The sequence below is a fragment of the Pseudomonas sp. P4_B4 genome (assembly GCF_056402255.1).
On record NZ_JBFUHS010000003.1, the window covers coordinates 169,281 to 223,932 of the forward strand.

At 60.6% G+C, this 54,652-nt stretch carries 57 protein-coding genes and 4 pseudogenes (2 of these 61 only partly in view); 30 read left to right on the forward strand and 31 right to left on the reverse strand.

Annotated elements, in window-relative coordinates; all coding sequences use genetic code 11:
* The 3 genes from AC1DVE_RS05180 to AC1DVE_RS05190 all read left to right on the forward strand — a co-directional run.
* Positions 1-398: the end of an SCO family protein gene (locus AC1DVE_RS05180; protein WP_477783814.1), read on the forward strand. Its footprint begins 703 nt before the window's first position; only the last 398 of its 1,101 coding nucleotides appear in the window; the start codon falls outside the window, past its left edge; its stop codon occupies positions 396-398.
* Between the two features lie 102 nt (positions 399-500).
* A complete protein-coding gene (locus AC1DVE_RS05185) occupies positions 501-1,994 on the forward strand; it encodes a sensor histidine kinase (RefSeq protein WP_223457761.1) in 1,494 nt (497 codons plus the stop codon).
* The gene (locus tag AC1DVE_RS05190; RefSeq protein ID WP_223457763.1) at positions 1,963-3,396 is read left to right on the forward strand and encodes a sigma-54-dependent transcriptional regulator; all 1,434 of its coding nucleotides are present in this window, start codon (positions 1,963-1,965) and stop codon (positions 3,394-3,396) included. The genes AC1DVE_RS05185 and AC1DVE_RS05190 overlap by 32 nt, the downstream gene beginning before the upstream one ends.
* Before the next feature lie 272 nt (positions 3,397-3,668).
* Here the strand turns inward: AC1DVE_RS05190 and AC1DVE_RS05195 are convergent, their stop codons facing one another.
* Positions 3,669-4,049 carry a hypothetical protein gene (locus AC1DVE_RS05195; protein WP_223457765.1) on the reverse strand — a complete coding sequence of 127 codons (381 nt, stop codon included), beginning with the start codon at positions 4,047-4,049 and terminating at the stop codon, positions 3,669-3,671.
* A gap of 172 nt (positions 4,050-4,221) precedes the next feature.
* Here AC1DVE_RS05195 and AC1DVE_RS05200 point away from each other — a divergent pair, with 172 nt between their 5' ends.
* The gene (locus AC1DVE_RS05200) at positions 4,222-5,028 is read left to right on the forward strand and encodes a class I SAM-dependent methyltransferase (protein ID WP_223457767.1); all 807 of its coding nucleotides are present in this window, start codon (positions 4,222-4,224) and stop codon (positions 5,026-5,028) included.
* Positions 5,029-6,261: 1,233 nt separating this feature from the next.
* Here the strand turns inward: AC1DVE_RS05200 and AC1DVE_RS05205 are convergent.
* Both AC1DVE_RS05205 and AC1DVE_RS05210 read right to left on the reverse strand, forming a co-directional pair.
* Positions 6,262-7,572 (reverse strand): ATP-binding protein, encoded by a 1,311-nt coding sequence (locus tag AC1DVE_RS05205; protein ID WP_223457769.1) that lies wholly within the window; start codon positions 7,570-7,572, stop codon positions 6,262-6,264.
* Entirely contained in the window at positions 7,569-8,309 is a 741-nt protein-coding gene (locus AC1DVE_RS05210) for a response regulator (RefSeq protein WP_095946382.1), read from the reverse strand. Before AC1DVE_RS05210 ends, AC1DVE_RS05205 begins: the two co-directional genes overlap by 4 nt.
* 305 nt (positions 8,310-8,614) lie before the next feature.
* Here AC1DVE_RS05210 and AC1DVE_RS05215 point away from each other — a divergent pair, with 305 nt between their 5' ends.
* The 3 genes and pseudogenes from AC1DVE_RS05215 (at position 8,615) to AC1DVE_RS05225 (ending at position 10,518) form a co-directional block, all read left to right on the forward strand.
* Complete coding sequence (locus AC1DVE_RS05215; protein ID WP_223457771.1) at positions 8,615-8,878, forward strand: DUF2790 domain-containing protein; 264 nt, start codon at positions 8,615-8,617, stop codon at positions 8,876-8,878.
* A gap of 48 nt (positions 8,879-8,926) precedes the next feature.
* Positions 8,927-9,136, forward strand: a pseudogene (locus AC1DVE_RS05220) (hypothetical protein); the annotation flags it as partial.
* A gap of 164 nt (positions 9,137-9,300) precedes the next feature.
* Positions 9,301-10,518, forward strand: a complete 1,218-nt coding sequence (locus tag AC1DVE_RS05225; RefSeq protein ID WP_477783815.1) for a cytochrome c biogenesis protein DipZ — start codon at positions 9,301-9,303, stop codon at positions 10,516-10,518.
* A 9-nt stretch (positions 10,519-10,527) separates the two neighbouring features.
* Here AC1DVE_RS05225 and AC1DVE_RS05230 read toward each other — a convergent pair whose 3' ends face one another.
* The gene (locus AC1DVE_RS05230) at positions 10,528-11,520 is read right to left on the reverse strand and encodes an AraC family transcriptional regulator (RefSeq protein ID WP_223543262.1); all 993 of its coding nucleotides are present in this window, start codon (positions 11,518-11,520) and stop codon (positions 10,528-10,530) included.
* Between the two features lie 178 nt (positions 11,521-11,698).
* Between AC1DVE_RS05230 and AC1DVE_RS05235 the strand changes: the two genes are divergently transcribed.
* Positions 11,699-11,968, forward strand: coding sequence for a DUF4242 domain-containing protein (locus tag AC1DVE_RS05235; protein ID WP_223457785.1), 270 nt, complete (start codon positions 11,699-11,701; stop codon positions 11,966-11,968).
* Positions 11,969-12,012: 44 nt separating this feature from the next.
* A complete protein-coding gene (locus AC1DVE_RS05240) occupies positions 12,013-12,825 on the forward strand; it encodes a class I SAM-dependent methyltransferase (RefSeq protein ID WP_223457787.1) in 813 nt (270 codons plus the stop codon).
* Positions 12,826-13,044: 219 nt separating this feature from the next.
* Here the strand turns inward: AC1DVE_RS05240 and AC1DVE_RS05245 are convergent, their stop codons facing one another.
* A complete protein-coding gene (locus tag AC1DVE_RS05245) occupies positions 13,045-13,407 on the reverse strand; it encodes a DUF6124 family protein (RefSeq protein WP_477783816.1) in 363 nt (120 codons plus the stop codon).
* Between the two features lie 587 nt (positions 13,408-13,994).
* Here AC1DVE_RS05245 and AC1DVE_RS05250 point away from each other — a divergent pair.
* The 5 genes from AC1DVE_RS05250 to AC1DVE_RS05270 all read left to right on the forward strand — a co-directional run bounded on the left by AC1DVE_RS05250 (position 13,995) and on the right by AC1DVE_RS05270 (position 17,386).
* On the forward strand, positions 13,995-14,489 hold the full coding sequence (locus AC1DVE_RS05250) for a hypothetical protein (protein ID WP_046040309.1): 495 nt from the start codon (positions 13,995-13,997) through the stop codon (positions 14,487-14,489).
* On the forward strand, positions 14,489-15,571 hold the full coding sequence (locus AC1DVE_RS05255; RefSeq protein WP_223457791.1) for a polymorphic toxin type 44 domain-containing protein: 1,083 nt from the start codon (positions 14,489-14,491) through the stop codon (positions 15,569-15,571). The genes AC1DVE_RS05250 and AC1DVE_RS05255 overlap by 1 nt, the downstream gene beginning before the upstream one ends.
* Positions 15,552-15,965 (forward strand): hypothetical protein, encoded by a 414-nt coding sequence (locus AC1DVE_RS05260; RefSeq protein WP_223457792.1) that lies wholly within the window; start codon positions 15,552-15,554, stop codon positions 15,963-15,965. The genes AC1DVE_RS05255 and AC1DVE_RS05260 overlap by 20 nt, the downstream gene beginning before the upstream one ends.
* Before the next feature lie 397 nt (positions 15,966-16,362).
* The gene (locus AC1DVE_RS05265) at positions 16,363-16,962 is read left to right on the forward strand and encodes a polymorphic toxin type 44 domain-containing protein (protein ID WP_223457794.1); all 600 of its coding nucleotides are present in this window, start codon (positions 16,363-16,365) and stop codon (positions 16,960-16,962) included.
* A 37-nt stretch (positions 16,963-16,999) separates the two neighbouring features.
* Complete coding sequence (locus AC1DVE_RS05270; RefSeq protein WP_223457796.1) at positions 17,000-17,386, forward strand: hypothetical protein; 387 nt, start codon at positions 17,000-17,002, stop codon at positions 17,384-17,386.
* A gap of 148 nt (positions 17,387-17,534) precedes the next feature.
* Here the strand turns inward: AC1DVE_RS05270 and AC1DVE_RS05275 are convergent, their stop codons facing one another.
* A complete protein-coding gene (locus AC1DVE_RS05275; RefSeq protein ID WP_223457798.1) occupies positions 17,535-17,921 on the reverse strand; it encodes a DUF488 domain-containing protein in 387 nt (128 codons plus the stop codon).
* A gap of 2 nt (positions 17,922-17,923) precedes the next feature.
* A complete protein-coding gene (gene pcsA, locus AC1DVE_RS05280; RefSeq protein ID WP_223457800.1) occupies positions 17,924-18,646 on the reverse strand; it encodes a phosphatidylcholine synthase in 723 nt (240 codons plus the stop codon).
* 187 nt (positions 18,647-18,833) lie between these two features.
* Here pcsA and AC1DVE_RS05285 point away from each other — a divergent pair.
* A pseudogene (locus AC1DVE_RS05285) lies at positions 18,834-18,920 on the forward strand (DUF533 domain-containing protein); the annotation flags it as partial.
* Between the two features lie 38 nt (positions 18,921-18,958).
* On the opposite strand, the pseudogene AC1DVE_RS05290 reads toward AC1DVE_RS05285, so the two are convergent.
* Positions 18,959-19,096: pseudogene (locus AC1DVE_RS05290) on the reverse strand (cupin domain-containing protein); the annotation flags it as partial.
* Here AC1DVE_RS05290 and AC1DVE_RS05295 point away from each other — a divergent pair.
* Positions 19,056-19,259, forward strand: coding sequence for a hypothetical protein (locus tag AC1DVE_RS05295; RefSeq protein ID WP_223457876.1), 204 nt, complete (start codon positions 19,056-19,058; stop codon positions 19,257-19,259). The pseudogene AC1DVE_RS05290 and the gene AC1DVE_RS05295 overlap by 41 nt on opposite strands.
* A 63-nt stretch (positions 19,260-19,322) precedes the next feature.
* On the opposite strand, the gene AC1DVE_RS05300 is transcribed toward AC1DVE_RS05295, so the two are convergent.
* From AC1DVE_RS05300 to potE, 8 genes are all read right to left on the reverse strand, one after another.
* On the reverse strand, positions 19,323-19,997 hold the full coding sequence (locus tag AC1DVE_RS05300) for a DUF3313 domain-containing protein (RefSeq protein WP_223457802.1): 675 nt from the start codon (positions 19,995-19,997) through the stop codon (positions 19,323-19,325).
* Between the two features lie 50 nt (positions 19,998-20,047).
* A complete protein-coding gene (locus AC1DVE_RS05305; protein WP_223457812.1) occupies positions 20,048-21,316 on the reverse strand; it encodes an OmpP1/FadL family transporter in 1,269 nt (422 codons plus the stop codon).
* Positions 21,317-21,384: 68 nt separating this feature from the next.
* On the reverse strand, positions 21,385-22,998 hold the full coding sequence (locus AC1DVE_RS05310; RefSeq protein WP_223457814.1) for an arylsulfatase: 1,614 nt from the start codon (positions 22,996-22,998) through the stop codon (positions 21,385-21,387).
* A 219-nt stretch (positions 22,999-23,217) separates the two neighbouring features.
* The gene (locus AC1DVE_RS05315) at positions 23,218-23,496 is read right to left on the reverse strand and encodes a DUF3303 domain-containing protein (protein ID WP_223457816.1); all 279 of its coding nucleotides are present in this window, start codon (positions 23,494-23,496) and stop codon (positions 23,218-23,220) included.
* A gap of 203 nt (positions 23,497-23,699) precedes the next feature.
* Complete coding sequence (locus AC1DVE_RS05320) at positions 23,700-24,239, reverse strand: HD domain-containing protein (protein ID WP_223457818.1); 540 nt, start codon at positions 24,237-24,239, stop codon at positions 23,700-23,702.
* Positions 24,239-24,640, reverse strand: a complete 402-nt coding sequence (locus tag AC1DVE_RS05325) for a hypothetical protein (protein ID WP_223457820.1) — start codon at positions 24,638-24,640, stop codon at positions 24,239-24,241. The genes AC1DVE_RS05320 and AC1DVE_RS05325 overlap by 1 nt, the downstream gene beginning before the upstream one ends.
* Positions 24,641-24,826: 186 nt before the next feature.
* Positions 24,827-27,112: an Orn/Lys/Arg family decarboxylase gene (locus AC1DVE_RS05330; protein ID WP_223457822.1), complete on the reverse strand. Its 2,286-nt coding sequence runs from the start codon at positions 27,110-27,112 to the stop codon at positions 24,827-24,829.
* Entirely contained in the window at positions 27,109-28,518 is a 1,410-nt protein-coding gene (gene potE / locus AC1DVE_RS05335; protein ID WP_046040324.1) for a putrescine-ornithine antiporter, read from the reverse strand. Before potE ends, AC1DVE_RS05330 begins: the two co-directional genes overlap by 4 nt.
* A 184-nt stretch (positions 28,519-28,702) precedes the next feature.
* Between potE and AC1DVE_RS05340 the strand changes: the two genes are divergently transcribed.
* Both AC1DVE_RS05340 and AC1DVE_RS05345 read left to right on the forward strand, forming a co-directional pair.
* Positions 28,703-29,032, forward strand: a complete 330-nt coding sequence (locus AC1DVE_RS05340; RefSeq protein WP_223457824.1) for a hypothetical protein — start codon at positions 28,703-28,705, stop codon at positions 29,030-29,032.
* A gap of 124 nt (positions 29,033-29,156) precedes the next feature.
* A complete protein-coding gene (locus tag AC1DVE_RS05345) occupies positions 29,157-29,573 on the forward strand; it encodes an organic hydroperoxide resistance protein (RefSeq protein ID WP_150725279.1) in 417 nt (138 codons plus the stop codon).
* 122 nt (positions 29,574-29,695) lie between these two features.
* On the opposite strand, the gene AC1DVE_RS05350 is transcribed toward AC1DVE_RS05345, so the two are convergent.
* From AC1DVE_RS05350 to AC1DVE_RS05375, 6 genes and pseudogenes are all read right to left on the reverse strand, one after another.
* Complete coding sequence (locus tag AC1DVE_RS05350; protein ID WP_477783817.1) at positions 29,696-30,205, reverse strand: copper chaperone PCu(A)C; 510 nt, start codon at positions 30,203-30,205, stop codon at positions 29,696-29,698.
* Between the two features lies 1 nt (position 30,206).
* Positions 30,207-30,812 carry an SCO family protein gene (locus AC1DVE_RS05355; RefSeq protein ID WP_095945888.1) on the reverse strand — a complete coding sequence of 202 codons (606 nt, stop codon included), beginning with the start codon at positions 30,810-30,812 and terminating at the stop codon, positions 30,207-30,209.
* Positions 30,813-31,129: 317 nt separating this feature from the next.
* On the reverse strand, positions 31,130-32,014 hold the full coding sequence (locus AC1DVE_RS05360; RefSeq protein ID WP_223457828.1) for a ChaN family lipoprotein: 885 nt from the start codon (positions 32,012-32,014) through the stop codon (positions 31,130-31,132).
* Between the two features lie 52 nt (positions 32,015-32,066).
* Complete coding sequence (locus AC1DVE_RS05365) at positions 32,067-32,834, reverse strand: heme ABC transporter ATP-binding protein (RefSeq protein WP_223457830.1); 768 nt, start codon at positions 32,832-32,834, stop codon at positions 32,067-32,069.
* Positions 32,834-33,817: a FecCD family ABC transporter permease gene (locus tag AC1DVE_RS05370; protein ID WP_477783845.1), complete on the reverse strand. Its 984-nt coding sequence runs from the start codon at positions 33,815-33,817 to the stop codon at positions 32,834-32,836. Before AC1DVE_RS05370 ends, AC1DVE_RS05365 begins: the two co-directional genes overlap by 1 nt.
* Positions 33,818-33,994: 177 nt before the next feature.
* Positions 33,995-34,135: pseudogene (locus AC1DVE_RS05375) on the reverse strand (hemin-degrading factor); the annotation flags it as partial.
* A 105-nt stretch (positions 34,136-34,240) separates the two neighbouring features.
* Between AC1DVE_RS05375 and metE the strand changes: the two are divergent.
* Positions 34,241-36,529 (forward strand): 5-methyltetrahydropteroyltriglutamate--homocysteine S-methyltransferase, encoded by a 2,289-nt coding sequence (gene metE / locus AC1DVE_RS05380; protein ID WP_223457831.1) that lies wholly within the window; start codon positions 34,241-34,243, stop codon positions 36,527-36,529.
* A gap of 101 nt (positions 36,530-36,630) precedes the next feature.
* Here the strand turns inward: metE and AC1DVE_RS05385 are convergent, their stop codons facing one another.
* The 7 genes from AC1DVE_RS05385 to AC1DVE_RS05415 all read right to left on the reverse strand — a co-directional run bounded on the left by AC1DVE_RS05385 (position 36,631) and on the right by AC1DVE_RS05415 (position 42,851).
* Entirely contained in the window at positions 36,631-37,302 is a 672-nt protein-coding gene (locus AC1DVE_RS05385) for a class I SAM-dependent methyltransferase (protein WP_223457833.1), read from the reverse strand.
* 128 nt (positions 37,303-37,430) lie between these two features.
* A complete protein-coding gene (locus AC1DVE_RS05390) occupies positions 37,431-37,952 on the reverse strand; it encodes a cytochrome C (RefSeq protein ID WP_477783818.1) in 522 nt (173 codons plus the stop codon).
* Between the two features lie 169 nt (positions 37,953-38,121).
* Positions 38,122-38,643, reverse strand: coding sequence for a methylamine dehydrogenase light chain (locus AC1DVE_RS05395; protein WP_008050506.1), 522 nt, complete (start codon positions 38,641-38,643; stop codon positions 38,122-38,124).
* Positions 38,644-38,661: 18 nt separating this feature from the next.
* Positions 38,662-39,288, reverse strand: a complete 627-nt coding sequence (gene mauD, locus AC1DVE_RS05400; protein ID WP_090454794.1) for a methylamine dehydrogenase accessory protein MauD — start codon at positions 39,286-39,288, stop codon at positions 38,662-38,664.
* 5 nt (positions 39,289-39,293) lie between these two features.
* Positions 39,294-39,833, reverse strand: a complete 540-nt coding sequence (locus AC1DVE_RS05405) for a MauE/DoxX family redox-associated membrane protein (RefSeq protein ID WP_223457837.1) — start codon at positions 39,831-39,833, stop codon at positions 39,294-39,296.
* Positions 39,834-39,844: 11 nt separating this feature from the next.
* Entirely contained in the window at positions 39,845-40,993 is a 1,149-nt protein-coding gene (locus tag AC1DVE_RS05410) for an amine dehydrogenase large subunit (protein ID WP_477783819.1), read from the reverse strand.
* A gap of 361 nt (positions 40,994-41,354) precedes the next feature.
* Complete coding sequence (locus AC1DVE_RS05415) at positions 41,355-42,851, reverse strand: PAS domain-containing sensor histidine kinase (protein ID WP_223457840.1); 1,497 nt, start codon at positions 42,849-42,851, stop codon at positions 41,355-41,357.
* 231 nt (positions 42,852-43,082) lie between these two features.
* Between AC1DVE_RS05415 and AC1DVE_RS05420 the strand changes: the two genes are divergently transcribed.
* The 9 genes from AC1DVE_RS05420 (at position 43,083) to feaR (ending at position 51,072) form a co-directional block, all read left to right on the forward strand.
* A complete protein-coding gene (locus AC1DVE_RS05420) occupies positions 43,083-44,246 on the forward strand; it encodes an acyl-CoA dehydrogenase family protein (RefSeq protein ID WP_477783820.1) in 1,164 nt (387 codons plus the stop codon).
* A gap of 37 nt (positions 44,247-44,283) precedes the next feature.
* Entirely contained in the window at positions 44,284-44,655 is a 372-nt protein-coding gene (locus tag AC1DVE_RS05425; protein WP_046040355.1) for a hypothetical protein, read from the forward strand.
* A 3-nt stretch (positions 44,656-44,658) separates the two neighbouring features.
* Positions 44,659-45,144 (forward strand): nuclear transport factor 2 family protein, encoded by a 486-nt coding sequence (locus tag AC1DVE_RS05430; RefSeq protein WP_223457850.1) that lies wholly within the window; start codon positions 44,659-44,661, stop codon positions 45,142-45,144.
* Entirely contained in the window at positions 45,141-46,289 is a 1,149-nt protein-coding gene (locus AC1DVE_RS05435; protein WP_223457852.1) for an amidase, read from the forward strand. Before AC1DVE_RS05430 ends, AC1DVE_RS05435 begins: the two co-directional genes overlap by 4 nt.
* A gap of 23 nt (positions 46,290-46,312) precedes the next feature.
* Entirely contained in the window at positions 46,313-47,596 is a 1,284-nt protein-coding gene (locus AC1DVE_RS05440) for an aromatic ring-hydroxylating oxygenase subunit alpha (RefSeq protein ID WP_223457853.1), read from the forward strand.
* The gene (locus AC1DVE_RS05445; protein ID WP_223457855.1) at positions 47,593-48,093 is read left to right on the forward strand and encodes an aromatic-ring-hydroxylating dioxygenase subunit beta; all 501 of its coding nucleotides are present in this window, start codon (positions 47,593-47,595) and stop codon (positions 48,091-48,093) included. The genes AC1DVE_RS05440 and AC1DVE_RS05445 overlap by 4 nt, the downstream gene beginning before the upstream one ends.
* Before the next feature lie 10 nt (positions 48,094-48,103).
* Complete coding sequence (locus tag AC1DVE_RS05450) at positions 48,104-48,844, forward strand: SDR family NAD(P)-dependent oxidoreductase (protein ID WP_223457857.1); 741 nt, start codon at positions 48,104-48,106, stop codon at positions 48,842-48,844.
* A 205-nt stretch (positions 48,845-49,049) separates the two neighbouring features.
* Positions 49,050-50,000 (forward strand): PDR/VanB family oxidoreductase, encoded by a 951-nt coding sequence (locus tag AC1DVE_RS05455; RefSeq protein ID WP_223457859.1) that lies wholly within the window; start codon positions 49,050-49,052, stop codon positions 49,998-50,000.
* 151 nt (positions 50,001-50,151) lie between these two features.
* Complete coding sequence (gene feaR, locus AC1DVE_RS05460; RefSeq protein ID WP_223457870.1) at positions 50,152-51,072, forward strand: transcriptional regulator FeaR; 921 nt, start codon at positions 50,152-50,154, stop codon at positions 51,070-51,072.
* Between the two features lie 289 nt (positions 51,073-51,361).
* Here feaR and AC1DVE_RS05465 read toward each other — a convergent pair whose 3' ends face one another.
* Positions 51,362-51,991, reverse strand: coding sequence for a response regulator transcription factor (locus AC1DVE_RS05465; protein ID WP_223457872.1), 630 nt, complete (start codon positions 51,989-51,991; stop codon positions 51,362-51,364).
* A 259-nt stretch (positions 51,992-52,250) separates the two neighbouring features.
* Here AC1DVE_RS05465 and hpaC point away from each other — a divergent pair, with 259 nt between their 5' ends.
* Entirely contained in the window at positions 52,251-52,760 is a 510-nt protein-coding gene (gene hpaC / locus AC1DVE_RS05470) for a 4-hydroxyphenylacetate 3-monooxygenase, reductase component (RefSeq protein WP_056723075.1), read from the forward strand.
* A gap of 474 nt (positions 52,761-53,234) precedes the next feature.
* Positions 53,235-53,531 carry a DUF6124 family protein gene (locus tag AC1DVE_RS05475; RefSeq protein WP_223543257.1) on the forward strand — a complete coding sequence of 99 codons (297 nt, stop codon included), beginning with the start codon at positions 53,235-53,237 and terminating at the stop codon, positions 53,529-53,531.
* Between the two features lie 178 nt (positions 53,532-53,709).
* Here the strand turns inward: AC1DVE_RS05475 and AC1DVE_RS05480 are convergent, their stop codons facing one another.
* Positions 53,710-54,652, reverse strand: the 3' portion of a protein-coding gene (locus AC1DVE_RS05480) for a phosphotransferase enzyme family protein (RefSeq protein ID WP_223543256.1). The gene runs 89 nt beyond the window's last position; only the last 943 of its 1,032 coding nucleotides appear in the window; its start codon lies beyond the right edge, outside the window — the gene reads right to left on this strand; it ends in the stop codon at positions 53,710-53,712.

The following is a 54,652-nucleotide window of genomic DNA, read 5'->3' on the forward strand; positions in this document are numbered from 1 at the left end:
GTCCGCCGAGCAATGGTGAAGAGCTGTTCCGCACCCGTTGCGCGTCTTGCCACAGCCTCGGTCCGCTGGACGGGCAGGGCATCGGCCTGCACAGCATCGGCCCGGACCTGATCGGCGTGACCCATCAGCGCGATCCGGCCTGGCTCAACCGCTGGATCCGCGAGCCGGATCGCATGCTCGCGGAAAAGGACCCGATTGCGATGGAGCTGTTCGATCGCTACAACAGGATCCCGATGCCCAACTTGCGGCTGGATGAGCGTTCCGTGCAGTCCATCATTGATTTCCTGCAGGAAGAAACCAACCGTCAGCATCCGCCGGTGGTGCCATTGGCCAGTGGTAACGAGGAGCCTGAACATCATCATTCGGTCGCGCAACCCGACATGCCCAAGGTGCAATAGTGTCAAAAAAATTACGCGGGCCAGTCAATGGCTATCAATGCCACCTACACTGATCCAGAACGCGGCTGAACAGGCTCGATTTCAAGCATCCAGGACACCGCCATGCAGATACTCGAACAACAAAAAGTAGCTGCGCCGCAGGCTCCGGCAGCACAACGCAAGGGTTGGCGGCCGCAGTTCAATTTACTGCGCTGGTTTTCCCTGGCGAGCTTTCTGATCATCGCGGTGGTGGCGCTGGGGCTGGGTTACATCTCCACGCGCTTTGTGGTCGACGAAAGCATCGAGCGCGATTCGATGCTGACTGCGCAGTTCATCCAGTCCATTGGCGAGGCTGAAATCCGGCATGCCGGGATTTCGCCGGGCAAAACCATTGGCGAAATGCTCGACCCGCGCATGGACCATGCCTACCCCGACGTCAACCCGGGATTCCGGGCCGCCGCGCGCGTGGAGTTTCTCGACCATGTGGAGCATCTGCCGGACATCTTGCTGGCGACGGTGTACGCCCTGGACCGCACCGTGGTCTGGTCGACCAACCCCGAGCTGATTGGCGTGCGCATCGAAGGCGACGATGAGCTGGACGAATCCTTCGAAATGAAATCGCCAGTGTCCACCAGCTACCACGAAGTCGATGAGGCGCGTCCCGAGCAGCGCTTGCTGCGCGAACCGGAGTATTTGTTCGTCGAGAACTACATTCCGATGTTCAACGCCGACAGAAGCAAAGTGATTGCCATGGTGGAAATCTATAAAGAGCCGCTGGACCTGGTGGAACGCATCCAGCGTGGCTTCAAGGCGATCTGGCTGGCCACGCTGATCGGCGGGGCGGCCATTTACCTGGGGCTGTTCTGGATCGTGCGACGCGCGGCGACGCTGTTGCAGAGCCAGCAGAAACAATTGATCGCCAACGAGACCTTTGTCGCCCTTGGCGAGATGTCTTCGGCGGTCGCCCACAGCTTGCGCAACCCGCTGGCCAATATCCGCTCCAGCGCCGAACTGGCCCAGGACATCGCCAGCCAGACCGCGCAGAAAAACATTGGCGACATCATCAATCAGGTCGACCGCATGTCGCGCTGGGTCCGTGAATTGCTGGTGTCGTTGCGGCCGATGAATGACGACTGTGAAACGGTCGACCTGGTGCTGGCCCTCGAAGACACCTTGAGTGCCTTCGAGTCCCTGATCAAACGTTCGGACGTCGAAGTGCGTTTCTCGCCTGTCAGCGTGCCACCGATCGTCAGCCAACAGGTGCTGCTCACGCAAATACTCAATAGCCTGTTTGCTAATGCGCTGGAAGCCATGCCCAAGGGTGGCGTGCTGACGATCGAGATCGATTCCTCGGTACCCGGCGACGTGAGCATGACCCTGACCGACACCGGCAAGGGCATGTCCAAACAACAGCAACAAATGGTCTTCAAGCCGTTTTTCACCACTAAGCAAGGTGGGTTAGGCGTGGGCCTGGCCCTGGTCAAAAGAATAATGGAACGGTTTGACGGCTCGGTCGAACTGACCAGCCGGGAGCAGGAAGGAACCCGCGTTTGTCTCAATTTCAAAGTGGCAACGGGAGGGGCATATGGAGCACAGCATTCTGCTGGTCGAGGATGACGAAATTCTCGCCGAGAATATTCAGACTTACCTGGAGCGCAAGGGCTTCGAGGTGACCGTTTGCCACTCGGCCGAAGATGCACTGGAGCAATTGGGTTCTTTCGCGCCTGACGTGGTACTGACCGACAACTCGTTGCCGGGCATGAGTGGTCACGACCTGATCCAGAAGCTGCGCATCAGCGCGCCGGATCTGAAAGTGATCATGATGACCGGCTACGGCAACGTCGAAGACGCCGTGGTGGCGATGAAAGAGGGCGCCTTTCACTACGTCACCAAACCCGTGGCCCTGCCAGAGCTCAAGCTGCTGCTGGACAAGGCCTTGGCCACCGACCGCATGGAGCGCACGCTGTCGTTTTACCAGGAACGCGAGGCTCAGAAGTCGGGGGTGCAGGCACTGATTGGCGAGTCGGCACCGATGGCGTACCTCAAGGGCACCATCAGCCAGTTGCTCGACGCCGAACGGCGCATGGCCAACAGTGATCTGCCGCCGGTCCTGGTGGAAGGCGAGACGGGCACCGGCAAGGAACTGGTAGCCCGGGCCTTGCATTTCGACGGCCCGCGCGCCAAAGGCCCGTTCATTGAATTCAACTGTGCTTCGATCCCCTCCAATCTGGTGGAGTCGGAACTGTTCGGCCACGAGAAGGGCGCCTTCACCGACGCCAAAGAACGCCGCCTGGGGCTGGTGGAAGCGGCCGATGGCGGCACGCTGTTCCTCGATGAAATCGGTGAAATGGACCTGCTGTTGCAAGCCAAGCTGCTGAAACTGCTGGAAGACCGGACCATTCGCCGGGTCGGTTCGGTAAAGGAGCGCAAGGTCGATCTGCGGGTGATCAGTGCCACCAACTGCAATCTCGAACAAATGGTCCAGCAAGGCAAATTCCGTCGCGACCTGTTTTTCCGCCTGCGCATCATTTCGATCAAGGTGCCGCGCCTGTATGCCCGGGGTGCCGATATCCTGCTGCTGGCCCGGCACTTCCTGGAGATGCATGGCAAACGCTACGGCAAGCCGAACCTGCATTTCAGCGACCAGGCCGAAGATTTGCTGCTCAGCTACAGCTGGCCGGGCAACGTGCGCGAACTGCGCAACATGCTGGAGCAAACCGTGTTACTGGCGCAAAGCGACACCATCGCCGCCCATCAGTTGAACGTCTGCCTGAGCCTGGTGGATGAGCCACCGATGTTTCATCACGAGCCGCCACATTCCAGCGAACCGCGTCCGTCCTACAACGGCAGCGAGTCCATGAACCTGCCGGAAGTGGAGCGCGACATGGTGCGCAAGATGCTCGACAAGACGGACTGGAACGTCACCAAATCGGCACGCCTGCTGGGTCTGAGCCGTGACATGTTGCGCTACCGGATCGAAAAACTCGGCCTCGCCCGTCCGGACAAGCGCCAGTGGTAGGGGGCGTTCTCAATTAGTTTCCCTACCGCGCCGGGTCTGCTGTTGTGCAGGGCAAGGCGCGAGAAGCGCAGTTTGGTCATTCCAAATCAGCTTCGAGCAACACAGCCCTGCACAACAGCAGGCCCGGCCCCTTCGGGTTGTGCCTTAAAGCTGGCCATGCTGCGTTGCAGGCTTTGGAAAGGGAACAACCATTCCCAGCGGCCTACGCCTTGCCTGGCCAGCTTTAAGGCGACAACGCGGTGGGGAAACCAATTGAGAACGCCCCCTAGTGCTCACTGCAACACCGGGCCCTGCCTCAGACAGGACATCATGCAACTGGGGTTCTCGACTTCCTGGTTCACATACACGCCACGCTCCGGATCGTAGGAGCGGATAAACACCCGAACCGTGGCGTCGGCCACCGTCGGCAGGCGCGAGTCGGAGAACACGTGCTCACTTGAAACCGGAATGAATTCCCCGGGTGCGGTCGGGATGTACGAACCTGGTGGCACGATGCTCATGGACAGTGGTGCGGGGTGCGCGAAGGGTTGGTCGGCGCCGTAATAGTTGAATTCACTGCTGTAGTCAGTGGTGTTTGGCATGTCGTCGGCGTGGGCGACAGCGGTCGTGCTCAGGTAGAAGGCGAGCAACAGCGTCAGATTGGTTTTTTTCATGGCAACACCTGCTAAATCGGTTTAACCACATTTCTCCCAAGGTTATTAACTATAGCTGCCGCCGTGGGCAGCCGTCGGTGCTGTGTGGATTACAAGTTCGCAACACCTGCCAGGATGAGGTTGATCTAGACTCCGGCCGGTCAAATCGACGACCCAAGCCCTGGAGCGTGCAATGGAACTGCCGACAAAAGATCAAGCCATCGCCAGTAACCGCGAGGCCTGGAATGATTCCGCCCGTCATCACAAAGACTCCTGCGAATGGCAAGCCTTGTTGAAGGGCGTGGCGCACACGGATTTTTCCTGCCTGGACGACACCCTGACCGCTTTGCTGACCCAGACAGGTGTCGACGGCAAGGAGGTGGTGCAACTGGGCTGCAACAATGGCCGCGAAAGTCTGTCGCTGTTTGCCCTGGGGGCGCGCAGCGTGGTGGGCGTCGACCAGTCTGAAGCATTTCTCGGGCAGGCACGGGAACTGGCGTCCCGCTCGCCCCATGCGCCGCAATTCATCGAAGCGGATATTCACCACTTGCCGGCCGGGCTGCAGGAGCGCTTTGACCTGGCGCTGATCACCATCGGCGTCTTGAACTGGATGCCGGACATCGGCGAATTCTTCCGCCATGTGGCGCGTACGCTGAAGCCGGGTGGGGCGCTGGTGGTGTATGAAACCCACCCGTTCCTGGAAATGTTCGACCCCGAGGCAGCCGATCCTTTTCGTCTGGCCAGTTCATACTTCCGTCGCGAACCGTTCGTGCAGCACGAACCGATCGTCTACGAAGGCAAGATCGAAACGCCGTCGGCGGCGTCCTACTGGTTCGTCCACACCCTGGGCGACCTCTTCAGTGCCGCCATTGCGGCAGGGTTGCAGATCCGTCACTTCAAGGAGTACCCGCATTCCAACCGCGAAGAGCTCTATGACCGCTATCAACAGCAGGTGGCGCAGTTGCCGTTGTGTTTTACGTGGGTGGTGGTGAAGAGCTGAGTGATGTGTAGCTCGGAGTGACGCCATCGCGAGCAGGCTCGCGAAGGCGGCCTGACAGCCAACCTGTCTTTTGTTGACGGTGTACATATCCGGTTTTTTGGTAACGGCGGCCTATGGTTTCGCCCTTACGGCGAGTCACTTTTTTTACAAGCGCCTAAAAAAGTAACCAAAAAAACGCTCGCCCCGAACGTACGGCCCCTCGCTAAGGCTCGGGGTTCCTTCGCTCCGGCATTCATCCGGGGGCATCGCCTCCGGTCGGCTTCGCTCGACCTCCTCTCGATGTGTTCGGCTGCGCCGAACGGCGCTGCGCGCCCACCCCCGGATGAACACCTCCACTCAGCCTGCCGAGGGGGCGGGTGGATCAAGATCAAGAGCTGCAGGCGAGCTAACGCTCGGCCTGATGAGTGGTGAGAAGCGACGCGGTGGTGTGGGTTGCTCTGCTTTTGCTCTTCTGTGGGAGCGGCGGTGCGGCGATTCGACTTGCTCGCGATGACGGCCTGTCAGCAGACTCAATTCTCACAGGCGAACGAACCCCGCGATCAGGCCGGCCGGTAGGCCGCCTCGCTTTTGCTTTTGCTTTGGCTTTAGCTTTTGATCTTCTTGCCCCCTCGTGAGGCCGAGAGGAGGTTCTGCGCAGTGGGCAACCCGGCATGGATGCCGGGTTAGCCGCCGCCGGCCGAGGCTGTGTAAAAACGGTTTTGAGCGCGGCAGGTACTCAAAATCGGACTGGAAATCGCGTTTCTACGCGAAATCCACATCTGCTGACGTGCCGATAAATTTCAGATTTAACGTAGATGCGCGTACTTCAATTTTGGTGAAGCGTTTTTACACACTCTGGGCCATGGATGGCCGATGGCGGCGGGCCCACGGAGCAGGACCGGAGCGAGGGCATGCCGAGCCTAGGCGAGGCACCGAATGTCAGGGGCAAGAGCCCTTGGTTACTTGGGGTTGGGCGGCATTCCGTTTTTCCAAGTGACCCGCCGTAAGGGCGGAACCCTAAGTGGCCGTTACCGCAGCAACGGATATGTACACCCACAAAATATTCATCGCCTGACACAAAGCCATCGCGAGCAAGTCGGATCGCCGCACCGTCGCTCCCACAGGGATCTTCAGTGGCCACAAGTCCCGAGTAAAACCGGAGACCCAATGTGCGAGCTTGCTCGCGATAGCGGTCTGACAGCCGACCATTCTTTACAGCTGGCCTGGCATTCCTCGCCCCCGAACCGAAAATTTCTACACCGGCAGTCGCAACTCCGCACACAACCCGCCACCCTCACGATTACTCAGGCTCAACGACCCTCCAATCGCGACCGCCAGTTGCTGGGCGATCGCCAGCCCCAGCCCGGTGCCGCCGGTGCTGCGGTTGCGGGAGTTTTCGACGCGGTAGAACGGTTCCATCACTTGCTTGAGTTCTTCCTCGGCGATCCCCGGGCCACGGTCGAGGATCTTGATCGACAGGTTGCCATCGGCCTGTTTTTCCACCCGCAACTCGGCAGCACCGGCAAATTTCAATGCGTTGTCCGTCAGGTTGACCAGCACCCGGCGCAAGGCGTGGGGTCGGGTGTCGATGACGGCTGCACTCTTGCCTGTGAGCTGAACGTCCTTGCCCACGTCCTGATAGTCGAACACCAGGCTGTCGAGGAACGAGTCGAGGTCGGTGCGGCGGCTTTCTTCGGTGGCGCCGTGGATGCTGCGAGCGTAGGCCACGCCTTCACGTACCAGGTGTTCCATCTCGCCCAGGTCGTTCCACAGTTTGTCTTTCTCGCTGGAGTCGTCCATGAACTCGGCGCGCAGTTTCATGCGGGTGATGGGAGTTTGCAGGTCGTGGGAGATTGCCGCGAGCAGTTGCATGCGTTCCTTCAGGTACGCCGCGATGCGTGCCTGCATCGAGTTGAAGGCCCTGGCGGCGTGGGCGACTTCGGTCGGGCCTTTTTCGTCCAGGAGTACTGGGTGCGCGTTGGGGTCCAGGGTTTCGACGGCACTGGCGAGGCGGGTGAGGGGGCGGATGGCGATTCTCACCGCCAGCCAGGAGCAGGCCAGCATCAGCGCCAATTGCCCGAGCAACACGATGGGCAGCCAGGGCGACAACGGCACCATCGTCGGGCGGACGTCGATGGTCAGCGGGCTGCCATCCGCCAGGTTCAAGTGCACTTGAAAATGTTTTTTCGGCCCGGGGATGTCGGTGAAGGTCATCGGGTAATCGTGGCCGATGGCGTCCTTGATCGAGGCAATGGCAATGGGCGCATCGGGCATGTCGGTGCGTATGGGCGTGCCCGGCGAACCCTCATTGAGCATGTAACTGTAATTGCGCCGTTCCAGTTGTTTGAGCCAACCGGCTCGCTCGTCGGCGGGCAAGCGGTCGAGGATGGCAACGGACGTGGAAACGTCGGTTTCCAGGTTGCCGAGCATGGTGGTTTTCGAGGATTCGTAGCGTTCGTAGTACTGCGCGCCGAAGGACAGCGCCTGAGCGAGGATCAGGCCGATCAGGAAAATCAGTGATAGCCGCGAAGCCAGGGTCCGCGGCCAGTGCAGCGCCAGGGTCATGATTGATCGCCCAGGATTTCCACCGGCAGGGAAAACACATAGCCTTCGCTGCGCACGGTCTTGATGTAGGCCGGTTCGCGGGCGTCGTCGAGCAAGCGCTGGCGCAGGCGACTGACCAGCAGATCGATGGAGCGGTCGAACAGGTCGGCGTCGCGGCCTTGGGTCAGGTTGAGCAATTGATCGCGGTTGAGCACCCGCTGCGGATGGTCGAGAAACACCCGCAGCAATCGATATTCGGCACCGCTCAGGGCCACCATGGTGCCGTCTTCATCGAGCAGGTGACGGGCCGAAGTGTCCAGGCGCCAGCGACCGAAAGCCAACAGCCGGCTGGCTTCGGTCACCACCAGGTTCGGCGGCAGCATGCGCGTGCGTCGCAGCACCGCGTTGATCCGTGCCAGCAGTTCACGGGCAGCGAATGGCTTGACCAGATAGTCGTCGGCGCCCATTTCCAGGCCGAGGATGCGATCGGTTTCATCGTTGCGTGCGGTGAGCATCAGCACTGGCGTGGCCTTGTGCTTGCCGGCGCGCAATTCGCGGCAGAGCACCAGGCCATCGTCCCCCGGCATCATGATGTCCAGCACGATCAGGTCCACCGGAGTGGTTTCCAGAAAAGCGCGCATCTGCCGCCCATCCGCCACGACCGTGGTGCGCAGGCCGTTCTTCTTCAGGTAGTTGCCAACCAGTTCGCGGATTTCGCGGTCATCGTCAACGATGAGGATGTGATCAACGTGATCCATTGGGCCAAACCTCTGGTAAATGGGGAATGCCACACAGTCTATCGAGCCTCGGCGGGCTCGCCTGCCGCCCTTTGTATTGCAGTGTATCTGGCTTGCCTGCGGATACACACGAAGGCAAAAAAGCCGATTTCCAGCGGTTTTGTATTGCTGTGTATCCAGGTGCCGTTCTGATACGCAGCGATTGATTCACGCCGATTTCCGACACAGACGAGATACCTCGCAGGCTTTTAATAGGTTCCATCGAGGCAAACCAGACCGCCTCGGATCAACGAACCAACGACCTGTCGAACCTTGAGGAATCCGCCATGAACACCAAGGCCATCTACGCCGCCTGCCTGTTTGCCGCCCTGAACATCTGCACCTTGTCGGCCCGTGCCGAAGCCGATGTCGCTCCCAAAACCTACACCTACGGCACCCAACTGGATATCAGGAAAGTGGTGTCGCTATCCGAGGACGCTACGCCTTCCTGCGGCGTGGTGAATGCGCGGCTGACGTACCTCGACTCCCAGTCCAGGACCCAGGTGCTGGGTTACAGCAAGTTGGCTGACAACTGCAACTCGGAAAACTGAGTGTCGCAATCAAACACCGCTTAATCCATTTGAAACAGGAAGGACATCATGAACAACATTTCCCGCTACTTGACCGCCATCGCCTTTTCCGTCGCCGGTGCGGCGGCCCATGCCAACGCCGCTGTCGAACAAAGCGCCTGTGGCAGCAACACCTGCTTCCAGCTCACACCGGTGGCAGAGAAGGGCACCAATGGCTTCCTGGCGCAAGACGGTGCCAGCCGCACGCCTCAGGGGCAGTTGCTGGAAGAGCAGACGGCTTGAGAACACCCCAAATCCACTGTGGGAGCGGGCTTGCTCCGGGCGGCGTTCCGACGAAAGCGATTGTTCAGTCAATGATGTGTCATCTGACCCGACGCATTCGCGAGCAAGCCCGCTCCCACATTGGCCAATGTGTCGCCCTCTAATTTGCATTAGGTGATCCCATGTTACTCATCGCTTTCCTGGGCGGCATATTGACCGTCCTCAGCCCGTGCATCCTGCCGGTCGTGCCATTCCTGTTTGCCGGGGCCGACCGCACACGCTCCTCGATCCTGCTGACCCTTGGCGGCATGGTCCTGACCTTTGCCCTGGTCTCCAGCCTGGCGGTGGTCAGCAGTGAGTGGGTGATCCAGGCCAGCAACACCGGCCGCCACGTAGCACTGGTGGTGATGGCGCTGTTCGCCCTGTCGCTGATTTCCGCCCGGGTCGGTGACTGGCTGGCGCGTCCTTTCGTGCTGCTGGGCAATCGCATCGACCCGAACTCGCGCAAGATGTCCGGGCCGCTGGCGTCGATCATGATCGGTGTCGCCACCGGGCTGCTCTGGGCACCCTGCGCCGGGCCGATCCTCGGGGTGATTCTCACCAGCGCCATGCTGCAAGGGGCGAACGCCGGCACCAGTCTGTTGCTGGTGGCTTATGGCGCGGGCAGTGCGCTGTCCCTGGGCACCTTGATCTTTGCCGGGCGCCGCCTGGTCAATCGCTTGAAACCGTCGATTCCGGTCACCGGCTGGTTGCGCCGTGGCGCCGGGGTTGCGGTGCTCGCCGGTGCGGCAGTGATTGCAACGGGGGCCAATGACCTGTTGCTGGCCAACACTTCCTCGGAAGGTGTCAGCAGCGTGGAGAAAGGCGTGCTGGAAACCGTGCCGAAAGTCGTCGATTACCTGGTCAGCAAGGTCAAGGCCGACAGCGCCATGGACAACGCCCAGGGTGCGATGCCGTCGCTGTCCGGCGCGGTGGATTGGCTCAACTCACCGGCACTGAGCAACGAGGCCCTGAAAGGCAAAGTGGTGCTGGTGGACTTCTGGACCTTCGACTGCATCAACTGCAAGCACACCCTGCCGTACGTGAAGGACTGGGCAAAGAAATACGAAAAGGACGGACTGGTGGTGATCGGCGTGCATACACCCGAATACGGGTTTGAACGCATCATCGACAACGTCAGGGCCAAGGTGAAGGAATACGGCATCACCTACCCGGTGGCGATCGACAACAACTACGCGATCTGGCGCAACTTCGACAACCAGTACTGGCCCGCGCACTACCTGATCGATGCCAAGGGGCAGGTGCGTTACACCCACTTCGGTGAAGGCAGCTACGACACGCAGGAGAAGATGATCCAGCAGTTGCTGGAGGAGGCCAAGGCCAGCGCGCCAGCGGCGTAATCCGCTCGATCAATGGCTCACAGGTCTTGCCTCGTGGGCCATGTTTTTTTTCTCCTGACCGCGCCGCCACGCCGCCGGTGGTGCACCGTACTCGCGACGGAAGGCACGGCTGAAGGCGGTATCGGTCTGGTATCCCACTTCTTCGGCGATCCGCGTCAATGAGCTGTTGCTGCTGCGTAACAGGTTGGCGGCGAGCAACATCCGCCATTGCGTCAGGTACTGCATCGGCGACACCCCTACCAGTTGCTGGAAGCGTTCGGCCAATACCGATCTTGAGGTGCTGGCGGTGCGCGCCAGTTCGTCCAGTGTCCAGGCGTGGCAGGGTTTTTTGTGCAAGGCGTTGAGGGCGGCGCCGACGATGCGGTCGCGCACACCGGCCAGCCAGCCGGTGCGGCCTTCGCCCTGTTCGTTCATGTACAGGCGCAACACTTCGATGAACAGCACTTCGGCGAGTTTGGCCAATACCCCTTCGCCGCCAGGGCGGGGCGAGCGGGCTTCGGCGAGGGCATAGCGCACAGATGATTCCAGCCAGATACCGGCATTCGAACCGCGCACATTGACCCGTACTACGGCCGGCAAGCCCTTGAGCAACATGCCCGCCAGGCGCGTGTCGCACGCCAGGTAACCGCACACCAACCGGGTGACCGCGCCACCTCCGCCATAGCTCAATTGCCGGGGGCGGCGCGCCAGTACCGCATCCAGTCGCGCACCCGTGGCCGGGGGCAATCCGGGACGTGAGCACATTCGATGGGCATCACCCTGGGGGAAGATCACCACGTCGCCCGCACTCAGCTGCAGCGGCGGGTCATCGCCCAGTTCGACGTAGCATTCGCCCTCGGTGATCAGGTGAAAGATCACCACCCGTTCTGCATCGGGCTCCAGAAACGGCGCCGCCGTATCGGCGCTGGGCGACTGGTAGCACCAGGGCGCGGTGAACCGGGCGTTGATAAAGATCGCGCCGACCAGGTGCACGACGCGCAGGGTCTGTGACAGAGCGTCCATTGGGGTTTCCCCGTGGGAGGGTTCCTGATTGTGAACGCGCCTACGCGCTACGTGGAATCTCCGGACGATCGGGCAGGGTTGGGCGACGATCGGACAGGACGCCGGCGCCCGTCAGGACGATAGTTTGATCACAGGGTGAGTGCCGCCCTGCCATCCAGAACAATAAAGAGAGGTTGCCATGCCTAAGTTCGTCATTGAACGCGAGATCCAGGGCGCCGGAGCTCTGTCGGAAAGGGATTTGAAAGCCGCTTCGCTAAAGTCCTGCCAGGCGTTGCGTGAGTTGCCAGAGGTGCAGTGGGTGCAGAGCTATGTCACCGGTGACAAGCTCTACTGCGTGTACATCTCGCCGAACGAGGAGCAGATCCAGGAGCACGCCAGGATCAGTGGTTTTCCCGCCAACCGCATTTCCCAGGTCATGAACATCATCGATCCGACGACGGCGGAGTAACCGCGACCGGACCCGACTAGTGTTTCAAACCAGAGACCGTCTCCATGAGTACACCCATTGATCTGACTGCCCTGAAAAACCGCCAGATGGCCTCCTGGGCCAGCGGCGACTACGCCGTGATCGGTACCACCCTGCAGATTGTCGGCGAGCAACTGGCCGAAGCCTGCGACCTGTTGTGCGATGAACGCGTGCTCGACGTTGCCGCCGGCAACGGCAACGCAACCCTCGCCGCTGCCCGCCGTGGCTGCCAGGTGACGTCCACCGACTATGTCGCCGCCTTGCTCGAACGCGGTGAAGAACGGGCCCGGGCAGAACGCCTGAACGTCTCCTTCCAGGTCGCCGATGCCGAAGCCTTGCCCTTTGCCGACGGCAGCTTTGATGCCGTGCTGTCGACCTTCGGCGTGATGTTCACGCCGGACCAGCCCAAGGCCGCCGCGGAACTGGCGCGGGTTTGTCGCCCGGGCGGGCGGATCGGCCTGGCCAACTGGACGCCGGAAGGTTTCGTCGGCCAGATGTTCAAGACCCTGGGCCAGCACCTGCCACCCCCTCCAGGTGCGAGTCCACCCTCACGCTGGGGCACCGAAGCCTGGTTGCACGAGCATTTCGACGAACGTGAATTCCTGCTCCAGGTGACGCGCCGCACGTTCAATTTCCGCTATCGCTCGGCGGCGCATTTCATCGACACCTTCCGCGAATGGTACGGGCCGGTGCACAAGGCCTTCGCCGCGCTGCCTGCGGACGGCGCCAAGGCACTGGAGACCGACCTGAGCGAGCTGATCAACCGGATGAACCGGGCGGGCGACAAGTCGCTGGTGGTGCCGAGTGAATACCTGGAAGTGGTGATCACGCGGCGGTGATCGACCACGCATAACCCCCTGTAGGAGCGAGCTTGCTCCGGGCGGCGATCCGACGATGGTCTTCCAGTCGCAGCTACTGTGACTGATACACCGCTTTCGCGAGCAAGCTCGCTCCTACACGAAAAAACGGCGCCCGAAGGTGCCGTTTTTGTTCGTGCCTGTTCCTGTAAACGGAGATCAGAAAATCAGGTCAAGCGACTCGGTCAAAGGCAGCGGCGGTTACTCAGGTGGGTCAAGTTGGTCCAGCGCGCGATTCACCGCCAGCTCGCCCAGCATGATGACTTGTGCAATGCCGAGCAGGGAGTTGCGCCTGGGGCCTTCCATATGATCCGCCAAATCCATGGCCATGACATTGGCCGAAGCCAGTGATTCGCATGCATGGGCCAGCAGGGTTTCTGCATCGAGCTCTGGGTTGACGAAGAACATCGTGCCGACTGAGCGCGGAATGTCCATGATGGGGACGTCTGGCTTCAGGTGATAGTCGAGGGTCTGCTCGGCGTCTACGTGAGATTTTTTTGAATCGGCGTTTTCGTACGGGGATGGCGGATCGGTCTCCGGCGGATTGGGTGTGACCTTGAACATAGATGGAACTCCGACGCTATTTAAAAGGAGCCATCACCGCCTCGCTACCAAACGAAGGGTGGCGACCATACGAAGGTTGGTAGACCGGGCATCGGAACCGGCGCCCCCGAAGGAGCCCTGCGCATGGTCACCATAAAAACACCGCCCAGACACTGGGCAGTAAAGGTGACGATATGCGTCGATGCTACGGGCCTACCAAGCCCGATCACTGATTTTTCAATGACCGGCAAACGATAGAACCCAAGCCCACGACGCACAAGCCGGCGGATTCTGTCGCACCGGTAGGCAACGGCGCAAGGTGGTGTAGCTTTCAGGAAGTAATTTCCCAAGCGATTAAACAGGCGCGTTTAAATTTCTTTGAGTGGGCCTCCACTGCGCGAAAAATTAACTTATGGAACTATCGCTGTAGGAAATGGGTTGTTGGTTATTGCGAAAATTCCTATTCGTTCATTTGGCTATGCCATTGGATTGCTTTCAGCACGCGTCCCACCGTCTTATTCGTCGTCGCCCAATATTTTCTTTGCTAAGCGCTTCTGCCGAGACGAGAGAGAAGGCAACTCAAATCGATGACGATAAGGAAGTTGTAAATGAATGCACCTCTGCACCCCTTGTATACCAACGAAGTTTCTCCTGAATTTCTCCGCAGTCTGGACAACTCGCCTTTCACCGAGGAGCAACTTGCGCAATTTGCCGAGGAGGCCCGGGCGATCATTGATCAGCAGCGTGCTTACGTTGAAACACATCCACCTCGCGCTATTTACCGAGTCGCATCCGAGGGCAGTCAGACCCGTGACGGCGGGGTGATCCAGCAAGCGACGTCGCCGCTGGAGTTCATATTGGACAGCGGTCAAAAAGTACGTGGAGCGCAGAAAGGCGATTTCGTCGTGTATGCCGATGGCAGAACGGCGCAGATCGTAACGACAGCAGGCGAAGAGAATAGCCATCTGGCGCTGGTCGGTAGTCGTCTGTGCAATGGCGACGAGATCATCAATACATCCCAAGGCATTTGCATGTACGTGGCGCGTGAAGGCGTGCCCATGGGAGAGGATTTTCTGCCCTCCATAGAGGGAGTAGAGAACTAATGGAGAAAGGATATTTCATCGGCCTGCATGACAAGACCACCTGCGGCGGCAAAGTGCTGGATGGTGACACCCGAATCATGATGTACGGTATCGCTCATGCGCGCGAAGGTGATCGGGTCACTTGCGGCAAAGATGGCAAGACTTATCAGATTGTCGGTGGTATTTCACACAAGATCAGCCATGGCAAAGCTATGGCTGGCACGCTGGATAGTCACAGTAATTGTCCCTGCAAAGCCCAACTGATTCCCTCGGTGTTTACGGCCAGCTATCAAAATGAGACAAGCCCTAAGCGGAGTGCTATCAGGGCCGCCGCTCCTCCGGCGACCCAAACGGATAGCAGGTTTACAACGAATCCCCAGATGACAGGTCTGAAACCTGCAGCGAAGGTCACGGCCTCTCTTGGCAATCCTGCTTCTTGCAATCACCCGGACCGAATGGAAGAACTGGCCAGCTACATAGCCAATGAGATGAACCGGAACATCACCCACCCTTCGGTTCCGAAAATGAAGGAGCTGAACAGCTATGACCCGGTGGCTGAAAATAATAAATACATGGAGATCCCGTTTTACCTGCGACTCGGCCACCAACCCAATTTCCACAGCATCGCCCTTGTCAAGCAAGCCGAGGCGTTTGCGCTGTGGACAGAGCGGGTCGGGCAGAATCGGTCCTGGGATCATAAACCGAAGATAAAGGTTGAGTTCGGGGGCGATGTTCGCCATAAACAGGGGAAATATGATTATTTTTACGATATTTGGTCGAATATTCATTATGGATATGTAGGAATGGCTGCAGGTTTTTCGGAGCAGGTGTTATTGGATGGTGCAGGTGCTGAGCAGATCATTTCCGACACGGTACGTAAGTTTCAAGATTGGGAAAATAAGCCAGGGCCTCATCGCTCAGAGGACATAAAGGGATTAAGGGCGTGGGATGACATTCCAGACAGAAAGTCTATAACTATTGGCGTGAGCCTCTTCAAAGCTTATTCAACCGGTGGGGTCAGCGCCAAGATAATTATGGATGAAGTGCTTGCAGGTGATCCTTCTGATTGGGGGAAAGGTATAAGTGTCCACAACTGCAAATAAAAAGGATCGCTTTTATCTCAAGCGCAGACTGTTAACGCTATTGCTGCTTATTTATCTTGTCTGGTACGTCACCGTCCCGAGGGTAAAAATCTATTTCTCGGAAGAAGGAAATGGGAAGATGGAATTTATCCTAAATACTCAACACGATATCTTTAGAGGTGACATTTCTCCCGGCGAATCTACAGGGGGGGCTGGCCATCTTTTTCCCGATGATGATTTCTTTATGCGGCTTGACTGGACGGCCTCAAATAAAAGTCATTGTGTAATGATAAGCCCTAGCTGGCCAACGACCAGTATCTACATCGCAGCGGATGGGGTTCTCGACAAAAGCCCAAGCAGCGGTACGGATTCGGATCGCTTGAAACAATGCATCACGGATACCGCGAGCCCATAGAAAGGTGCCGTTTTTTTTCTGCCTTTTCCATCGCCTTCGCGAGCAGGCTCGCTCCCACAATTAATCGCAGGCACTCACAAAGGCAGAGTACTCAGGAGATCCACTGTGGGCTTGCCCGCGAAGAGGTTATCCCAGGCAACCAAGTTCTCCAGCCTGAACGCACTTATCAGGACAACAAATCATCTGTGGCGAGGGAGCTTGCTCCCGTTTACTTGCGAAGCAGGTGCCTTGATTCAGGCTGCCTGTGATATCGGGTTCATTGCTATCGGTACCGCTACGCCATCCAGCGGGAGAACCGAGCCATCAGGCACAGGGTGACTATCAGGCGCAGATATTATTAGACGCCGATATCGCTGGAAAAATGAATCGAAAAATCCAGCGTCCGGCCGTGCTGTAAATGAAGGAATTGATCAACTATGAAAGTAGCGCAGCCGCCAGGAAATTTCTTGAGCTACCGTGGTATGCCAGACTGGCCGGACCACCGAATTTCAACGCTATCGCGTTGACGAAGAAGCTTGAGGCGATGGCGATCTGGACAAAGAAAGTAGGTCAAAACATGGAGTGGGACCACAAACCGAAGCTTCGGGAACTATTCCCCGGAGTCCGGCACAAGCAAGGGAAGTACCTCTACTACTACGATATTTGGTCGAACATCCACTACGGTTATGTTGGAATCATAGGGGGGCTTTCCGAAAGCTTGCTGCTAGATGGCGCAGGGGCCGAACAAATTGCATCAGATACCCTGCGCAAGGCCGAAGAGTTAAGAACAACCCCCAAAGAGGATAGAGAGCTCCCTGGCCCTCGTCCCACAGCCAGCCCTTGGACTCAATTACGATCATGGGATGATGTAGCTGATAGAGTGTCGATAAGTATCGGTATAAAGCTCGCCAATCAGCACCCTAATGGCGGGATAACAGCGCAGATGATCATGAATAAAGTGTTGGCAGTAGCTCCAGAGAACTGGGGAGATGGAGTCAGTGTCCACATCTGTAAATAAACCACGATCTCGGTACACAGGATGGTTATGGATTCCATTGTTCCCACTGCTGCTGCCGCTGCTGGTACTGCAGTTGATGGCCCTATGGAATACTTATGTTTTACCCACCGCAACCGTCAATTATTCCAAGGATGCTGAGCGGGGACTGCGGTATACATGGAACGTCCAAGACCGGATATACAGGGGACGGATGTCTCCCGGAGGTGCCACCAGTGACCACGGATATCTATTTCCGGATACCGAATTTTTCATGGAGTTTTCTTGGGCTGTTGAGAACGAGCGTTGGCACTGCATCAGCATCACACCGAAGTGGCCCAACATGCATATTTTCCTCGACGCCGACGGCAACATTGATATGCAGAAAGGAAGTGGTATTGATGTAGATAGGTTGAAAGAGTGCCAATGGGATTTGGTGAAACCATAATCGCAAACGGCACCGAAAGGTGCCGTTTCCGTTTGGGCTTGCTCACGATAGGGGGCGTCCAGTCGCAAGTGTTGTGACTGATACACCGCAATCGTCGGAATGCCGCCCGGAGCAAGCTCGCTCCTACGAGGGCCAGTGTTCAGACCAGCTAAACGACCTCCGCCCCCCGCGCCTCCAGCAATTCGCGCAACACCGACCGATGACAATGCGCTTCATCCTCGCAATAACACCCCACGGCCAGGGACGTCTGATGGGACAGCGCGGCCAGCAGGTCCAGCATCTGACTGGCAGCGGGCTGGCTCATCTCGGCCTTGAACTTGCGCCGGAACACCTCCCAGGCCTTGGTATCTTGCGCAGCCTTGGCCTCGGCCACCAACTGCGCACTGGGCGACAGCAGCGGCTGCCACACATCATAAAAGTCCCGACGGGCGAATTCGGCTTTCGGTACGCCACGGGGAGGGCGGCGTACCGTGCCCAGGCGCAAGCCTTCGTCAGGTCGACGGGGTGATCCGAGTTGAACGATATGGACCGCCATGGCTACTTGAGCCTCGATTCGTCGAGCCACTCCAACGCCGTGCGCCACAAGCAGATGCCCAGGAAGTACGCCGACATCAGCAGCCACAGCCCCATCACCAACGGATTGATCAGCGGATGGTTGAGCACCAGCGACAGGCTGCACAGCAACCAGATGGCTGTCACCGCAATGTTGATCGGCATGAACCGGCGCACGCGAAACGGGTGCAGGAATTTCATCCGGCTCACAGTCAGCAGCGCCAGGCCAATCACCGTGACGAAGGTGATCCACGGCGACGGGGCGATGATGTACAGGCACAGGGCAACCACGTTCCAGGCGGCGGGGAACCCCTGGAAGTAGTTGTCTGTGCTCTTCATGTTGACGTTGCAGAAGCAGAACAGCGACGACACCAGAATCAGCGACACGCTCAGCAGCAAGGTGTAGTCCGGCAACGGGATGTAGCGATAGATGAACAGTGCCGGGATAAACACATATGTCAGGTAATCGATCACCAGGTCGAGGATCGAGCCATCGAAGCTCGGCAACACCGACTGCACGTTGGCCTTGCGTGCCAGCGCACCGTCCAGTCCGTCGACGATCAGGGCGACGCCCAGCCACAGCAGGCAATGGGTCGGCTGGTTATCCAGCAGGGCCAGGGTGGCGAGGAAAGCGGTGACCACGCCAGTGGCGGTAAAGCCATGGGCGCCCCATGCTTTGAGCCTGGCGATGTACAGGGTTGAAATCACGGGGGCGTTCTCCAGTGAATGAAGCAAGCCAGTTATCACCCCACGTACGGGGGCGGTGGCAAACCGGGTCGGGTTGCAGGTATCGACCGGGTATCCGGGAATAAGGTTCACCACCTATGAATCTTAGCTGCGCTGGCAAAAAGTACCCCGAACCCATCCGCGGTAGCGCGGGCGGGTCAGCCCAACGGTGCTGGCGTCCCTCGGCATGATGGCGTTCCAGTCGTACCAGGCCTGGCAGCGCAGTCAGGCGTCGGCACTGCAAGGAGCTCCGCAATTGCAAATACATCTGGAGCAGCAGGCCAAGGGTATTGCCTAAATTGACTTCGGCAACAGAAACGTGACCCCGAAGTTTTCGGCTATCTGCAAGATCCGCGGCAGGTCCTGGGGCACCTTCAGTTGATCCAGCGCCGTGAAGAACTGCCCGCCGCGCGGGTCGGAGACCACGCCGATCTATCGCGAAGAGGTCGCCGAACTCAAGGGCGGCAATCAATGGAACCGGCACAACGTGCATGAACGTCTGGCCGAAGTCGGGGATGAATCGTGGGCAGACATGCCCGGAACCCGGCAGGCGATCACCGCCCACATGCGCCGGCGGGTGGGGATGAAGAAGTGACCGGAAAGGTCAGGAAGGAACTCCATGTGGCGAGGGAGCAAGCTCCCTCGCCAAAAGAGCGTGTTACTTGAGGAACGCCTGGAAGTCGGTGCCCATTTTGTCGATCGCTGCCTTGAAGTCCTTGGCAGTAATCTTCTGGCTTTCATTTTCCAGGGCGGTGCCAAACACCTTGCGCACCACTTTGGCCACGGTCTGGTTGCTCTTTGCGTCAACGAACTCGGCTTCGATGAACAGGGTGGTGTCCTGGTCACGGTGACCGGTAGCAGCCTGAGTTGCCCCGACTACGGCCGCGATGGGAACCACTTCATACCACTTCATGCCTTCGTTCTCGGCGTTCACCCCGGTAATCGCCGCACGCATGATCAGAGGGCGGGAACCCGCCGGAGCGGACGAGGTGTTGGACACTACGCGGTACTTCTGACCCAGGGAGGCCTTGGCCTTGCTGGTCATGTAGTTCTGAATGTCGGTCAGCGTCTGCTGGTTGACACGCTCATCGGGTTTGGGGGCCGGGTAGAGCTCCAGTTTGTTGAACACCACGGTGTCATAGGCATTCGGGTTCCACGAAGGGCTGACCCAACGCATCGCAGTACCGCCGCTCGGCGTTTCGACTTCCTGCAGGTTGTTGTAGTTGGACAGGAAACCTGAGTATTGCTCCTTCTCAGTCACTTTCGAAGTGCAACCGCCTAGCAACAGACTGGCCAGCGCGGCGCCGACGAGCAGTTTTCGGGATAGATTCATAGTGGTGTTTACTCCTTGGATGAAATCGTCGTTCTTTCGTTTACAAGACATCAAAATCGCCAGGTCATGTTCCCGGTCAAGGCTTGAATCCAGGCATTGTCGAATTGACCGGAAACTCGATTGCTCGATACGGATTTGGCCTGGTCAACCGGCATGTCGCCGAGCCAGACCATGGCCCAACTGACGTTGACATCGGTGTCCTTGTTCAGAGCATAGGTGGCTCCTGTGGCAATGCGCCAGGATTCGTTCATCGGCAAGACCACGCTGCGGTTGCTGTCCGAGACGGCGCTGCTGTCGTAGGCCACGCCGAAGTTCCACAACCACTGCTCGGTGGCCTGGTATTGCGCGCCAAGGGAGAGGTGCCAGGTGTCCTTGAAGCCGGCGTCGACCGTTTGCGATTGCGCACCAAAGGCCGTGGTGTCGACCTCTACGGCGATGTCGCCGAACTCGGACCAGTCCTGCCAGTTGGCCGAGGCCAACAGCGCCCATTGCCGGTCCAGTTGCTGGAACAGGCTCAGGGTGACGGTTTGCGGCACCTTTATGTCGAGATCGGTGTTGGTGTTGTTGACTCTTTCGAGCAGGCGTCCGTCGCCCTTCACATCGAGCCGGTCCTCGAAGTCCAGGTCGACCTGGCTGGTGTAGGTCAGGCCGATGCGCGTGCCGGGTTGCGGGGCGTAGATCACGCCCACGTTGGCGCCATAGCCCCAGGTGTTGTCCCGGTACTTGTATTGGCCGTCAGCGCGGTCAGTGAAGCCGAAAGGGGAGCGGTCGATGGCGGTGTCCGACTTCAGCATGCCGTACATGGCCTTGATGCCCAAACCGACCGACCACTGCTCGTTGAAGCGATAAGCCACGCTCGGTACCAGCGACAGGCCAAGCAGGCTGGCATTCTGCGCGAAGTAGCGGCCGGACCAGTCGTTGTCGTAATTGACCGCCAGGCCGAAGTCACCGTACTGGCCGAAACCGACGCTCCAGTGCTCGTCCAGTTCATGGCTGATGAAGAAGCTGCCACCGGGAATCGGATCGAGGGCATTGCCACTGCCGCTGCCCGGGGTATTGGTGCCAGAGTCGCGGTCGAAGCTCAGGTCGCCGTACAGGACCTGCAGGCCGGCGGTGATTTGCGTGCCGGGCAGGTAGCTCATGCCCGCGGGGTTACTGGCGATGGTCGAGGGGCCTTGGGCACGGGCAGCGGCACCGGCGTTGGCCAGGCCGGCGTTATCGGTGCCGATTTCATAGAGCATGATGCCGCCGGCCCAGACTTGCTGGCAGCACAGGGCAAGTAGCGCAGAGGCGGGCAGGGTAGCGGTTTTTGTCGGCATTGAAATCCCTCGGCAATTGTCCTTTTCGAATACGGGTGGACTGCACCAGCCACCCGTGGATTCGGCTGTTACTTGGCCATCTCTGCTCGAGCCTTGGCGATCTTGGCTTTAACCGAGTCGAGGTTGAAACTCGCGCCTTTTTGCATCGGCGGGAACTCGATCGCTGTTTCAGCCAGTTTGGCCACCTGCTGCTGGACGAACACGAAACGCCAGAATTGGAACTTGAACCAGTCAAAGTATTGTTGCGAACCCTGTGCGGCCTGATTTTCCGGCCAGCCCATGCGCTCGAATGGGTCGAGTCGAAGATTGGTCAGGTTCGGCACGTCCACATCAACTTTAGCCCCCAACCAGCCACCCGGTTGGTCAATGAAGCGATATTTGTAGTCGTCTATGCGCACTGCACCCAAGGAGCTTTCTCCGAAGTAGAAGACTTCATGACGGTTCGACGGACCTTTTCCGGTGATCATTGGAGTTTGATCATAGCCGTCCAGGTGAACTTTGTAGGTGGTATCGCCCAATTGTTTGCCTTTGAGCAGTTCGGCGGTGATGTTCGGGTTGCCTGCCGCCGCGACCAGGGTCGGGAACCAGTCCATGCCGGACATGATGCCGTTGGCGATCTGATTGGCCGGCACCTTGCCTGGCCAGCGAATGATTGCCGGCACCCGGAAGCCACCTTCCATGACCGTGCCTTTGCCCATGGCGAACGGGGTGGTGCCGCCATCGGGCCAGGTGAAGTTTTCCGCACCGTTGTCGGTGGTGAAGATCACGATGGTGTTGTCGTCCATGCCGTCTTTCTTCAGCTTCGCCAGGACGTCGCCAACGATGTCATCGAGCTGCGCCATGCCGGCTTCCTGTTCCGACCAGCCATTCTGCGAGTTGCGCATGGCTTCGTACTTGTCGGACAGGTGCGTGACGATGTGCATGCGGGTCGGGTTGAGCCAGACGAAGAACGGTTTGTTGTCCTGCTTGGCCTTGTCGATGAAAGAGAAGGCCTTGTCGCGAATCTCCTCGTCGACAGTTTTCATCCGCTCCGGATAGAGCGTGCCGGCGTCTTCGATTTTTTGCTTGCCCACCTTGCCCCAGCGCGGCATCACGGTCGTGTCATCGGTGGTGGAGGCCCAGCTGTGGACCATGTTGCGTGGGCCGACGCTGTCCAGCAGCTCCTTCGGATAATTGGGGTGCGCCGGGTCTTCCATGGCGTCGAGGTGATAGAGGTAGCCGAAGAATTCATCGAAACCGTGGACGGTGGGCAGGAACTGGTTCAGGTCGCCCAAGTGGTTCTTGCCGAACTGGCCGGTGGCATAACCCATGGCCTTGAGCGCGGTCGCGATGGTGACGGCTTCGGCGGGAATACCCACGGGCGAGCCGGCCTGGCCGACGGTGGTCATGCCCGTACGAATCGGCAGTTCGCCGGTGATGAAATTGGCGCGTCCGGCGGTGCAACTGGCCTCGGCGTAATAGTCGGTGAAACGCATGCCTTCATTCGCCAGTTGGTCGAGGTTAGGCGTTCTGCCAGCCATCATGCCCTGGTTGTAGACGCCGATATTCGACCAGCCGATATCGTCGCCCATGATCACCAGGATGTTGGGGGACTTGTCGGCCGCCAGGGTCTGGCCGGGAAACGCCATTGCAGACAGCAACAGGGGTATCGCAAACATCGAGGAGAAGGTTGTCCGGTTCATGTCGAACTCCTGCGTACTAGCGTGAGTACATCGAGACGAGCCCCCAACCGCCGTTGAAATGCGTTATCCCCCGCGATGAGCGTAGGTTTGAATTGCGAAATATCCAGTAATGAGTAGTCAGAAAGTCAGTGTTTCAGGGGCGTTGCATGGAAATGGCCTTCCGGCAAAGCAGCCGCTCAAGTCGGGCGGCGAGCGATACTCGCCGCCCTCCCTTCGTCATTACCGGGCGGTAGTTGCAGCCAGTAATGGGGCGATTTGCTCATCGGTCAATGCGGCGTGCACGTCCATGCTCATCAGGTCGTTCCACTCCAGCACCCACTTTTGAATCGGCACAAAATCACTCGCTTCGGCAATGCCGAAGCCGGCCGAGCTCCCTACGGCGTGCCAGCGTCCGTGCATGGTGACGCCTGCGGGCGGTGCGCCACCGGTCTTGAGAAAGCGTGCGATTGCGGCATCACGGTTGTCCGGGCTGATTGTCCAACTGACGATGAATAACATCGGCCATCTCCTGTTGTGCACTGGCACCTGTTGTTTGCGCGCACCTGGCTGGCGCCGGGGCCGTGGCCACGCTTGGGTTTCCAGTTTCGTCCTGGCTGGCTTGCGGAAAATCTCCCAAGGAAGGCATAGCAGTGCCCCGCGATTCCTGTATGACCGCTGATCCTGTTCCAGTGCATTTTCGAGGGGGGCAACAGACGCCTGTTTCACCAACGCAACATGGGCAGCGGGCGCAGCGGCGAGCGGAGCAATTGCCGGGCTGAAAGCTTCATCAGCATCGAGTGAAAACCGTGATCGGGAAAGGTCGCCTGCACGGTTTTGATGAAGCTTCGGGGCAAGCCGAAACGCACCAGGCCCAGGGACACATCCACCAGATCGGCCTGGCGGAAGGGTTCGACGCTGTCGGCGCAGGCGCCGCGATACCGGCGCAGCTTGTGATGCTCAAGTATCAACGCGCAGACTTCATCCTTCAGTTCCGGACGTTGTTGGCTGTCGAGATGTTCGGTGGCCAGGGCAATGGACGGGGGCAGGTAATCAAGGGTGTCATCGGTCCAGATACCCAGGTCATGAAACGCCGCCGCGATTTGAACGGCCTCCGAGGGCAGGCCTTCGGCACCGCTGAGGGCACCATGGAAATTCAGCACCCGGTAAATGTGGTTGCGGTAGCCCTGCAGATCGGCACCGATGGCCAGGGCGAACGAGGTGAGAATCTCGTCGGTGATGGGGAACTCGAGAATGGGTTTCATCAGGCGTCACGCAACAGGTCGTTGGCATTGAGCAGTTCGTAGGCAATCTCCGGGCGCTTTTCCATGGCACGGCGAATGGCGGCGGGGATGTTGGCGCGGGTCTTGCGGCACAGCCCAGGCAGTTCGCCAATCTGGATGCCGATGCCGCGCATGGTGCGCACTTCGTTGAAACCGGGAGCGATGTTCACGCGGATGCCCAACTGCTCGAACATGCGCCGTTGCACGTGTTCCAGATCGCTCAGGCTCTGCAGGTTTTCCAGGCGTTCGATCAGGCGTTTTTCTTCGTTGCGGGTCAGAAACAGAATGCGCAGGTCCGCCCCCGGTGTTTCCAGCAACGGGTCACGCCCGCAGTCGCAGGCACCGGGCGGGCAGGGTGAGCGGATCGCAGCGGTGGTGGTCATGGGGATCAATCATAGAGCGCTGTGATCGTATTTGCCCATAGGGATTTGGTGTGAAGGCGATCTGAAAATGTGGGAGCGGCGGTGCGACGATTCGACTTGCTCGCGAAAGCGATCTTGCAGCCAACATTGATGTTGTCTGACACGACGCCTTCGCGAGCAAGCTCGCTCCTACAGGTCTCGCTTACCTCACTTCAAGACCAGCATCCGATAAACGCCATCTTCGACTTCGATCCCGTGGGTGTCATGGGTGAAGCCGGGGAAGGATTTGTCGAAGGCTTCCAGTGCCTTGAGATACGCCAGCAACGGACCGTCCGCAGGCCCTGCGTTCTCACCCGGCATGAGCAGCGGGATGCCTGGTGGATACGGCACGATACCGGTCGCGGCAAGGCGTCCGGCGGCTTCGTTGAGCGTTACCAGCTCGATGTCGTTGCGCACCAGTTTTTCATAGGCCTCCACCGGGCTGAATTCAGCTTTTGGCAGGGTGCCGAAGGCCTGGGACATATTGGCGGTGGTCTTGTGTTTCTTCATGGCGGCGAAGATTTCGTCGGCCAGATCCTTCAGGCCCATGCCGGCATAGCGATGCTGGTTGGCGTTGTACAGGTCGGGCAGGCACAGCTCGAGCTCGGCGTTGTCGTCGTAGTCACGCTTGAAGTCGAGCAGGGCGTTGAGCAGCGTGCCCCACTTGCCTTTGGTGATGCCGATGGAGAACAGGAACAGGATGGTGAAGTCGGTGGTTTTCTCGACCACGATACCCTGGCGGCCCAGGTACGCCGTGACCACGCAAGCGGGGATGCCGGAAGCGAGCAGGTTGCCATCGTCGCCCATGCCCGGGCTGAGCACCGAGACCTTGATCGGGTCGAGCATGCAGTAACCGTCTTCGATGTCGCCGAAGCCGTGCCATACCGCGTTCGGGTGCAGGACCCAGCAGTTCGGATCGGTTTTCAGCGTGGCCGGGTCGACCTCATGGAACGGCACGGTCGCTGCGCCAACCTGTACGGTCGGCGGCTGCCAGCAGGTGAAAAACCAGTCATCCTTGCTCAGCATCTCGTTGTGCATGCGCGAGAGGACCTGGCGGAAGCTGATGGCTTCTTCAATCGACTCGTTGGTGAGGATCTGCCCGCTCGGTGCTTCCATCATCGCCGAGCTGACGTCGCAGGACGCCATGATCGCGTAGTTCGGCGAGGTCGAGGCGTGCATCATGTACGACTCGTTGAAGCGCGCATGTTCGATCGGGTTACGGCCGTTGCGCACGTGGATCATCGAGGCCTGGGACAGGGCAGCCAGCAACTTGTGGGTCGACTGGGTGGCGAACACGGTCGGCTTGGACTTGTCGTGATCGGCCGGGTCGCCGTGCATGGCATGGCGTCCGCTGTACAGCGGGTTGAAGCGCGCATAACCGTACCAGGCTTCGTCGAAGTGCAGGCGGTCAACGCTTTCGCCCAGCAGCTCTTCGACGCGGGTGACGTTGTAGGTCAGGCCGTCGTAGGTGGAGTTGGTGACAATCGCGTGCACCGGCGTCGGGTCGATGCCTGGCTTGACCAGCGGGTTGCTGGCGATGGCGGCTTTCACGCCTTCGGCGCTCAGGGTCTGCGGCAGGATCGGACCAATGATGCCGTAGCGGTTGCGGGTCGGCACCAGGTAGGTCGGAATCGCCCCGGACAGGGTCATCGCATGCTCGGCGGACTTGTGGCAATTGCGGTCGCACAGGGCGATCTGGTTGCGCGTGACGCTGGCCATGAGGATGACACGGTTGGACATCGACGAGCCGTTGGTCACGTAATACGTGCGGTGCGCGCCGAAGACCTTGGCGGCATAGCGTTCGCCCTGACCGATAGGGCCGCTGTGATCGAGCAGCGAACCGAGTTCTCCAACCGAGATCGACAGGTCGGAGCGCAGCAGGTTCTCGCCGAAGAACTCGTAGAAGGCCCGGCCTGCGGTGCTCTTCAGAAACGCCGTACCGCCGGCATGGCCGGGGGTGTGCCACGAGTATTCATAGCTGCGGGCAAACTTCACCAGCGCGCCGAACATCGGCGGCAGGGCGGCCTGGCGATAGCGTTCGATGGCCGCCAGGATGCGCCCACTGAGGAAACGGGAGGTGTCCTCGGGCAGCCAGATGAAGTCGTCGGCGTGTTGCATGACCAATAACGGAATGGTCGACGCGGTGGTACGGTCACTGATCAGGAACACCGGCACCCGGGTGTTGCGCTCGCGCAGCTTGACCAGCAATTTGGTGCAGTCGGCGTGGCCTTCGCTGGTGTCCATTTCCCATCGGATGAGCACGCATTGAATGGCCGGGTCCGAGCGCAGGATCGAGGCGGCATCGGTGAGGCTTTCCGAGGCCAGCACACTGACGCCACGGCCCTCTACGTCCTGGACCAGTTGATCCAGGGCGCGGCCAAACACCGTTCGTTTGTCCGGCGGACTGCTGACCAGTAGCGCCAGCATGCCCAGCGAGTGTTTATATTCCGTCATGCTTGAACCTCCATAGTGGCTGTATTCAGATTGTTCACCGGCACTGGCTCGGCAGTGAGGTGCTGCGCGCTGACGGTTTGCGTCGGTACGCTGTTGTTGAGTGCTTCGAGGCGGATCAGGCGGTTGTTGACGAAGCCGAACAGGGTGTAACCAACGATCGTGGCCACGCCGCCCAGCATCAGGGCCTGCTCACCGGAACTGTACAGCGCCAGGTAGCTGTAGGCCGCCGCGATCAGGGCAATGACGTTGGTCACCAGTGCCTTGCCTTCCGGCACGTTGGAGACTTTCTGCATGGTCATCAGCGCGGCCATGGACAGGATGTAAGGCACCAGGTTGGTCACCACCGCGAGGTTGACCAGTGTGTCGAACTGCTTGCTCAGGTCGGGGCTGATGGTGAGCAGGGCCAGCGCGGTCTGTGCGGCGAGCAGTACCAGCATGCCGACAATCGGCGTACCCGCCTTGTTGGCCTTGGCGAAGATCGACAGGAAGTAACCGGTGTCCGCCGAGCTTTTGTACACCTGGGCGATGGTGAACTGCCAACCCAGCAACGAACCGATGCAGGCGAGCACCATCGCCGCCATCACGATGTCCCCGACCATTGGGGTGAACATCTTGGCGAACACCAGGCCGAACGGCGCGGTGGACGCGACCAGTTCTTCGTTGCCGACGATACCGAAGATGACGTTGGTGGAGACGATGTAGATCACCGCCGCACCCAGGGTGCCGCCCAGCACGGCAATCGGTACGTTGCGCTCAGGGTTTTCCACCGCGTCGGTGTTGGCGCAAGCCGATTCCAGGCCGAGGAAGGCCCACAGGGTGATCGCCACCGAGGCGCCTGCCGCTTCGAACCAGCCCTTGTCGTGGGGGTTCCAGCCAGCGGCGTAAACGCTGCTGTCGAACCAGAACCAGCCCACCGTGGATACCAGCACCACCGGAGCAATCACACCCCAGACCGTGATCGCGCCGATCCGGCCGGTAATGCTCGCGCCGCCAAAGTTGGCGAAGGTGGTGATCCACAACAAAGCAATAGTGGCCAGGCCTACTTGCAGCGAATCGAGTTTTATCCCGAACAACACCTGGATATAGCCGACCGCGGTAATACTGATCGCCACGTTGGCAATCAACAGCGAGAGACCGTAGGTGTAGTTGGTGATGTAGTTACCTGCTTTACCGAACGTGTATTCGGCATAACCGCCCATGCCGCCGGTCTTGCGGCTGAGCATCCCGCATCGCGCAAAGGCGTAGGCCAGAGCGAGGGAACCGGTGGCCGTCACCAGCCAGGAGAGGATCGAAATTGCACCGACTTCCGCGAGTTTTGTCGGTAGCAGCACAATGCCGGAGCCCAACATGTTGACGGCGGTCAACATTGTCAGTTGCCCCACACTCATTTTCTTTGCGACAGACATTCCGTTGCCTCACTTAGTTGGCGATTGAGAACCTTAGCTATAGCAAAGGTTTGAAATCTCGCAAGAAATTGACGACCCCCCATTCCGCTTTTTCATTTATTTGCAGAAAAGGCAGGATGCTGGCCCCCAAGTTTCAAAGTTCTCTGCAAAATTACTTTGTTTTCAGTCGGTTAGATAGGTCGAAATGCGCAAGATATGGATCGCATTAATCCCGCTAATAGTTGCGGGTATAGCCAGTTCGGCTCAAGCAAAAGAACTGGCCGCCAATGATAAGTACATGTGCAGTTGGGGTGCGGGCACCGCTGCAAGGGCACAGGAACTCAAGCTTTCAGGCGTTTCCTTGTATGCCGCCCGCCAGAAAATCCAGGTCTACAAGTTCGCCAAAACCTGGATGCGCATGATGGCTCTTGGCATTACAGAGCAAACTTATGACAGTCCGTCGCGATTCAAACCGACTGCTGTACGGCAGAGCTTTTATGAGGACTGCGTCAGGTACAAGTTGGCGCGTAAATAAAAAGAAGGCGGGCACCGGTCGGCTCGACCACGGTGTGGGTTTGTGACGTCTATATTGATTGACCATCCCTGCAATCGGATGGGGCGTTAAAACCGGTTTCTTACAACTCAATCAGGAGGTCACCATGAACCAGATCGATAAAGTGTTGTACACCGCCCAAACCCACACCACCGGCGGGCGTGACGGCGCCTCCCGCAGCTCCGACGGGATCCTCGATGTGAAGCTGTCGTCGCCAGGTGCGGGCGGTGGCGGTACTAACCCCGAGCAACTGTTCTCTGCCGGGTGGTCAGCCTGTTTCATCGGCGCCATGCAGGTTGCAGCCAGGGAAATGAAAGTGGCGTTGCCCAAGGATGTGGCCGTCGATGCCGAAGTCGACCTGGGCACCAATGAAGGCGGTTACCTGCTGCAGGCGCGGCTCAATGTCAGCCTGCCAGGGCTGGACCGTGAAACCGCACAAAAAATCGTCGACACCGGGCACCAGTACTGCCCGTACTCGAAAGCCACGCGCAACAACATCAACGTCGTGCTCAAGCTCGTTTGAGTTGACATGAACAGGTCTTGATTTCTAAAAAAAAGATCGCAGCCTGCGGCCGCTCCTATACTGGTTTTACGGGAGCTGCCGCAGGCTGCGATCTTTTTTGGTATTGCGATACTGCGAGAAAATCAATTCATCTTGCTGTGATCATGCATCATCTTGCTGTGATCCATGGTGTCAATCGCCTTGGCAACGGCTTCAACCTGAATCGACTCTTTCTCACCCTTGGCGTCTTCCACGGTCAGGGTCAGTGGCACCTTGTCGCCTTCCTTGATCTGGGCCGTCAGGTCCATGAGCATGATGTGGTAACCGTGGGGATCGAAGCTCACCGGTTTGCCGGCCGGCAGAGCAACGGACTGCAGCTGCTGCATTTTCATCACGTCGTCTTTCATGCTCATTTCATGAATCTGCACAAGCTTGGCAACTGGCGTTTGCACGCTCAGCAACTTGCTGTCGCTGCTGGAGGTGAGGGTCATGAAGGCGCCGCTCGACGGCTGGCCGGCCACGGTGGCGCGGACCCAGGCGTCTTCGACTTCGGTTTGTGCCGACACCTGAAAGGCCAGGCCGACCAGGGACAAGCCCAGCGCCAGTTGCTTGCAGCGTTGTGCGAAACGGTTTTTAGCCTGCGGGGCATTCATTTCAGCAAACCTCCATCACGGTGAGCAGGTCTTCTGCGCACTCTTGGGCCGTCAGGGACGTGGACAGTCCCAGGCGCAGAGTGCCCCGGGAGTCGAAGACATAGCTGGTCGCGGTATGGGAGAGGGTATAGGTATCGCCGCTCGGCACTTTTTCAAAGAACACGCCAAATTCCTTGGCGGTGGCGGCGGTTTCTTCCAGGGTGCCGTACAGCGCTTCGAAACTCGGGTCGAAGGCTTTCACGTATTTATCGATCATCTCGGGTGTGTCGCGCTCAGGGTCCAGGGTGATGAAGATCACCTGCAGCCTTTCGCCATCGCGACCCATCAGCTTTTTGGCCTGGGCCGCACGGGCCAGCGTGGTCGGGCACACGGCCGGGCACTGGGTGAAACCGAAGAACACCATCGGCATCAGGCCGCGATAGCTGCCCAGCATCCGGGTTTCGCCCTGAGCGTTCTTGAGCTTGAAGTTACGCCCCATGATCTTGTCGCTGAGGTCTTTGCCGTACTTGAACGACAGCTTGCTGCTGTCGTCGCAACCGGCGAGCAGGCCCAGGCTCAACAGGCCCATGCCTTGCAGGACGGTTCGGCGGGTATACAAAGTACTCATGGAAAAAAGCATCCTGTTGAACAGGCTGAAATGACAGCGTGATGACTGTACAGACGAAAAAATCGCGGGGATGTTAACAAACTGTGCCGGTGCCGGAGGGGCGGATACGACCATTGGACCTTTGCTGCGGCGTGACATAGTGTCGCGCCGGAGTGGGGATGACTTAGAGATTCCAGGCAGATTGAAACCTGTGGCGAGGGAGCTTGCTCCCGCTGGACTGCGCAGCAGGCCCTCTTTTTGGGGTCGCTTCGCAACCCGGCGGGAGCAAGCTCCCTCGCCACAGGCAAGCCCCCCTTGCCACAATGTTTCGCTTAAGTTCAGCGACGCAGCTGCGCGCAATGATCCTGTTGCGGTTGCGCGGCGGTGTACCAGACATAATCCGCACTCTCAGCGGTCACGGTTTTGCCCGCTTCGGCCAGTATCAGCACCGCATTCCCTTCACCGGCACCGAGGTCCTTCAGGTGCAGCGGCACCCCCAGATCCTTGCGTACGTGGAAGGCACCGGCCAGCAGCATCGCAGGCGTCGGTGCGGCCATCAGGCGTTCGGCCATGCGCCGGTCACGCTGTTGTTGCACGGCGAGCATGGCTGGCATCAGCGCTTCGGGCAGCAGGCCGCAATGGGATTCGCGGATGTCCTCCAGCAAGGTCGCCTGCACCTGTTGGGTGGTGGACGCTTGCCCCGTGAGTACCGGGCGCTGTTTGTAGATCTGCATGATCTGCGCGCGGTCCAGGTTCGCCGCCAACAGCGGATATGGTTGCCGCAGCGCGTAGGTGACCAGTGCGCCATAAACACTCCAGTCCCAATTGGCCTGCCAGGCCAGTGCCTTGAACGCATCGGCCGGTGGCTGGCCAGCGCGGGTCGCGGCTTGCGCGGCATCGACCCTGGCCTGTTGATCGGGGTTGAGCATTTCCATCAGCAGGCTGCCCTGGGCCCGTTGCGCCGCCAGCTCGCGCAGCAGCCACAATTGCAGGGCGTGGTGGTCCGGGTTGTCGTGCTGCTCACCGATCAGAACACGCGGCGCAACGGCCAGACGTTCGACCAGTTCTTGCGGCGTCAGCGTACGGCCCGTGGCGAGTTCACGGATAACCCCGAGGTCGGTGTGATCACGCCCTTGCGGGGCGATCGGCGCCGGCAGTGGTGTGACCTGATGGGTTTGGCAGGCAGCCAACAGGCTGAATGCACAGAGCAACACAAAGCGCATCGGTTTTCCTTATTGGACAGGTGCCCCCTCGATGACGGAAGAGGGGGCGATATCAGCGCGCGATGATCAACGGGTGGCCGCGTTCCGGGTGTTGGTGAATCAGCACCTCCAACCCATACACCGCTGCCAGCGCTTCGGCGGTCAGCACTTCTGCCGGTGGACCGTAGGCGTGGGGCAGGCCCTGTTGCAACAACAGTAGTTGATCGCAGTAACGTGCGGCCAGGTTGAGGTCGTGCAGGATCACCAGCACCGCGGCCCCGCGCTCGGCGAAATCACGCACGGCTTGCAAAATGGTGTGCTGGTGCAGCGGATCGAGCATTGACGTCGGTTCATCGAGCAGCAGGGTTTGCCCTTCGGCACCGGGCCAGAGCTGAGCGAGCACCCGCGCCAGATGCACGCGCTGGCGTTCACCGCCGGACAGGGCCAGATAGCTGCGTCCGGCAAGATGAAGCGCGTCGGCGGCTTTGAGCGCCTCGGCGACGATTTCGGCATCGCGCACACGGCCGCTGGCGTGGGGCAAGCGACCCATGCCGACGACTTCATTGACCGAAAACGCAAAGTTCAGGCTCGAACTCTGCGGCAGCACGGCCAGGCGTTTGGCCCGCTCCTGACCCGGCCAGTCGGCGAGTGGACGCTCGTCGAGGCGGACCGTTCCTACGCTGGTCGCCAGGTCGCCGCATAAAGCGGCGAGCAGGGTGCTTTTGCCGGCGCCATTCGGCCCCAGCACGCCGAGCACTTCACCGGGGCGCAACTCGATATTGATGTTCGCCAGTACCGTGCGCTTGCCACGACGTACCAGCAAGTTGTTTGCCCGCAGCATCAGGAACGCCCTCGTACCAGCAGATAAAGAAAAAACGGAGCGCCGATCAGCGCGGTCACGATGCCGATGGGCAATTCAGCCGGCGCCAACAGCAGGCGCGCCGCCAGATCGGCCAGCAACAGCAGGCTGGCACCGGCCAGCAACGACGCGGGCAGCAACACCCGGTGATCCGGGCCGACCAGCAGGCGCATCAGATGCGGCACTACCAGACCGATAAAACCGATCAGCCCGGCCGCCGCGACGGCCGCGCCGACGCCGAGCGCCGTGCACAACACCAGCTCAAGCTTGATCCGCTCGATGTCGAAGCCCAGGTGACGGGCCTCCGACTCACCCAACAGCAATGCATTGAGCGCCGCCGCCCGACGGGGCAACCACAACGCCACGCCCAGGGTGACGATCAGCAACGGCCACAAACGCGGGTAGCTGGCACCGTTGAGGCTGCCCAGGTTCCAGAACGTCAGGGTACGCAAGGTTGCATCATCAGCCAGGTAGGTGAACAGACCGACCCCGGCACCGGCCATGGCCGTCATCGCCACACCCGCCAGGAGCATGGTGGCAACGTCGGTTTGCCCGTTGCGGCGACCGAAGCGATACACCACCGCCGTGACGATCAAGCCACCGGCGAAGGCGCTGACCGACAGCAGGTAGGGTTCGATCGCCGGCGGCAAGCCACCGAGCAGGCTGCCGCCGACGATGGCAAGGGCGGCACCGAGCGCCGCACCACCCGAGACGCCGACCAGACCAGGGTCCGCCAAGGGATTGCGGAACAACCCCTGCATTGCCACGCCGGACAACGCCAGTACCGAACCGACGGCGATACCGAGCAGACTGCGCGGCAGACGAATCTGACCGAGGATCAGCTGCGCCTGCTGCGTGTCGCCACCTTCCAGCGGCAACCCCAGCAGACGCATCCCGCCCAGCAAGGTATCGCCGAGCGGCAGGCTGACCGGCCCGAGGGCCAGGGACAACCAGAACACCAGCACCAGCAACAGCAGCAAAAAAATCAACGTCGGACGCGGCCGAAAAATGGCCGTCATGGGCTGATCCCGGCGGCCTGCGCTGTGGCGTCCGGGTAGGACGCCGTGGCACAGGCCAGCAGTGTTTTGATACGCATCGGGACTATTCCTTAGCCGATCAGAGGGAGGGCGGGCATCGAAACCTTCGTAGCGGGTGATGATGCCATCGACGCCCGGCTTACGCACACGCCACGGTTCGGTCACGCCAGTGGTTTTCACCTGCAGGTTGAACATTGGATCGAGCGCATTGAACCAGGTGTCCGTCCAGCGCCGATTGCGCAGCACCTCCGATCATGAGAAGAACTTGTGATCATCAAGATTAAAATGAGTTTGTCTCACTCGCTGGCACTGTCGACAATGGCCCCATTGAACGCATTGGAGTTATTTGACATGGCTGTGGCCCATTCCCTTGGATTTCCGCGCATTGGTCGCGATCGCGAACTGAAAAAGGCTCAAGAGGCGTTCTGGAAGGGCGAACTCGACGAAGCCGGTCTGCGCACCGTGGGCCGCGACCTGCGCAAGACCCACTGGGATTTGCAGAAAAAGGCCGGCATTGAGTTGCTGCCGGTCGGCGACTTCGCCTGGTACGACCAGGTCCTGACCCACTCGTTGATGTTCGGTGTGATCCCGGAGCGTTTCCGCCCGCACGATGGCAAGACCAGCCTGCAAACCCTGTTCGGCATGGCGCGCGGTGTGAGCGACAGTTGCTGCGGCGGCGCGCACGCCCAGGAAATGACCAAGTGGTTCGACACCAACTATCACTACCTCGTCCCTGAATTCAGCGCCGATCAGCAGTTCCAGCTCGGCTGGGACCAGTTGTTCGAAGAAGTCGAAGAAGCCCGCGCACTGGGGCACAACGTCAAGCCTGTGATCATCGGCCCGTTGACTTACCTGTGGCTGGGCAAGGCCAAGGGCGCCGAATTCGACAAACTCGAACTGCTGGATCGTCTGCTGCCGTTGTACGGCCAGATCTTCCAGCGCCTGGCGGCACAGGGCGTCGAGTGGGTGCAAATCGACGAGCCGATCCTGGTGCTCGACCTGCCACAGGAATGGAAAAACGCCTTTGAGCGGGCCTACAACCTGATTCAGCGTGACCCGTTGAAGAAGCTGGTCGCTACTTACTTCGGTGGTCTGGAAGAGAACCTGGGCCTGGCCGCCAATCTGCCGGTGGACGGCCTGCACATCGATCTGGTGCGCGCACCTGAGCAGTACCCGACCATCCTCGATCGCCTGCCGGCCTACAAAGTGCTGTCGCTGGGTGTGGTCAACGGCCGTAACGTCTGGCGCTGCGACCTGGAAAACGCTTTGGCCACCTTGCAGCACGCTCAAGAGCGTCTGGGTGATCGCCTGTGGGTCGCGCCATCCTGCTCGCTGCTGCACAGCCCGGTTGACCTGGGGCGGGAAGACAAGCTCGATGCCGAACTGAAGAGCTGGCTGGCGTTTGCCGTGCAGAAGTGTGAAGAAGTCGCGGTGTTGGCTCAGGCGGTGAATGAACCGGAAGCGCCAAAGGTGCTTGAAGCGCTGACTCAAAGCCGTACCGTGCAGGCCAGCCGTGCCGCATCGCCACGCATTCACAAGCCAGCCGTGCAGGCGCGTGTTGCCGCCATCACCGCCCAGGACAGCCAGCGTCATTCGCAGTTTGCCCAGCGTATCGAGAAACAGCGCGCCGGCCTGAACCTGCCGCTGTTCCCGACCACCACCATCGGTTCGTTCCCGCAAACCGCGTCGATCCGTCTGGCTCGCCAGTCGTTCAAGCAAGGCAAGTTGACCGAAGCCGAATACACCGAAGCCATGCACAGCGAGATCCGTCACGCCGTGCAAGTGCAGGAACACCTGGGCCTGGACGTGCTGGTGCACGGTGAAGCCGAGCGTAACGACATGGTCGAATACTTCGCCGAGCAACTCGACGGCTACGTGTTCACCCGTTTCGGCTGGGTCCAGAGCTACGGCTCGCGCTGCGTGAAACCGGCAGTGATCTTCGGCGACCTGAGCCGTCCGAAAGCCATGACGGTGGAGTGGATCCGCTACGCCCAAGGCCTCACCGACAAGGTGATGAAGGGCATGCTGACCGGTCCCGTGACCATGCTGATGTGGTCGTTCCCGCGCGAGGACGTGACCCGCGAAGTGCAGGCCCGTCAGCTGGCGCTGGCGATCCGTGACGAAGTGGTGGACCTGGAAGCCGCCGGGATCAAGATCGTGCAGATCGACGAAGCGGCTTTCCGCGAAGGCCTGCCGTTGCGCCAGGCGCAGTGGCAGCACTACCTGGACTGGGCGACCGAAGTGTTCCGCCTGTGCGCCTCCGGCGTGCGTGACGAAACCCAGATCCATACGCACATGTGCTACAGCGAATTCAACGATGTGATCGAGTCCATCGCCGCCATGGATGCCGACGTGATCACCATCGAAACCTCGCGCTCGGACATGGAACTGCTGGACGCGTTCGAAGCCTTTGCCTACCCGAATGAAATCGGCCCGGGCGTGTATGACATCCACTCGCCCAGGGTGCCGGACTCCTCGGAAATGGCCAACCTGCTGCGCAAGGCCGCCAAGCGTATTCCCGCCGACCGCCTGTGGGTCAACCCGGACTGTGGCCTGAAAACTCGTGGCTGGCCGGAAACCGAAGCGGCGCTGGTGCATATGGTCAACGCTGCGCGTCAGCTGCGTAAAGAATTGGCCTGACGCTTTAGTAGATGCGCCACTGAAACCTGTGGGATCGCCGCACCGCCGCTCCCACAGGGTTGCTTGGCAGTCAGCATCTGTGTGCTGGCTTTGAAAGCCACTCAGCGCCGCGGTTCGGCCACCAACAGCAATGACTGCGGCACTGGGCTTTGCGGGTGCTGTGGCTCCTGCAAGCCGGCCAGCATAAAACCCGCCATATCCAACGCATTGAGCCAACTGGACAAGGTGCGGAAATACCACGGCATGGCTTGCCACTGCCCCTTGAAGCCAGAGAAAGTCTCTTCCCGCCAACCATCCTGATAATCCCCCGCCGCAGCCGCCCACGGGTGCAGCGTCTGGATCACCAGCGCGCCACCCGGGGCGAGCAGGGTGTTCATGGCGGCGAGCAGGGGGATGATGTCCTGATGCAGCAGGGCGAAGTTGGCGCAGATCAGGTTGTAGTCGCGGCCGATGTCGACTTTCGCGTCTGCCAACTGTTCATAGCTCGCCAAATGCACCGGCGCAGCGCCCGCCGCCCGCGCCGCCTCCACCAGCGTCCCATCGCCATCGACACCGACCGCCTCGATACCCCGGTTTGCCAGCGCACGCAACAACCAGCCTTCGCCGCAACCCAGGTCGAGCACACGCTCGGGCTGGCGACCCAGCACCGCCAGCAGGATGGCCTGGTCGGTGACCTTGAGGCGGCTTTCGATGGTGCCGCTGCGGATGGCGTCGATCCAGGCCCGGGCGTTGTGGTGCCAACTGTCGAGGAGGGTGGATTCGGGGGCTGACATGTCGATGTCCGGCGTGATGGGTTGGAGGAAAGGATAGGGCAAGGGCTCCGATCGTCCATTCTCCTGGTTTGCTTTCAGACGATTTAACGGCGGAGCCGGTTTTACCCGGCACCACCGACAGGCTGTTCTCAATAATTCATCCCGTCATCAATCGCGATGCCCTGGGCGCGCATGGCCTTGATCAACTCGCTACGGGTGCCGGGCAGGTTGAGCATGGTCTTGGCCCGTAACGCGGTGACTTCTTCGGCGGTGTAGGGCTGATAGTCGGCCGGCAGGCTGTTGCCCGCCATGCCGTCCTCACGCATCAGCCAGTTGAGCAAGTCCGCCAGTTGCGCGTTGTTCAGCGCCGACTGCGACATGCCCGGCACCCGCACGAGGAATTCGCGGCCACCGGGGACTTTCAGGAAGTTGCCGACAAAGCCTTTCATCCGTGGCGTGTCGTTGGCGGCGGAGCCGCTGCCGTCGCCCAAGTGGCAACCGGCGCATTGCAGCTGGTAGTTCACGCCGACGCTGTAACCGGCCTGGGCGATCGGGGTTTGCAGCGATTCATTGCCCGGCGCGTGATGCTGGTTCGGGTCAGGAATGGCCCGGGCATAGGCGAGCGGGGCGCTCAGGGCGCAGATGAGGCCGAGGAAAAACAATCTACGCATAAAAAAACCTCTGCTGAGCAGCTCTGTAGGAGCGAGCTTGCTCGCGATGAAGGTGAACGATGACGCTGCCTTTTGGAACTGCGCCGCTCTTGAAACCATCGCGAGCAAGCTCGCTCCTACAACAAAAAAAAACGCCGATTGCGCGAGCAACCGGCGCAAAGCGCGTTTTTTAAACGGCGACGCCGCGGATGACCGAAACGGTGCAGTGGTAGATGTGGGATTTGGCGGCCAGGCACCAGTTCACATCGTTGTTGTTGAACGGGCGGTAGGCCGGTTCTTCGCTGTCGTTACGGGTGCAGGCGCACTGGGCGCAGCTTTGCTTACCGCAGCAGTCGTTGTACGAAATGATGTAGTCCTTGCCGTCGGCCGGGTTGCGGCAGGTGCCGATCCAGGTCACTTGCGAGGCTTCGGTGCCCGGCGGGCAGGACGTCACCGACCCGCCGCAGCAGCTGCACAGAAAGCCGTCGATGGAGCAGTAGCGCCAGTAGTCGCAGCTGTTCGGATCACCCGGGTCGCCGGCCTGCGCAGGTTCCGCGGCCAGGGCCTTGCTGGTGCGATCCAGCGGCAACAGCAGGGGCAGGGCGGCACCGGCCACCATCAGCGAACCCATGCGTGCCAGCAGTTTGCGGCGCGAGGTGGTGTCGGCGACACGGCGGGACGAACGCTCAAACAACAGATCCAGCAGTTTCATAAAGGTCTCCCTGCCTTATCAGTGGCTATGGCCGTGGCTGTGGTCGTGATCGTGGGTGTGCGGTTGGGCATTGAGGTATTGCTGCAACGTGGCGTGCTTCAGGTGCTCGACTTCGAACAGGCTGTCCAGGTGCTCGCGGGAGTTGACCAGGCCTTTGGCGCGCAGGGTGCCGGCCTTGTCGATCAGCGCGGCGTACGGCAGCTTGCCGATCTGGTAGGTCATGCCCACTTCCGGGCCGACCACATAAGTCGCGTCTTCCAGTTTGTGTTCGCGGATCAGCGCTTGCTGGGCGTCCATGTCGCCATCGCTGACGAACACCACGTCCAGGCGGTCCGATTGCTCCTTGGCGATGGATTTGATCGCCGGCAGCAGCGACTTGCAGATCGGGCAGGTCGGCGAGAGGAAGAACAGCAGTTGCGATTTCTCGCCGGCATAACCGAAGTTCACCGGACGACCATGACGGTCGCTGGCGGTGACTTGTGGCGCGGGCTCATTGACTGCCACGCCTTTGTCGACCATCAGCGCGCCGGCCGGCGCCAGGCGACCGTGCAGCACGCCAATCTGCCGCACCAGGCCCATGACGACAAACGCCACAGCCACCAGCAGCACCCAGAGCAGAACGTTGGAAACAATCAAGCCTTCCATTTCGATTACCTACCAATCAATTTGAGCAGAAGAGGGGAATTCGCCAGCAAGCCATCGGCCGCGGCGTAGATGAGCAGCGCGACCGCGGCGGCGGCCAGGGTCACGAAGCCATCGAACAGGTTGAGGTCGCGGGCAACCGGCGCCACGCTGGCCACCAGCGCCAGAGCTACCAGCGCACTGTTGCGCAGCAGCAGTACCGGGCGCAGTGGCTGTGCCTGGTCGGGACCGGCGCAACCGCAATCGATGTCCGCGCGACCGCGCCACAGATTGATGCCGATGGCGGCGGCGTACAGCGCCAACAGGCTGGCGGCGCTCAACGCGGCATAACCACGGCAGGCCGGCACTAGCAGGGCAAAGGCGATGGCCAGTTCCAGCAGCGGCACCAGCCGTGCCGTCGGGCGCACCAGCGCCTCGGGCAGCAGTTGATAGTCCGCCAGCTGCCGGGCGAAGCGGACCGGTGCGCGCAACTTGTGGGTCGCGGCGCTGGCCAGCAACACCGCGATGGCGATGGCGCTGGCAATGATGAAGATCGGATCTGTGTGCATGGCCGAACCTCTTAGTAGCTCAGGACCTGAGTCGCGGTTTTGGCGACTTTCGGCATGCTGCCGGTGAGCTTGTTGGTCTTCAGATCGAAAATCTGCAAACCGCCTTCCACATCAGCGCCGAGCAGCAACGGCTTGTCGTCGCCAGTGGCCTGCATGCTCCACACCGGAACCGGGGCTTCCAGGGTCGCCACCTTCTTGTGGGTCTTGAGGTCAAACGCCCAGATCAGCGGGCTCGGGTCTTCCCACTTCAACGGTTCGTGGGCGTCGTGCATCAGCACGTACAGGCGATCCAGCTTTGGCGCCACGGCCATCATCTGCCAGCCACCCGGCGCCCAACCGGCCTTCTTGTCTTCGTCGGAAACCAGCGACCAGGACGGCAGGACCTTCGGCGCATCACCGGCGAAATCCACCGGGCGTACGGTGCCGGTCGTGGTGGTGAAGTAGTAGGTGTCGCCGACATTGACCGCGCGCTCTACCAGTTTTTCCGCGTTCGGATCAAAGAACGGCGTGCGGCTGCGCGCGGTTTCCTGGCCTTGATCGTTGAGGGTCACCACCTGCAGGCTGCCGTCGCCGCACAGCGAGGCGAAGCGGCGGTTGCCGATCGGGTAGTTGAGCACGCAACCGGGGATGGCGATTTCCGTGGCAACGGCCTTGGCCTGGGTGTCGACCACGGTCACCGACGTCGACGGGGTGAAGTTGTAGACGTAGACGAACTTGTCGTCACCGCTCGGCTTGAGCGAGTAACGCTGGGTCAGCGATTCGGCGCGCTTGTTCGGAATCAGCACTTCCCAGGCTGGCGACAGGGTCGAGCTGTCCCACGCGGTGAGCACGTCGGTGCGGGTGCCACGGGTGCCGCGGGAATACCAGATGTCCGCACTGTAAATGGTTTTTTTGTCGTGGCTGAGGGTCGACGGCGCAGCAAAACCGGTCGGCACCATGCCGAGGATGCGCTTCTGGTCCGGGTCGACCACGGTCACGCGGCCAGCCACGAAACTGTCGAACTCGACGTCGATGACAAACGCGCGGTGAGCTTCGGGTGGAAACGCCAGAACGGTCTGGCCAATCGTACCAGCGGGCAAATCCGCGCGGGCACTGTTCAAACCGAGTACAAGCAGGCTCAGGCCTAGCGCTGACTGTACGGAGATCCTGTTTGTTCGCATAAGGGGAACTTCCTGAATTGTTGGTAACGCGGATCGCGGGTGCTTTGGCAGATTTTTACCCTTTGATTCTGCCGTGCCCCGCGATCGGGAGAATTGCGCTGCCTGCCAAGTGTTTGTGTGTCTGTGCCAGTGTCATGAAACTGGCTGCACAAGCTGATAAGGCAGGGATCTGACAGGCGTCAGAGGGGGGAAGGGCGAAGCTGCACTTGTGGCGAGGGGGCTTGCCCCCGTTCGGTGGCGAAGCCGCCGCAAAATCAGGCGATTCGATCTGCCTGTAGGATCGTTGGGGGCCGCTTCGCAGCCCAACGGGGGCAAGCCCCCTCGCCACAGGGGTTGTGTAAGGCCACAGGGGTTGTGCAGGTCAGGCCACAGGGGTTGTGTACGTCAAGGCGAGGGGAAGGGAGAAGCTGAACACCGCGCCGCACGGCTCCAGGTTTTGCGCCCAGATATCGCCACGATGGCGGCCGATGATGTTCTTGCACAGCGCCAGGCCAATGCCGTTGCCGCTGACCTTGGACGAGAAAAAGCCGTCGAACAGCTTCTCTTGCGCCTGGGCCTGAATGCCGCGACCGCAGTCTTCGATGCGCACCAGGGCCACATCGTTCTCGCGGCTGGCATGGATACGCAACAAGCGTCGTTCGGCGGGCAAGTCGGCCATTTCTTCAATGGCGTTGAAGGCCAGGTTGAGGATCACCTGGCCGATCAGCACCTTCTCGCAACTCACCCGCAGCGGTTCGGGCGCGGTGACGATTTCCACGCGCACCCGGCTCGGATCGGCCCGCAGGCTGATGAAGTAGCGGGTTTCGCGCAGCAGCTCATTGAGGTCGACCAGTTCTTCGGTCTGCTCCAGCTTGACCACGTAATCGCGCACGCTCTTGATGATCACCGAGGCATGCTCGATTTGCCGCACGGCGTTTTGCAAACCCCAGGCGACGCCTTGATCGGTTTCGCCGGCGTTGCCCAGGCGAATCACCGCGCCTTCAATAAAGTTGCGGGTCGCCGCCAATGGCTGGCTCAACTCGTGGGCGATGGCCACCGCCATTTCACCCATGGCGTTGTAGCGCGCCAGGTATTCGAGTTTCTGCTCGCTGACCCGCCGCGCCTCCTCGGCCTGCACTTGCTCAGTCACGTCGCGGAACAGCAGCAGATGGCCGACCAGATCGTCCTCGATCTCGATGTAGCGGCAGGTTGCGTCATGCCAGCGCCATTCGCCATCGCGGCGCTGCACCCTGTAATGCACGTTGAACGGCGCGTGCTTCGGTCTCTCATGGGCAAGCTGTTGTAGCAGGCGCTGGCCGGATGCGTCGTCGCACCAGGCCAGGAAGTTCTTGCCCATCAGCTTGTGCACTTCGCTGTTGAGCAGGTGCGCGCCGGAGTCGCTGATAAAACCGATATCGCCCTCGGGGCCGAGCACCGCCACACCTTCGGCCAGGTCTTGCATGAAGGCCTTGAGCCGACTCTCGAAACGCTTGAGGTCGCGCTTGACCTTGTCCTCCTTGGAAATATCGCGGAACTGCACCATCAGCACATCTCGACCGTCCAGGTGCACCAGGGTCGCCACCGCCTCGGAAAGAATCTCCACCCCTTGCTTGGAGCGATAGCACCACTCGATGGCCCGCTGCCCGGTGCGCGCGGCACCTTCCAGCCAGCGCAAGCCCACCGATCGCCGGTACTTCGGTGCGTCGCGGGTCATGTCCGGAGCCTTGAGCGGCGTCAGTTCTTCCAGGCTAAAGCCGAGCGCTGCCAGGGCAGCGGTGTTGGCCCAGAGAATTTCCTTGGTGTGCGCGTCATGAAGAATGATGCACAGCGGCATGGCTTCGATCAGCGCATAAAAGTCGTTCGGTTTTGGCTGGTACATCGCACGGCCCCTGGCGGCAGAGATTTGCAGTATGGCGTTTTATACCTGCTCGCACAGCAGGATGCGCTCAGAGGTAACCGGTGGGGGTCTAGGGGTTTTCTTTAGCGAGGGGGCTGCACGCACCAATAGTTGTGCCGGGACGCGGTTTTTACACTGGACCTCAATGCAAGGGCAACCACGCCTCTTCTCGGTGCAGCCCCACTAACAATAATCAAAACGGAGAACTAGCCCATGCTGCGTTCAGCTGTCGCGCAACAAGACCCTGTGTCCGCCCCGGTCGTGCCAATGGTCGAGAGTCAGCTATTTCAGCAAGTGCTGGATGAGGTCCGCCAGCGCCGCGAGGAATTCGACGCCGGCTCCCACGTGCCTCGGGACATGATCGAGCGATTCAAGCAGGTGGGAATCTACCGTGCCGCCACGCCGAAATGCTTCGGCGGTGACGCCCTGGCACCGTCGCTGTTCCTGCAAATGATCGAGCGCATCTCCGAAGCCGATGGCTCGGCGGGCTGGGTGGCCAGCTTCGGTAGCGCCGGTGTCTACCTGGCAGCCTTGCCGCGGGAAACCCTGGCTGAGCTCTACGCCGAAAGCCCTGACCTGGTATTCGCTGGCGGCCTGTTCCCCTTGCAACCGGCCGAGGCCGTAGAAGGCGGCTATCAGGTCAACGGCACCTGGAAATTCGCCAGCGGCTGCAAAGGCGCAGACCTGTTGGGCGTTGGCATCGGCGCTGCCGGCGGCAAGCCGCGCACCGCTGTATTTCGCCCGGAGCAGGTAGACATCGTCGAGAACTGGGAAGTGGTCGGTCTCAAGGGCACCGGCAGCCATGACCTGCGAGTGAGCGATAAACGCGTTGATGAGCGCTGGACGTTCATCCGTGGTGGTGCCGCGACCATCGACGAACCGCTGTTCCGCTACCCGTCGATCGCCTACGCCGCGCAAGTGCTGGCTGTGGTCAACCTCGGCCTGGCCCGTGCAGCGCTGGACGAAATCAGCCGCATGGCTGGCGGCAGCGGTATCACCGGCGCGCCGAAATTGTCCGACCGCGCTTACGTGCGCATCGAGATCGCCAAGGCCGAAGCCAAGCTCAGCGCCGCGCGCGGTTTCTTCTACAACGCCACCGAACAGGTGTGGAATTCGATCCTGGCCGGCAACCCGGTCACGCCGGAGCAGACCAGCCTGTTGCGCCTGTCGGCGATTCACGTGTCCCAGGCCGGTGCCGAGGTGGTGCAGAGCGCCTACAGCCTGGCCGGCACCACTGCCATTTACCTGCGCCATCCGCTGCAACGCTACCTGCGCGACTCGATGGTGGTGACCCAGCACGCCTTCCTCAGCGAAGGCCTGTACGACGGCGCCGGCTCGGTGTTCCTCGGCGTCCCGCCGTTCCCGGGCTACATCTGAACCCTATTCATTTTTCACTTTTTCAAGGATCAACAACATGTCCCAAGCTACCCAGGAACCGTTGCGCGTCGTCTTCTGCATCGGCATCACCCAGAACTTTTTTGACCTGCCCACCGGCGAAGGCCTGAGCGTGTGGAAAGGCTTCAGCCAGATGATGGGCGACCTCGGCGCCATGCCCGGCATCACCGTGCTCGGCGCGATGGACGACGACCGCCTGATGGTCGGCCCGTCCACCACCTCGCCCTGGACCGTGTACATCATGGCCGACGTCGACTGCCACCAGTCGGTGATCGACGCCTGCAACCTGTTCCGCACCACGCCGGTCGGCCAGTACAGCCTGTGGCGCTACGCCAAGATCGAAGCGCGCATCGGTCGCCCGTTGACCATTCCTGATGCGGCCAAGGTGTAAGCCATGAACGAGGCCTTGCTGCAGCGTCTGGCGACGCTCGAAGGGGAAAGCGCAGTGCGTCGCCTGATGGCGCGCTACATGGACCTGTGCGATGTGCCGCGGGCGGCGATTCATCAGAGCCAGTTGGCGCAATTGTTCACCGAGGATGCGATCTGGGAAGGCCTCGGCACCCAGACCGCACAGACCTTCGGTCAGCACCAGGGGCGTGAGGCGGTGGCTGCGTTTGTCGGCGGTTATCTGCCGCCGTCCGACCACTTCAAGCTGAACCTGCATTACCTCACCAGCGAATCGATCGTGGTCGACGGCAAGGCGGCGCAGGGGCAGTGGATCATGCAGCAGATCTCGACCTACGCCGATGGCCGCAACGAGCTGTTCGGCACTCGGCTGAACATCGATTTCCGTTGCGTCGACGGCGTCTGGCTGATCGCGCATTTCCGCACGCAACGGCTGTTCAATACGGAGCTCTTCACCTTGGGAGCGGGCGCATGAGTACTTTCATCAGCGAATTCCTCCTCGGTGGCAACGGCAAGCGCGTCGCCATCAAGGACTCCATCGACATCGCCGGCCATCCGACCCGCTCGGGCAGCCGCGCGTTTGCCGATGCACCGGCGGCAACGAAAAACGCCGAAGTGGTTGATGCGATCCTCGACGCTGGCTGGCAGATCGTCGGCAAGACCAACCTGCATGAACTGGCGTTCGGCGTGACCGGCATCAACGACTGGACCGGCACACCGATCAACCCGCAAGCGCCGGACCGTGTTCCTGGCGGCTCGTCCAGCGGTTCGGCTTCGGCGGTCGCGGCAGGCCTGGCGGACATCGCCATCGGCACCGATACCGGTGGTTCGGTGCGGGTACCGGCAGCCTGCTGCGGGATTGCCGGGTTGAAGCCGACTTATGGTCGCGTCAGCCGTGTCGGCGCCCATCCGCTGGAGTCCAGCCTCGATTGCGTCGGGCCGTTCGCCAAAAGCATGGACGACCTGATCGCTGCGATGCAGGTGATCTGCCCGGGCTTTACCGCTCAAGGCCTGCCGGGTGACGGCGCCAGGGTCGGCTTTCTCGAGGTGGCCTGCGATGCGCATCTGCAAGCAAGCCTGGGTGCCGCCGCCGACCGCGCCGGATGGCGTCGCAGCAACCTGCACCTGAGCGAATTCGAAGCAGCGTTCGCCGCCGGCCTGACCGTGATCAATTTTGAAAACTGGGCGGCGTTCGGTCACCTGACCGGCAAGGGCCTGATCGGCGCCGATGTGGAAACACGTCTGCTGGCAGCCAGCCGCACCACTCGCCAAGACCTGGCCCAGGCCGAAGCCGTGCGCACGGCGTTCACCCAACAAGTGGACGCGGCGCTGGAAGACTTTGCCGTATTGCTGCTGCCGACGCTGCCGACCCTGCCGCCGACCCTCAGCGAAGCCCGCGCCGGCAGCAAGGCCGTGGCCGGCATGACCCCGCTGGTTCGGCCTTTCAACCTCAGCGGCCACCCGGCCCTGACGGTGCCGGTGGAACTCGACTGCGGCGGGCTTAAGGTCGGCCTGCAAATTGTTGGCCGTAAAGGTCAGGACGAATTGGTCTGCGCCTTCGGTGCGCAGCTGCAACTCAGCATGGCCGGTCAACGACTGGCTGCTAAAACCAAATCATAAAAAGAAGCCATGAGGAGAACCGCATGAGCACTCATGAATATCAGCTGATCGCAACGTCGAAAAGCCCCGAAGACCTGGTCCAGCACGACCGCGTCGACGTCTCGCTGTACAACGACCCGGCGCTGTTCGAAGCCGAGCTGGACAAGATTTTCTACCGCACCTGGGTGTGGGTTGCCCACGAAAGCGAAGTGCGCAATTCCGGCGACTTCAAGACCGCCACCATCGGCCGTCGCCCGGTGATCGTCGTGCGCGACAAGAAGAACAACATCAACGTGCTGGAAAACCGTTGCCGGCACCGTGGCGCAACTGTGTGCGAGAAGCACAAGGGCAACGCCACCGGTTTCACCTGCCCGTACCACAGCTGGTCCTATGGCCTGGACGGCAAGCTGCGTGCGCTGCCGTATCCGGATGGCTACGAAGGCATCCTGGAGAAATCCGAACTGCCGCTAACCAACCTGCGCGTCGAGAGCTACGCCGGCATGATCTTCGCCAGCTACAACGACGAGATCGAACCGCTGGAAGACTTCCTCGGCGGCGCCAAGCACTGGATGGACCTGTTCATGAAGCAGGGCGCCGGCTACCCGATCAAGACCCAGGGCGAACACAAGTTCAGCTTCAAGGGCAACTGGAAGATCCAGCTGGAAAACACCACCGACGGTTACCACTTCCCGATCGTGCACAAGTCGTTCATGTCGTCGGTGGATGAAGAAACCTCGGAAATGCTCTCGTTCATGACCGACGAACAAGCCGTGACCCATTCGCTCGGCAACGGCCACAGCGTGATGGTCATGGTTCCGGAGCACGTCGACCTTGATCATGACGACGGCACCGAACAGTTGCAGGAGCGCTTCGCCCATGTGACTGAAGAGCTGTCGAAGACCATGCCGGCCGATCAGGTCCGTCGCATCGTGCGCTCGCTGCACGGCGCCGGTTTCAATCTGAACCTGTTCCCGAACGTGGCGATGTCGATGTCGTTCTTCCGCGTGCTGCGCCCGGTATCGGTCAGCGAAACCGAGATCCGCCACGTGGCCCTCGGCATGGACGGCGGCCCGGAAATCGCCAACCGCGAACGCATGCGCATCCACGAACACTTCCAGGGCCCGTTCGGTTTCGGCAGCCCTGACGATGCCGAGGCCTGGGACCGCGTGCAGCGCGGCTCGTATGCCGGCGTCAACGCGCCAATCCTGGTCAACCGCGGCCTGAACCGCGAAATCACCGCTGAAAACGGCGACAAGGTCAGCCATGCCACCGACGAAGGCGGCATGCGCGGTGCCTACGACATGTGGAAAAGGATGATGAGCCAATGAGCAATCACGACACCCTGAACGGTTTTACCGGTCCCTTGGCCCAGGCCATCGAATTCATCTGGCGCGAAGCCGAACTGCTCGACCACAAGAACTACGCCGAATGGGCGACCCTGTGGAGCGAAAGCGGCAAGTACATCGTGCCGATCGACCCGGACACCGAAGATTTCGAAGCGACCCTGAACTACGCCTACGACGATGCGCGCATGCGTGACCTGCGCATCGAACGCCTGACCGCCGGCTACTCGCCGTCGGCAGTGGATGCAGCGAAAACCATTCGCACGATCTCGCGTTTCCGTCTGGTGGAAGCGGCCGGCGACATCGTCGAAGTCAATTCGGCGCAGTTGCTCTACGCCTACAAGCGCGGCGTGCACACGCCGTTCGTGGCCGACCTGAATCACCGCATTCGTTTCACCGATGGCGTGCCGACCCTGGAGCGCAAAGTGGTACGGCTGATCAACTCCACCGACAGCCTGAGCGCGCTCGGCTTCCTTTTGTGAGGGTAACATCATGAGTCGAGTAGCCCTTGTAACGGGTGCCTCGCGCGGACTGGGCGAGTGCATCGCCCGTCGTCTGCATGCGGCGGGTTATCGCGTCGGCCTGGCCGATGTGCGCCTCAATGGCGTGCGGCATCTGGCCGCCGATCTGGATGGCAGCGGCTCCACGGCCGTCGCCATCGAGCTGGATGTACGCAGCAAGGCCGACTTCCAGCGTGCCCGCGACCTGCTCGCCGCGCACTGGGGCGGCACTGACATTCTGGTGAACAACGCCGGCGTGTCGAAAGTCGCGGCGCTGATGGACATCACGCCAGAAGAGTTCGATGAGTCGATGGCGATCAACCTGCGTGGCACTTTTGTTGCCTGTCAGGTGTTCGGCGCGCACTTTGCCGAGCGTGGCTTCGGCCGCATCGTCAACATTGCGTCCCTGGCCGGGCAGAACGGCGGCACTGCTACCGGCGCGCATTACGCCGCAGCCAAGGGTGGCGTGGCGACGCTGACCAAGGTTTTCGCCCGTGAACTGGCACCGCAAGGCGTGACGGTCAACAGCATCTCGCCGGGTCCGCTGGACTTGCCGGTGGTGCGTGAAAGCGTGGCCCCGGAGCGTCTGGAGCAGATCCTCAAGATGATTCCGGCCGGCACTCTTGGTGATCCAGCGTTCATCGCCGACAGCGTGTTGCTGCTGGTCGCCGATAACGCGACCTCCGTGACCGGCGCGTGCCTGGACGTCAACGGCGGCTTGTTCATGCGCTGAGATTTACGTCGCGACACGATCAATTGTGGCGAGCGAGCTTGCTCGCGCTGGGCTGCGAAGCGGCCCCAAAGATATCGGCAACACCGAAGATTTGGCGATTGCTGCGAAATCGAGCGGGACGGTGCGGCGATCCGACAAGCTCCCTCGCCACAAAAGCTGTGCCAGACCCAAGACTTAACCGAAACAACAGTATTCAGGTGATGCAATGATGAAGGTGAAGATCGAAAGGATCGTCGACGAAGCGCTGGATATCCGTTCCTTTCGCCTCGTGCGCAGTGACGGCCAGCCGCTCGACACCTATGAACCGGGTGCCCACGTCGACCTGACCGGGCCGACCGGGGTGACCCGCCAGTATTCGCTGTGCAGCCCGCCACAGGATCGCCGCGCCTACCTGGTGGCGGTGAAGAAAGAAGCGCAGTCGCGCGGCGGTTCGCTGGCGCTGCACGAGCAAGTGGAAGAGGGCATGGAGCTGGAAATGGGTGCGCCGCGCAACCTGTTCCGTCTCGATGAAAGTACCAGCGAACATGTGTTGTTCGCCGCCGGTATCGGTGTCACGCCGCTGCTGAGCATGGCCTACAAATTGGCGGAAAGCGGCCAGCCGTATCGCCTGCACTATTTCGCCCGCTCGGCGCAGTACGCGGCGTTTACCGAGCTGTTGGCGACGAACTTTGCTGAATCTGTGGAGTTTCACTATGGCGTGGAGCCCGCGGATCTCGACGCAGCGTTGAGTGAATGCCTGGAGCGTGCCGGCAGCGCCGCCCACGTCTACACCTGCGGCCCGGCACCCTTCATGAACAAAGTGGTGGAAGTGGCGTCCCGCAGTCGCTCGGATGATGCCATTCACCTGGAACACTTCGCCGCAGACCCGGCCGCCAACAGCGCCCCGGCCGGCACGTTCGAAGTGGAACTGGCCAGTTCCGGCGTGGTGCTGCAAGTGCCGGCCAACACCAGCCTGGTCGACGTGTTGCAGGCCCATGGTTGCGACATCGACACCGAGTGCCGCGAAGGCATCTGCGGTACCTGCATCGTCGAGGTCCTGGACGGTTTACCGGAGCACCGTGACAACTGTCTGTCGAACAAGGAAAAGGCCTCCAACAAGCAGATTTGCGCGTGTGTATCACGGGCGCTTTCCGCTCGTCTGGTATTGGACCTTTAACCGAAAGTCGACTGGAAAGCTTGGGCCGGAGCCTGTTGAATGGGCGCCCGGCGGCCGTCGAAGGAGGAGATGGCTACAGAAATAACCGTTTTGACGAACCGCTCGATGAAGCGGTCGAAAAATAACAACAAAAACGTGAGGCTTTGCGGACATGATTACAGCATCGACGGTGCGCAACGAGGCGTTCGAAAGTTGGTTGAGCCAGGTGAACCAGGCCTGTGGGCGTTTCGATGCCCGGGCGCTGGACACCGATTTCTACGGCGAACTGACGGAATTTCGCAGCGGTGCGATCAACCTCAGTGTGGTCGACATGGCGCACGTGCATTTGTACCGCACCAGCAAGGACGTCAGCACCAGCAGCGACGGCCACTACTACGCGGTGTTCCAGATGCGTGGCAGCTCGCAACTGGAGCAGGGCGACAACCGGGCGCAACTGGGCTGTGGCGACATCGCCCTGATCGACGCCAGCCGTCCGAGCGACATGATCTACAACGACGATTGCCGACAGCTGTCGTTGATTCTTCCGCGCCAGGTGGTCGAGCGGGGTTCGCACTTCAATGCCGTCAACTGCGCCACGCGCATCGCGGCCGGCAGCCCCCTGGCGGCGATGGCCAACAAGCTGGTGCTGGACACCCGCCAGCAGGACGGGCTGGACATGCAGGAAAGCGAAGCCGTGCTCGATGCCCTGGCCAGTTTGTTACTACCGGGCATCAGTGCCCGCGACTGCGGTGCAGACGCCCATGAGCGGCAATTTCGCAAGATCATCGCCTTCATCGACGCGCACCTCAGCGACGAAGAACTGTGCCCCGAACTGATTGCCCGTGAAGTCGGGATTTCCGTACGCGGCCTGTACCGGATGTTCTCCAAGCGCGGGCTGGTGGTGGCGCAATACATCAAGCACCGCCGCCTGGACTTCTGCGCCGAAAACCTGCGCCGCGCCGATGTCGAGCAGAAGCTTTCGGCGCTGTGTTATGCGTGGGGGTTCTCGGATTCGAGCTACTTCTCGTCGGCCTTCAAATCGCGCTTTGGTGTGTCGCCGGGGGCTTATCGCAAGCGGTATAGCCAGATCTGACACCCGCCATTGATGTTGAGTCTGCTGGCCCCATCGCGAGCAGGCTCGCTCCCACACTAAATCTTCAGCGAACACAGAAGTTTGTGTACGACGAGATCAACCTGTGGGAGCGGGCTTGCTCGCGAAAGCTGTGTGTCAGTCACCAGCGATGTTGGATGTGCCGGCCCCTTCGCGAGCAAGCCCGCTCCCACATTGAATCTGCGGTGAACTCAAAGTCTGTGTCCGGCCGAGATCAAAATGTGGGAGCGGGCTTGCCCGCGATGGCGGCCTGACGGCGAATACAGAATGATCAATGCCGCACCGGCTCATCCACCGGCAAATGCAGCACCTCGCGCACCAGCATGGCGATGCTGCTCACACCCATCTTTTCCTTGATCTTGGTGCGGTGCACATCAACGGTCTTCACGCTGATGTTCAGCTCCCGGGCAATCACCTTGCTGGCCTTGCCATCGATCACCAGCATCAACACTTCCCGCTCTCGGGTGGTCAGCAGTGCCAGCTTGCCTTGCAGGTTCTGACGCTGCTGCTGATCGGCCTGGGCGTGCACGGCGGTCTTCAGCGCGGCCTGGATGCGGTCGATCATCTGCTGCGGGTTGTAGGGCTTCTCGACGAAATCCAGCGCGCCGTTCTTCATCGCCGTGACCGACATCGGAATGTCGCCATGGGCCGAGACGAAAATGGTCGGCAGGGTGCTGCCGCGCTGGTTGAGGATTTCCTGCAACTGGAAACCGCTGGTCTCCGGCATGCGCACGTCGAGCACCAGGCAAGCGGGCTGCTTGGGGTCGTATTGGCTCAGGAACTCTTCGGCGCCGGCAAAGCACTGCGCCTGCACGCTCACCGACTCCAGCAACCAGGCCAGTGAGGTTCGCAGGTCCTTGTCGTCGTCGACGATATAAACAATCGGTTTACGGATTTCCATCGGGGCTGCCACGAAAGTTTTCTAATTATTGTTTTCGCACGGGAGCGTGCGGCACGCATTGGCTCATCTTTCTGGAACCAGTATGCAGAATACCCACTGTGGCCGGCCCTTGCGATAAAGAAACCACCTAGTCGACTAGCGGAAACCCAACCCTGCCATGGGGATCGTCAGAATGGTTGTACCGCGCCCGCAGCCTTAGTCTTGTTCCATCACCTACGGGCCGCAAGATAGCGGCCCTCCTGAAGGAAGGGGCATCGACATGGCCGACCTGAGCCAGCAGCAAATCGACTTTCGCAACGCCATGGCGCAGCTGCCTGCCGCGGTGAACATCATCACCACCAACGGCCCCGGCGGTCGTTGCGGCATCACCGCCAGCGCCGTGTGCTCGGTGACCGACTCGCCGCCCACCGTGCTGGTGTGCGTCAACCGCAACAGCGCCACCCACGACGTGTTCCGCACCAACGGCCATCTGTGCGTCAACGTGCTGTGTGGCGAGCAGGAAGAACTGGCCCGGCATTTCGCCGGCATGACCAAGGTGCCGATGGACGAACGTTTCGCCTGGGACCTGTGGGACGACGGCGCCGCCGACGTACCAGTGCTGCGCGATGCCCTGGTGCAGCTCGAAGGGCGGATCAGCGAGTGCAAGGAAGTGGGGTCGCATTCGGTGATGTTCGTGGAGCTGACGAAGGTGGGCGTGCGCGAGCCGCGCGACAGCCTGGTGTATTTCAACCGCTTGTTTCATCGTGTTGAGCATGCCAGCGCGGCTTGATTGAGACCGCGTTATCGTTCTTCGCGAGCAAGCCCGCTCCCACAGGGGATCTTTGGCGAACACAAATACTGTGTGCGACGAAGCCCCTCTGTGGGAGCGGGCTTGCTCGCGAAAGCGGTATCAATCTGGAATGCATGTTTAACGGCTGTAGGCGTCATTTCCTGCAAGCTACAACGCCTTGCGTCATTGCCTACAGGTACGCCAGAATCCGCCGGCTTGTGCGCCTCGGAGGCCATCGGTAACTTGATTCGCGTCACTGATTCCCAGTGATCGGGTTTAGCAGCCCGTGGTATTTGAAGATCGTACGAGTGTCCGTCAGGCAGGTATTCCGTACCTGCGTTTGATGGTGGCTGTGCGTAGGGCGCCCTTGGGCGCGCCGGCTTTCTTCGTTTCCCCGGTCTGCTAACCTGCGTACAGCCGCCACCCCTCGTTTAGCAGCGACGGCGTGGCTGCATCACAACGGAAAAGAACATCATGTTCAAGGTTACGCCTGATCCACCAGACAACGATTCCTGCCCCAACCCGGCCCTGCACATCATGGCCACCCCGCACAAACCCTCCACCCTGTTCACCATCAACCCCGACATCGACACCGAAACCCTGCTGGCCCACGCCTGCGAGTCGCTGGCCTCGGCGAACGTCATGGCCCATGACCTGGCGGGTTTCCTCGAAGGCACGCACCGCAACACCCTGCTGGGCATCGCGCAAGTGATCATGTTGGGGGAGTTGGCGGTGAACCGGGCGTTGGACAGGCTTGACCCGGCGGGATAGCGGCTCTTGAGGCGGAAGGTAATCCTGTGGCGAGGGAGCTTGCTCCCGCTGGGCTGCGAAGCAGCCCCAAAATCAGCCATTGCGGTGCTTCAGAAGTACCGCAATGACCGGGTTTACGACTGCTGCGCAGCCGAGCGGGAGCAAGCTCCCTCGCCACATATGTATCGAGTTAGTCGTTTTACTGCTGCAAATATTCCCGAGCCAACAAACAAGCCCGCTCAATCAACATCGGCGCCATTTCTATCGCTGTCGGCGTGCCCTGGCGGGTGTGAATCCAGCCCAGGTACGTGGTGCCACGTAGCATCAGGAACAACGCCAGTGTCTTGCGATCCGCCTCGGTCAGCGGTTTGACCGCGTTGTAGCCGTCGAGCAGCGCCGCCTTGATCTGGTCAAAGCGCGGGTCATCCAGGCAGAAGTACAAGGCCGTGGCCAACTCGAACATGTGCCAGCCAAACCCGGCATCGTCGAAGTCGATCAGGCGCAAACGCTGGCCTTCGATCAGCAGGTTCTCAGGCACCAGATCGGCGTGGATCATGCCGAAGTTGCCCAGGTGCCGACCATATTGACGCAAGTCCTTGCGCGCCGTACGCCGGGCCTGTTGCAGCAGATCCCGATGCTCGTCGCTGAGCTGCGCAAGCTCCCAGAAACGCCCCCAGAACGGATTGGCACCGATCAGACCTTCCTCGTCCCAGGCATGCCGGACAAACTCGTCCGGCTGTTGCCAATCCGCCGAGTGCAGATGGATGCGCGCGGCAATCGCACCGGCTTCATTGAACAGGAAATCGATTTCGGTATCGGCCTGCACGCCCGCCTCGGAAGTGCCGGCGGTAGCACCGGGCAGCCAGGCGAGCATGTCGATGTGGCGCGCCTCGCCGATGGCCTGATGGGTGACTTCGATCAGATGGCTTTCATTTTGCGCTCGGATAATCTGCGGCACGGTAATGCCTGCGCCGGCCAGGGCTTCCATCCATTGCAGTTCGGAGCGCAGCGCAGCCTCGCAGTGATAGCCATTGCGATGGATGCGCAAGGCCACCCGCTGACCGTCGTGGCGGCGGGCCGAGAACACCGCGTTCTCGCGAAACTTCACCAGTTCAATGTCGGCGAATTCGCCGTCCCACTGT

What these genes read in the sequence shown, in the direction of transcription:
- AC1DVE_RS05185 (WP_223457761.1), top strand. Translation starts at nt 501, where the DNA reads ATGCAGATACTCGAACAACAAAAAGTAGCTGCGCCGCAGGCTCCGGCA.
- AC1DVE_RS05190 (WP_223457763.1), top strand. Translation starts at nt 1,963, where the DNA reads ATGGAGCACAGCATTCTGCTGGTCGAGGATGACGAAATTCTCGCCGAG.
- AC1DVE_RS05195 (WP_223457765.1), bottom strand. Translation starts at nt 4,049, where the DNA reads ATGAAAAAAACCAATCTGACGCTGTTGCTCGCCTTCTACCTGAGCACG.
- AC1DVE_RS05200 (WP_223457767.1), top strand. Translation starts at nt 4,222, where the DNA reads ATGGAACTGCCGACAAAAGATCAAGCCATCGCCAGTAACCGCGAGGCC.
- AC1DVE_RS05205 (WP_223457769.1), bottom strand. Translation starts at nt 7,572, where the DNA reads ATGACCCTGGCGCTGCACTGGCCGCGGACCCTGGCTTCGCGGCTATCA.
- AC1DVE_RS05210 (WP_095946382.1), bottom strand. Translation starts at nt 8,309, where the DNA reads ATGGATCACGTTGATCACATCCTCATCGTTGACGATGACCGCGAAATC.
- AC1DVE_RS05215 (WP_223457771.1), top strand. Translation starts at nt 8,615, where the DNA reads ATGAACACCAAGGCCATCTACGCCGCCTGCCTGTTTGCCGCCCTGAAC.
- AC1DVE_RS05225 (WP_477783815.1), top strand. Translation starts at nt 9,301, where the DNA reads ATGTTACTCATCGCTTTCCTGGGCGGCATATTGACCGTCCTCAGCCCG.
- AC1DVE_RS05230 (WP_223543262.1), bottom strand. Translation starts at nt 11,520, where the DNA reads ATGGACGCTCTGTCACAGACCCTGCGCGTCGTGCACCTGGTCGGCGCG.
- AC1DVE_RS05235 (WP_223457785.1), top strand. Translation starts at nt 11,699, where the DNA reads ATGCCTAAGTTCGTCATTGAACGCGAGATCCAGGGCGCCGGAGCTCTG.
- AC1DVE_RS05240 (WP_223457787.1), top strand. Translation starts at nt 12,013, where the DNA reads ATGAGTACACCCATTGATCTGACTGCCCTGAAAAACCGCCAGATGGCC.
- AC1DVE_RS05245 (WP_477783816.1), bottom strand. Translation starts at nt 13,407, where the DNA reads ATGTTCAAGGTCACACCCAATCCGCCGGAGACCGATCCGCCATCCCCG.
- AC1DVE_RS05250 (WP_046040309.1), top strand. Translation starts at nt 13,995, where the DNA reads ATGAATGCACCTCTGCACCCCTTGTATACCAACGAAGTTTCTCCTGAA.
- AC1DVE_RS05255 (WP_223457791.1), top strand. Translation starts at nt 14,489, where the DNA reads ATGGAGAAAGGATATTTCATCGGCCTGCATGACAAGACCACCTGCGGC.
- AC1DVE_RS05265 (WP_223457794.1), top strand. Translation starts at nt 16,363, where the DNA reads ATGAAGGAATTGATCAACTATGAAAGTAGCGCAGCCGCCAGGAAATTT.
- AC1DVE_RS05275 (WP_223457798.1), bottom strand. Translation starts at nt 17,921, where the DNA reads ATGGCGGTCCATATCGTTCAACTCGGATCACCCCGTCGACCTGACGAA.
- AC1DVE_RS05300 (WP_223457802.1), bottom strand. Translation starts at nt 19,997, where the DNA reads ATGAATCTATCCCGAAAACTGCTCGTCGGCGCCGCGCTGGCCAGTCTG.
- AC1DVE_RS05305 (WP_223457812.1), bottom strand. Translation starts at nt 21,316, where the DNA reads ATGCCGACAAAAACCGCTACCCTGCCCGCCTCTGCGCTACTTGCCCTG.
- AC1DVE_RS05310 (WP_223457814.1), bottom strand. Translation starts at nt 22,998, where the DNA reads ATGAACCGGACAACCTTCTCCTCGATGTTTGCGATACCCCTGTTGCTG.
- AC1DVE_RS05315 (WP_223457816.1), bottom strand. Translation starts at nt 23,496, where the DNA reads ATGTTATTCATCGTCAGTTGGACAATCAGCCCGGACAACCGTGATGCC.
- AC1DVE_RS05320 (WP_223457818.1), bottom strand. Translation starts at nt 24,239, where the DNA reads ATGAAACCCATTCTCGAGTTCCCCATCACCGACGAGATTCTCACCTCG.
- AC1DVE_RS05325 (WP_223457820.1), bottom strand. Translation starts at nt 24,640, where the DNA reads ATGACCACCACCGCTGCGATCCGCTCACCCTGCCCGCCCGGTGCCTGC.
- AC1DVE_RS05330 (WP_223457822.1), bottom strand. Translation starts at nt 27,112, where the DNA reads ATGACGGAATATAAACACTCGCTGGGCATGCTGGCGCTACTGGTCAGC.
- potE (WP_046040324.1), bottom strand. Translation starts at nt 28,518, where the DNA reads ATGTCTGTCGCAAAGAAAATGAGTGTGGGGCAACTGACAATGTTGACC.
- AC1DVE_RS05340 (WP_223457824.1), top strand. Translation starts at nt 28,703, where the DNA reads ATGCGCAAGATATGGATCGCATTAATCCCGCTAATAGTTGCGGGTATA.
- AC1DVE_RS05345 (WP_150725279.1), top strand. Translation starts at nt 29,157, where the DNA reads ATGAACCAGATCGATAAAGTGTTGTACACCGCCCAAACCCACACCACC.
- AC1DVE_RS05350 (WP_477783817.1), bottom strand. Translation starts at nt 30,205, where the DNA reads ATGAATGCCCCGCAGGCTAAAAACCGTTTCGCACAACGCTGCAAGCAA.
- AC1DVE_RS05355 (WP_095945888.1), bottom strand. Translation starts at nt 30,812, where the DNA reads ATGAGTACTTTGTATACCCGCCGAACCGTCCTGCAAGGCATGGGCCTG.
- AC1DVE_RS05360 (WP_223457828.1), bottom strand. Translation starts at nt 32,014, where the DNA reads ATGCGCTTTGTGTTGCTCTGTGCATTCAGCCTGTTGGCTGCCTGCCAA.
- AC1DVE_RS05365 (WP_223457830.1), bottom strand. Translation starts at nt 32,834, where the DNA reads ATGCTGCGGGCAAACAACTTGCTGGTACGTCGTGGCAAGCGCACGGTA.
- metE (WP_223457831.1), top strand. Translation starts at nt 34,241, where the DNA reads ATGGCTGTGGCCCATTCCCTTGGATTTCCGCGCATTGGTCGCGATCGC.
- AC1DVE_RS05385 (WP_223457833.1), bottom strand. Translation starts at nt 37,302, where the DNA reads ATGTCAGCCCCCGAATCCACCCTCCTCGACAGTTGGCACCACAACGCC.
- AC1DVE_RS05390 (WP_477783818.1), bottom strand. Translation starts at nt 37,952, where the DNA reads ATGCGTAGATTGTTTTTCCTCGGCCTCATCTGCGCCCTGAGCGCCCCG.
- AC1DVE_RS05395 (WP_008050506.1), bottom strand. Translation starts at nt 38,643, where the DNA reads ATGAAACTGCTGGATCTGTTGTTTGAGCGTTCGTCCCGCCGTGTCGCC.
- mauD (WP_090454794.1), bottom strand. Translation starts at nt 39,288, where the DNA reads ATGGAAGGCTTGATTGTTTCCAACGTTCTGCTCTGGGTGCTGCTGGTG.
- AC1DVE_RS05405 (WP_223457837.1), bottom strand. Translation starts at nt 39,833, where the DNA reads ATGCACACAGATCCGATCTTCATCATTGCCAGCGCCATCGCCATCGCG.
- AC1DVE_RS05410 (WP_477783819.1), bottom strand. Translation starts at nt 40,993, where the DNA reads ATGCGAACAAACAGGATCTCCGTACAGTCAGCGCTAGGCCTGAGCCTG.
- AC1DVE_RS05415 (WP_223457840.1), bottom strand. Translation starts at nt 42,851, where the DNA reads ATGTACCAGCCAAAACCGAACGACTTTTATGCGCTGATCGAAGCCATG.
- AC1DVE_RS05420 (WP_477783820.1), top strand. Translation starts at nt 43,083, where the DNA reads ATGCTGCGTTCAGCTGTCGCGCAACAAGACCCTGTGTCCGCCCCGGTC.
- AC1DVE_RS05425 (WP_046040355.1), top strand. Translation starts at nt 44,284, where the DNA reads ATGTCCCAAGCTACCCAGGAACCGTTGCGCGTCGTCTTCTGCATCGGC.
- AC1DVE_RS05430 (WP_223457850.1), top strand. Translation starts at nt 44,659, where the DNA reads ATGAACGAGGCCTTGCTGCAGCGTCTGGCGACGCTCGAAGGGGAAAGC.
- AC1DVE_RS05435 (WP_223457852.1), top strand. Translation starts at nt 45,141, where the DNA reads ATGAGTACTTTCATCAGCGAATTCCTCCTCGGTGGCAACGGCAAGCGC.
- AC1DVE_RS05440 (WP_223457853.1), top strand. Translation starts at nt 46,313, where the DNA reads ATGAGCACTCATGAATATCAGCTGATCGCAACGTCGAAAAGCCCCGAA.
- AC1DVE_RS05445 (WP_223457855.1), top strand. Translation starts at nt 47,593, where the DNA reads ATGAGCAATCACGACACCCTGAACGGTTTTACCGGTCCCTTGGCCCAG.
- AC1DVE_RS05450 (WP_223457857.1), top strand. Translation starts at nt 48,104, where the DNA reads ATGAGTCGAGTAGCCCTTGTAACGGGTGCCTCGCGCGGACTGGGCGAG.
- AC1DVE_RS05455 (WP_223457859.1), top strand. Translation starts at nt 49,050, where the DNA reads ATGATGAAGGTGAAGATCGAAAGGATCGTCGACGAAGCGCTGGATATC.
- feaR (WP_223457870.1), top strand. Translation starts at nt 50,152, where the DNA reads ATGATTACAGCATCGACGGTGCGCAACGAGGCGTTCGAAAGTTGGTTG.
- AC1DVE_RS05465 (WP_223457872.1), bottom strand. Translation starts at nt 51,991, where the DNA reads ATGGAAATCCGTAAACCGATTGTTTATATCGTCGACGACGACAAGGAC.
- hpaC (WP_056723075.1), top strand. Translation starts at nt 52,251, where the DNA reads ATGGCCGACCTGAGCCAGCAGCAAATCGACTTTCGCAACGCCATGGCG.
- AC1DVE_RS05475 (WP_223543257.1), top strand. Translation starts at nt 53,235, where the DNA reads ATGTTCAAGGTTACGCCTGATCCACCAGACAACGATTCCTGCCCCAAC.